This window comes from Amycolatopsis sp., assembly GCF_036008905.1.
In the GTDB taxonomy this organism is placed as follows: domain Bacteria; phylum Actinomycetota; class Actinomycetes; order Mycobacteriales; family Pseudonocardiaceae; genus Amycolatopsis.
Genome location: NZ_DASYMU010000241.1, coordinates 1 through 57313 on the forward strand (window position 1 = coordinate 1; position 57313 = coordinate 57313).

Genomic DNA, 57313 nt, shown 5'->3' on the forward strand with positions numbered 1-57313 from the left:
GAGTGGCAACAAGTGTTAGAACACTTGTTGCCACTCACGAGCCACCCCCACACTCGCACCCCCGCGACTCTCCTGGGGACATACCGATACGGGGTACTATCGGCGGATACGAACTGAGAGGACGGGCGCCCGCATGGCGAGCTACAGCGAGGACAAGGAGGCCTACCTCAAACGGCTCCGCCGCATCGAAGGGCAGATCCGTGGCCTCCAGCGCATGGTCGAACAGGACAAGTACTGCATCGACATCCTGACCCAGGTCTCCGCCGCCACCAAGGCGCTGCAGTCGTTCTCCCTGCAACTGCTCGACGAGCACCTCTCCACCTGCGTCGTCGACGCGGCCGCCGCCGGCGGCAAGGAGGCCGAACTCAAGGTTCGCGAAGCCTCCGACGCGATAGCGCGGCTCGTCCGCAGCTAGTGGTGGCCGTGTATCACGGCGTGGCCCAGCCCGCGGCCGATCATCCACTTGTTGACCGGCACGGTGACGACAAACGCCACCAGCAGTGAGAAAACGAGCGAGCCCCAGAACAGCGGGCTCGCGAGCCCCGCGTCCATCGCGCCGGGCACCACGACGATGACGGCGTTATCGACGATTTCCATCACCGCGATCGAGACGGTATCGGCGGCGAGCGCGACCTTCAATGCTGCTTTGAAACCCAGTCCGCCCTTCAGCACCCCGCGCATCGTCAGGGCGTAGCCGAAGAAGAACGCGAGCACGATGGAGAGCACCACGGTCGCCGCGTTGTGCAGGCCGAACGCGGTGCCGAGGACCATGCCGAGTACTTCACCGATCGCGCAACCTGTCAGGCAGTGCAACGTCGCCGAAGCGGCCATCGACCAGGTGCTGCCGTGCTGTCCCTCATCCATGGGGCTCAGCTTACCCCCCATGGGTATACTCGGGCGAAAGTTCAGCCTTGCGAACCCCAGCCCTACTGCGGACCAGGCTGCTGCGGGTGTTGCGGCCGCTGCGGGGGTTGCGGGTGCTGCGGCGCCTGCTGGGGCGGGTACTGCTGCTGCGGCGCCTGCTGGGGCGGGTACTGCTGCTGCTGCGCTTGCTGCTGCCAGTTCGGCTGCGGCTGGTCCCACTGCTGGTTCAGCGAACCGGGCAACGGCTGGGGCTCCTTCTTACGACCCTGGATCCCCATCTTCAGGTTCTGCGCCGCGATCAGCACGATCAGCGCGCCCACCGCGATGACCGCGTAGTTGCCGAAGTCCGACGACTTCTGCTGCTCCGCCAGCGAACTCGAGCCCGTCTCCTCACCCGAAACCGACGTGCTGACACACGTCTGCCCGGCGGACATCGTCTGCCCGCCACAGTCGACCTCTCCCCGGTCCAGCTTCAGGATTCCCCCGGCGATGGCCATGAGCCCGAACACCAGAAACACGCTCGACCAGATGATGCGCTTCACGTCAACCCCCTATACGCCGCAACAAAACGTCGAGAGCATATCCGAACGAATCGCCCTTTGTGACAAGTCACGGGAAATTGTCCCACTAAAGCGCACGGGCACCCGCTGCCGCAGTCGCTCATGCGCCCGGCGACCACACAAAAGGCCCTGACCTGCATAATCGACGGCGGGAACGAAGTATGCGTGATTACGCATGAACTCACTTCGGCAACCGTTTTCCAAGATCCGTTGACCTGGATATCGGTGTCACTTACCTTCGCCGGAGGTCTCCGCCCAACGCGCCGAGTGTTGGCGCGCTTACAACAAGTACTGAAGGACTGGTGGAGATGCGTGCGTCGGCGAAGACACTCGTCACGGGTGCCGTGCTGATGCTGTGTGCGGTACTGGGGCTTTCCGGCTGCTCGGACAAGACAGGCTCAGAAGCCAAACCGACCAGGATCGCGTTCGTGCCGAAGGTCGGGGGCATCCCGTACTTCGAGGCGATGAACACCGGCGCCCAGGAAGCCGCGAAGCAGCTTGGCGTGGAGTGGGACTCCATCGGCCCGGCCACGGTCGACCCGGCCGAGCAGATCAGGATCATCGAAGGCCTCATCCAGAAGCACGTCGACGTCATCGTGGTCGCGCCGAACGATCCGGCGTCGGTGGCGCCCGCGATAGCCGAGGCCAGGGCCCAGGGCATCCACGTGATGACCTCGGACACCGACGCGCCCGCGTCCCAGCGCGAGCTCTTCGTGAACCAGGCGACCGCCGACGGCATCGGCCAGGCCCTCACGGACGCGCTCATGGCCAAGACGAACGGCGGCGGGAAGTACGCCATCGTGTCCTGCGGTGAGACGGCGATGAACCTCAACTCGTGGATCAGTGTGCAGAAGGAGTACACCAAGCAGAAGTACCCGAACGCCGAGATCGTCTCGACGGTGTACGCCGGCGAAGACCAGGAGACCGCGACAACGATGGCGAAGAAGCTGATGGAGACCTACCCGGATCTCGTCGGCCTGGTCGGCGAATGCACCACCTCCGCACCCGGCGTCGCCAGGGCCGTGCGGGAGTCGCAGAAGATCGGACAGGTGTTCACCGTCGGGATCGGCACCCCGCAGGCGATCAAGCCGTACCTGGAAGACGGCTCGTGCTCGACGTCGGTGCTGTGGAACGTCGAGTCGCTCGGCTATCTCACCGTGTGGTCCGCCAAACAGCTCGCCGACGGCAAGACGCCGGCCGAGGTCAACAAGGTCAGCGGCGAACTCCCGGCCGTCCGCTTCGACCCGGCCAAGAAGACGCTCCTGCTGGGCGATCCACTGTTGATCACCACCGCGAACGTGGACCAGTTCAAGTACTGAGCGGCGTTGCCTGCCAGGCACCACGACCCTCCGTTGAGGTGAAGTACCCGCGCCGCACCACCGAATCCGGGGTCGCGCGTTCTACTTTGGCATCATGGCCAAAGGTGAGTACGACATCTCCACCGCGAGACGCCGAGAGCTCGGCAACGAGCTGAAATTCGTGCGAGAGCAAGCGAAACTGAGCGGACACGCCCTCGCGCGGATCGTAGGCTGGTTGCCCAGCACGATTTCGCGGTACGAAGGCGGGCAGCGGACGCCGTCCGAATTGGACGTCGCGGTGTTCTTGACCGCCTGCGGAGTGAAACGCGACGAACTGGTGCGGCTGCTGGAATTGGCGCGCGAGGTCGATATGCCGTACTGGGTCCGGCCGCTGCCCGACGGGCTGCGGTCGCTGATGATCCAGGAGGGTTCGGCCGCCATGATCCGCAGCTACGAACCCCTTGTGGTGCCGGGCCTTCTCCAGACCGAGGACTACATCCGCGCGATCTACCAGTGGTCGAACACCGTCGACGAGAAGGACATCGACCGGATGGTCAGCTCCCGGCTGTCCCGGCAAAGCCTCCTCCGCCGCAGGAATCCGCCTCGCAGCAAGTTCTACGTCCACGAGCGCGCGCTGCGATCGGTCATCGGTGGCGCACAGGTCATGCATGAACAACTCCTTCAACTGGTCTTCGCCGCTTCGCAGCTTCACTGCTCAGTCCGCGTAGTGCTCGAATCAGCTGGCTCCTACAACATCCTGGACGGCCCATTCAAAGTCTTCGATTACGCCATCCATCGGCCAGCCGCGTATGTGGCAACCCCAACAGCCGGAGTATTCATCGAGGAGCCCGCAGACGTGGTGACCTACTCCGGGTTCCTTGACAGACTCGATCGAGATGCTCTAGATGGCGCACAATCGGTGGAGTGGCTTGCCGAGCTGGCAAACCACTACGACCGACTGGAGGAGCGCCACGATGCCCGAACTGGCCTGGGTCAAGAGCAGCCACAGCAACGGCGGTAGCGAGTCGAGCGACTGCGTCGAGGTCGCCTTCACCCCGCACCACACGGCCGTTCGCGACTCCAAAGCCCCCGCGAACGGTCATCTCGCCCTCCCCCGTGCCAGCTGGCGCGGCCTCCTCTCGACTCTTGCTACGATGAACATGAGGGTTTCCTCAAGTTAGGCGTCAAGGGAGAGAAGTCGTGCGCGTAGATGTCTGGGCCGATCTGGTTTGTCCGTGGTGCTACCTGGGCAAACGCCGTTTCGACAACGCCCTCGCGGAGTTCGGGCACGCCGAGGACGTCGAGGTCGTGCACCACTCGTTCCAGCTCGACCCGAGCTTCCCCAAGGGCCAGGTGCTCGATCAGCGCGAGATGCTGACCGAGAAGTACGGCATGACCGCGGAGCAGGCCACGAAGTCCGGCCTGGAGATGGAGGAGCGTGCCGCCGATGCCGGTCTCGAGTACAACATGACCGGCATCCAGGTGGGCAACACCGTCGACGCGCACCAGATCCTGCACCTGGGCGCCAAGCACGGCCTGGCCGACGCCGTCATGGAGCGTCTCTACCGCGCCCACTTCACCGAGAAGCGGTCCATCTTCACGCACGACTCGCTCGTCGAACTCGCCGTCGACGCCGGTCTCGACGGCGACGAAGCCCGCTCGGTCCTCGAGTCCGGCACGTACGCCGAAGCCGTCGCCGCCGATGGCGCCGAAGCCCGCGCCCTGGGCGCCAACGGCGTCCCGTTCTTCGTTATCGACAACCGCTACGGCGTCTCCGGCGCGCAGCCCCAAGAGGTCTTCGCCAAAGCCCTCACCCAGGCCTACGCCGAATCCACCCCCGCCTGAACTCCCGAATATGTCGACAACTTATCGCGATAAGTTGTCGACATATTCGGAAGCTACCGGCGGCGCAGGGAGTGCGCGGCGGCCGAGGCGCCGAGGATCAGGATGAGGGTGGTCAGGGCCCAGCGGCGCTTGAGGTCGGTGTGGTGATCGCGTTTCGCGGTCGCGACGAAGGCCTCAGTGGGCCGCTTTTTCGACGTCTTGGGCGGCTTCGTCGTGGTCGGCGTCGGTGACGGTTCGACGGTCGGCGCAGGTGTCGAGGAAGTCGTCGGCACGATCGGCTGCGACACCGGCGGGTCAGAGCGCGGCGGCACCGCGGGAATCACCGGCGGCTGCGGAACATCCGGCGGCAACGGCGGTGGTTCCGGGACAACCGGCGGTTGCGAGGACGTCGACAGGCAGCCCGCGACATCCGAAGTCGCCAGCCGCGGTCCCGAAGACACCTCGGTCACCGCCCCCGAATCCCGCTCGACCCGGTACACCACGCTCCGGTTGTCCTCCCGGTTCGACGTGACGTACAGCGCGCGATCGGCGCCGAGCACCACCGAACCGGCCGACTCGCCCCGCGGCAACTGCAGGTTCGGCACGACGTCGACCTGCCCGTTCGCCGGGTTGATCGTCACGACCGAACCCGCGCCACGCGAGGACATCGAGACGCCGTACAGCAGGCCGGCCGCCGGGTCGTAGTCGAAGTCGTCGACGCCGGTGGCCAGCGAGACGAGCCGCAACGGCGTCAGCTTCAATACCGTCAAGAACGAATCCCCCGGCGTGATGTCCACTGTGTACAGTGTGCTGTTTCTCCTTATGTACCAAGTGTTCCCGTGGATCGCCCCGGCCGTGGCCCCGGTGACGACACTCCAGGGCACATGGCTGACCCCGGCTCGCCGCACCGGCCCGAGATCCGTGGTGTTCCCATCGCGATCGATGGCCACCACGTGCGCACCGGCCGGGAAAGCTGTGCTGTCACTGCCATCCGCGACGCCGTAGACCAGGTTCTGCGCGGACGAGTAACCCATGGCGTTGAGCCAGAACCCGGGTGTCCCCAACGAAGTCGTCGCGCCGCCGGGCAGGTCGACCCGGCTCAGCGCGGACGGCCGGTCGGTCTGGGTGTTCTGCGCCCGCACCACAGTGCAAACACCACTCTGCCCGTTCGCCGCGGGCGCGATCGACGCCGACGCCCCGAGCAGGACGCCGGCGATCGCGAGCGGCAGGAGTTTCGACCTGGTCGTCATGGCCGTCAAGCGAGTCTGACCAGCGCGGCGGTGAACGCGACCGGATCGACGCGCGCCCCGCCCCCGAACGGATTCTGCAGCTGGTAGATCGCGAAGAGCAGCAACGTGATGGTCCCGGCCAGGACCGACACGATGACGATGTGCGCCCGCAGCTGCGTGCCGCCGAAGAGGTTGACCAGCAGCACCGAGATCAGCGTGCCGAAGATCAGCGCGAACCACACCACACCTTCGACGTCACCATCGCTCGCGGCGCTCAGCCGCGCCTGCCGGGCTTGATAGACCTGCCACAACTGATTGGCGGCCTCACTCTTGCGATCGACCTGCCAGTCGTCGACGACTTCGGTCTGCGCGATGAGCCGGCGCATCTTGTCGAGCTGTGTCCAGCCGGTGTCCGCGGGCGTCTCGCCCTCGCGCATCTTCGGCCATTCCTGCTCGGCGACCGTGACGGTGTACGCGCGGCTCATCTCCCGCATCCGCGTCTTGGTCGGCTCGGGCAGCGAATCGGCCGCCCAGGTCGCCGCCACGAGACTGTCCGCCTCCAAATAAGAACTGTCCTGGGCGTGGCTCACCAGATCGAACTGGGAGATGAGGACAAAAGCGACCAGAACGGCATGCAATCCGCCGACAATGGTGAAGGCCTGACCGGCCGCGCCATTGTTGGCCTCTCGTCCCTCGGCCCCGCCGAGGCGCCGGACGAGGTAAGCGATCAGCGCACCGAGGGCGGCCGCGCCGATCACCCAGAGGATTCCGGTCAGGTAAATACTCATTCATGTCCTTTCCTGGGACTTGGCAACATAAGGCTGTGAACCGTTCGCCAATTCCCGCCCGGCCGAACCGCCCGCTAAAAGTAGTCAGCGTCGATCTTCCCGGCAAGCCAGCCGGACACAATTCACGCATACGCCGTTTACGTCGATCCGGATGTTGCACGACCGGAGCAATTGGCGGCCCAAATAACCTTGCGTTACAACCTAATTCGTCACACGTTCGTGGATCTTGCTAGGCCGATCGGGAAGATCTTTACAGCAGGACGTCACAGCGTTCTCCCTGGTGGCAATTTCCGGATTATTCCTGCTCCAGTCATTTTTTGGCGGCACGTCAAGAGTGCGCGTGCTGGCATTCAGGTGAACGTGATCGGCAACCCCTTCGTGGACTTGTCTATCACCTGCCGCTTGCTATGTTCATTCCGCGGCCCGCTGGAAAAAGAATGAAATCGGACAGTTGATCATTCTCCTTTGCCTCGAATACCAAATCTGCAACGAACATCACGAACCCATGGATTGGCGGTTGTTGTTGTGAGTGTGACGGATTCGACGACGTCCTCGGAGTCAGAAGTCGAAGGTGAACACCCGCAGTTGAGCCTCGGGCGCGCGGCGGCCCGCAATCTGGCGACGACGACCAAGTCCGTTCCGCAGATGCAGGGGATCTCGTCCCGCTGGCTGCTGCGGATGCTGCCCTGGATCGAGGTCGCCGGCGGCACGTACCGCGTCAACCGGCGCCTGTCCTACGCGGTCGGCGACGGCCGGGTCACCTTCTCCAAGACGGGCGCCAGCGTCCGCGTGATCCCGCCGGAACTCGGCGAGTTGCCGCTGTTGCGCGGCTTCGAAGACGAAGAAGTCCTCGACGCGCTGGCGGACAGATTCGAGCAGCGCGAGCTCGAAGCGGGTGACGTGATCGTGGAGTTCGGCCACCAGGCCGACCAGGTCTATCTCATCGCGCACGGCAAGATCAGGAAGATCGGCGCCGGCGAGTACGGCGACGAGATCGCCCTCGGCCTGCTCGCCGACGGCGACTACTTCGGCGAGCAGGTGCTGGGAAACGCCGACGGGATCTGGGAGTTCACCGCCAAGGCCGTCACCCCGTGCACGGTGCTCAGCCTTTCGCGGCGCTCGCTCGAACAGCTCCTCGAACAGTCCGAGGAACTCAGCGCGCATATCGAGCACGCCAGTGCGTCCGGCGGCCAGTCGCAGAACCACCACGGTGAAGCGACCATCGAGGTCGCTTCCGGGCACGACGGCGAGCCCGAGCTGCCGAGCACCTTCGTCGACTACGAATCCTCGCCGCGCGAGTACGAACTGAGCGTCGCCCAGACCGTGCTCCGTGTCCACAGCCGGATAGCCGACCTCTACAACCAGCCGATGGACCAGGTCGAGCAGCAGCTGCGGCTGACCATCGAAGCCCTGCGGGAACGGGAAGAACACGACCTCGTCAACAACCGCGAATTCGGCCTGCTGCACAACGCCGACTTCTCCCAGCGCATCAACACCCGCACCGGCCCGCCCACCCCCGACGACCTCGACGAGCTGCTTTCGTTGGTGTGGAAGGATCCCAGCTTCTTCCTCGCGCACCCGCGGACCATCGCGGCGTTCGGCCGGGAGTGCAACCGGATCGGGGTTTACCCGAACAGCATCGACTTCAGCGGGCATCTGGTCCCGGCGTGGCGCGGGGTGCCGATCCTGCCCTGCAACAAGATCCCGGTCACCGAAACCCGCACCAGCTCGATCATGCTGATGCGCACCGGTCAGGAGAACCAGGGCGTCGTCGGCCTGCACACCACGGGACTGCCCGACGAGTACCAGCCCGGGCTGAACGTCCGGTTCATGGGCATCAACGAGCAGGCCGTGATCTCGTACCTGGTCAGCGCCTACTACTCCACCGCCGTGCTCGTCCCCGACGCGCTCGCGATCCTGGATCTCGCCGAAATCGGTCACTAGTAACGGTCCCCACCGGCCGCACCTGAACCACATCACCACGCACAGGATTGGCGGTACGCCAGATGACGGTGACCGAGCCGGGCGCCCAAGCGCAACAGAGCTTGGGCAAGGCGGCGGCGCGGAACCTCGCCACGACAACGAAATCCGCCCCGCAGATGCAGGGGATTTCGCCACGCTGGCTGTTGCGGATGCTGCCGTGGGTCGAGGCCGCCGGTGGCGCGTACCGGGTGAACCGCCGGTTGAGTTACACCGTGGGCGACGGGCGCGTGACGTTCACCAACGTCGGCACCACGGTCCGCGTCATCCCGCGGGAACTGTGCGAACTGCCGGTGCTGCACGGATTCGACGACCAAGAAGCTCTCGTCGCGTTGGCTGACCGCTTCGAGCAGCAGGAGTTCGACGCGGGTGACGTGATCGTCCAAGCGGGAACGCCGATGGAACAGGTCTTCCTGATCGCGCACGGCAAGATCGACAAGATCGGCACCGGGGAATTCGGCGACGAGACCGCACTCGGCTCGTTCGTCGACGGCGCGTACTTCGGCGAGCGGCTGCTCGGCGGCGAGACCGGGACCTGGGAGTTCACCGCGAAAGCCGTCACACCGGTCACCGTGCTGACGCTGCGGCGGCCGTCGTTCGAAGCGATGAACGGGCAGTCCGACGCACTGCGCCGGCACATCCTGGCTGTGCTGAGCAGCAAGAAGAAACCGCAGAACAAGGCGGGTGAGGCGGCGATCGACATGGCGTCGGGCCACGACGGCGAAATCTTGCTCCCCGGGACGTTCGTCGACTACGAAGGCTCGCCGCGCGAGTACGAACTGGCCGTGGCGCAGACCGTGCTGCGGGTCCACACCCGGGTCGCCGACCTCTACAACCAGCCGATGAACCAGCTCGACCAGCAGCTGCGGCTCACCATCGAAGCGTTGCGGGAGCGGCAGGAATTCGACCTCGTCAACAACCGCGAGTTCGGCCTGCTGCACAACGCCGACCTCAAACAGCGCATCTCCACCCGCACCGGGCCGCCCACCCCGGACGACCTCGACGAGCTGATCAGCCGGCGCCGGAAGTCGAAGTTCCTGCTGGCGCACCCGAAAACCATCGCGGCCTTCGGCAGGCAACTCAACGCGCGCGGGCTGTACCCGGCGGGCACCGAGGTGAACGGGAAGCTCGTGTCGGCGTGGCGCGGCGTGCCGTTGCTGCCCTGCGACAAGATCCCGATCAGCGAAACCGGCGTCAGCTCGATCCTGGTCCTGCGGACCGGCGAAGAGGACAATGGGGTGATCGGGCTACGCCAGACCGGTCTCCCGGACGAGTACGAGCCGGGACTCAACGTCCGGTTCATGGGCATCAACGAGCAGGCGGTCATGTCGTACCTGGTCAGCGCCTACTACTCGGCCGCGGTACTGGTTCCCGACGCGCTCGGTGTGCTCGAGAACGTCGAAATCGGACGCTGAGTGAGGGAGCTGGGATGACCGTCATGGACACACGGACCAAGGGCCGGTCCGCACCGGAGGTACTGGACTGGTGCCGGTCCTTTGTGGACCCAGCGATGCGCGCGGCCGTCGAACGGCTGCCGGCGTCGATCCATCCGATCGCCGGGTACCACTTCGGCTGGCTGGACGAACACGGGCAACCGGTGGAAGGCGACACGGGCAAGTTGTTCCGCCCGGCGTTGACGCTGCTGGCGGCGGAGGCCGTCGGGGCGGATCCGGCGGACGCCATCCCGGCTGCGGTGGCCGTCGAGTTCGTGCACAACTTTTCGTTGCTGCACGACGACGTCATGGATGGAGACGTCACCAGGCGGCACCGGCCGACGGCGTGGGCGGTGTTCGGCACGGGCACGGCGATCCTCGCCGGTGACTCGCTGCTGACCGTCGCGCTGGAGACGCTCGCCGAGACCCCGAAGGCCATGCGGGTCCTCAGCGCCGCGGTCAACGCGCTGGTCGACGGGCAGATCGCGGACGTCACGTTCGAACAGCGTTCCGACGTCGAGCTGGCCGAGTGCGTGCGGATGGCGGAGGCGAAAACCGGGGCGCTGCTCGGGGCTTCGTGTGTGCTGGGCGCGATGTTCGGTGGTGGCACCGAGGACCAGATCACGCGGCTCGGCGAGTTCGGGCGGAATCTGGGTCTGGCGTTCCAGCACGTCGACGACCTGCTCGGCATCTGGGGCGATTCCGCCGTCACGGGGAAGCCGATCTATTCGGATCTGCAGAACCGCAAGAAGTCGCTCGCCGTGGTCGCCGCGCTGAACTCGGGCACCCCGGCGGGTGACGAACTCGCCACGCTCTACTTGCAGGAGCACGACTTGTCCGATTCGGAACTCGTGCGCGCCGCGGAACTCATCGACACCGCCGGTTCGCGCACCTGGAGCCAATCCCGCGCCGACGCCCTCCTCGCCGACGCCCTCAACGACCTCCTCGCCGCAACCCCCGCCCCCATCGCCGCCGCCGAACTCGCCGCCCTAGCCAAACTCGCCACCCGCCGCACCCACTAACCCCGTCCCCAGATCGCGTTCACCCGTCCACAACCTGCACTCACCCGTACACAGACTGCACTCACGCCGAGTGCAGTCTGTGCGCGTTCGTGGGCAAGTTATGCACGCTCAAGTGCAGTCTGCGTACGGGTGTTGGCGGTTCGCGGTCACCCAGCCGATTGGGCCCTGAGCTGCGGTTACTGACCGGGCCGGGTCAAGCCGTCCTTCTCCGCGCCCCGGCTCAGCACGACCTCGGACGTGGCCTTCAGCGCCTCGGCGCCGCGCTCGCCCGACGGGTTCTCGGTCAGGTCGAACAGCCGGAGCTGCGGTGTGAGCTGCATGAGCGTCGGCAGGAACTCCGCCTTGTCGACCTTCCAGCCGTCGGCACCCTTAACGAACCGGAACCGCGCCGCCGCGCCTTCTTCGGTCGAGCCGCGCGGGTCGGAGTGCTTCGCGACGCTGTTGCCGAGCCCGTAGGCGACCCACTTGCCGTTGACCTCCTCGAACGGCTGCACCACATGCGCGTGGTGACCGATGATGAGGTCGATGTTCTTGTCGGCCAGCAGCTTCTTCGCCTGCTGCTCCTGGTCCTTGGTGATCTCGTGCTGGTACTCGGTCCCCCAGTGCAGGCTCGCGATGACGACCTCGGCACCGGCGGCCTTCGCCGCTTTCGCGTCCTTGATGACGTCTTCGACGACGATCCGGTTCGCCAGGTACGGCTTGCCCTTCGGCACCTCGATACCGTTGAAACCGAACGCGAACGACACCTGCGCGACCTTCACGCCCTTGACGTCCATGATCAGCGGCGTCGCGGCTTCCTTCGCGGTGCGCGCGGAGCCGGTGTGCTTAATTCCCGCTTGGTCAAGTTTGTCGAGCGTCCGCGTGATCCCGGCTTCGCCCTGGTCAAGCGTGTGGTTGGACGACGTCGAGCAGGTGTCGTACCCGGTGTCCTTGATCGCGTCGGCGACCTCGGGCGGCGCGCTGAACGATGGGTAGCCGCTGTACGGGCCGCCCTGCTTCGCGAGCGGCGTCTCGAGATGGCAGATGGCCAGGTCGGCGCCGGAGATCAGCGGCTTGACCCCGGCCAGCAGCGGGCGGTAGTCGTACTCGCCCTGGCCGCTGGTCTTCGCGTCAGCGGCGGCCTGGTCGGTGATCGCCGGGTGGATGAGCACGTCCCCGGTCGCGACCACGGTGAAGGAGCCGTCCGGCGCGGCCGAGCTCGTCGGCACCGGCGGAGCAGACGGCGCCGGCTGCTGCTGAGCGGGAGCGCTCGAGCAGGCGGTGGCCAGCAACGCCGTGGCGGACAGGACCGCGACCCTCGTGGAAAGCCTCATAATTCCGGCATCCTGCCCTAACGGCGTCCACCGTTCGAGATCGCCCCGGCGCCCCCGCGGACGACCTATGCTCGAAAGCGATGACTACCACGACGTTGCCCCTGATCGACATCTCCCGGTTCCGGGCCCCGGGCGCCGGCCGTGCGGAGTTCCTCGCCGAGCTCAGACACGCCGCTCACGACGTGGGTTTCTTCTACGTCGTCGGCCACGGCGTCCCCGAAGAGCTGATGACCGGCATCTTCGACGTCGCCCGGCGGTTCTTCGAGCTGCCGCTGGAGCAACGCCTGGCAATCGAGAACCTCAACTCGCCCCAGTTCCGCGGCTACACCCGCGTCGGCACCGAGCACACCGCCGGCGCGCCGGACTGGCGTGAGCAGATCGACATCGGCCCTGAGCGGCCCGCACGTGAGGTCCGGCCCGGCGACCCGGCGTGGACGCGGCTGATCGGCCCCAACCAGTGGCCCGCCCAGCTCCCCGAGCTGCGCGAGACGACGCTCGCCTGGCAGGCCGAGGCGCTGCGCGTCAGCCGCGAAGTGCTGCGCGCGCTCTCCGCCGCGCTCGGCCAGCCCGAGGACTACTTCGACCGCTGGTTCGACGCCGAGGCGTCCACCCACGTGAAGATCGTGCAGTACCCCGGCCGCGCCACCGAGGATTCCGAGCAGGGCGTTGGCGTCCACAAGGACTACGGCTACCTCGCGCTGTTGCAGCAGGACGACGTCGGCGGCCTGCAGGTCCAGGCCTCCGACGGCAGCTGGATCGACGCGACGCCGGTGCCGGGCGCGTTCGTGTTCAACATCGGCGAGATGCTGGAAATCGCGACCCAGGGCTATCTGACGGCGACGCGGCACCGGGTGATCAGCCCGCCGACCGGGGTCAAGCGGCTGTCGGTGCCGTTCTTCCTCGGCCCGCGCCTCGACGCCGTCGTCGAGCCGCTGCAGCTGCCGCCCGAGCTGGCCTCCGCGTCGCGCGGGGTCAGCACGGACAAGGACAACCCGCTGCTCGCGGCGTTCGGCGAGAACGCCGTGGTCGGCTGGCTGCGCTCGCATCCGCGGGTCGCCGCTCGCTGGTGGCCTGACCTGTGACACGCCACTCCTTCGAAACGCGGCAGATCCACGCAGGTGCCCAGCCGGACCCGGCGACGGGCGCCCGCGCGACACCGATCTACCAGACCAGCTCGTACGTCTTCACCAGCGCCGAGCACGCGGCGGACGCGTTCGCCCTGCGCGATCTGGAGTCGCACGCCTACACGCGACTGTCCAATCCGACCACCCTGGTCGTCGAGGAACGCTTGGCGGACCTCGAAAACGGGCTGGCCGCGGTGGCTGTCGCAAGTGGACAAGCGGCGTCGGCCTTGGCGTTGCTGAACATCGCACGCGTGGGCGACCACATCGTCTCGGCGGCGACGCTGTACGGCGGCACGTACAACCTGTTCGCGTACACCTTCGCCGACATGGGCATCACGGTCGACTTCGTGACGGAACCGGACGATCCGTCGGCTTGGCGGGCGGCACTGCGCCCCAACACCAAGGCCGTCTACGCCGAGTCCGTCGGAAACCCGAGCGGCGCGGTGCTCGACATCGCCATGGTCGCCGGGATCGCCCACGATGCCGGGGTGCCGCTCGTCGTGGACAACACCGTCCCGACGCCGTATCTCCTGCGCCCGCTCGACCATGGCGCGGACATCGTGGTGCACTCGACCACGAAATTCCTTTCCGGACACGGAAACGGGATCGGTGGAGTCGTCATCGACGGCGGCGGCTTCGACTTCCAGGCCGAACCCTCGCGGTGGCCGCAGCTGAACCAACCGGATCCGAGCTATCACGGCCTGGTGTTCGGCGAGGAGTTCGGCAACCTCGGGTACGCCTTGCGGCTGCGGACAAAGCTGGTCCGCGATCTGGGACCGGCTGTCGCGCCCTTCAACAGTTTCCTGCTGCTGCAAGGCATCGAGACGCTGTCGCTGCGGATGGAACGGCATGTCTCCAACGCGCAGGCCATCGCGGAATGGCTGGACGCACACCCTCAGGTCGAGCACGTGCACTACGCGGGGTTGCCGGAAAACCCTTGGTACAAAGCCGGAAAGCAGTACCTGCCGAACGGTGTCGGCGCGGTACTGGCGTTCGAGCTGCCGAGCCTGGACGCGGGACGGCGGTTCGTCGACGGCGTCACGCTGTTCAGTCATCTCGCGAATATCGGGGACGTGCGCAGCCTGGTGATCCACCCGGCGTCCACCACCCACGCCCAGCTCGACGAAGCCCAGCAGCGCGCGAGCGGCGTCACGCCCGGGTTGATCCGGCTTTCGGTCGGGCTCGAAGGCGTCACGGATCTGATCGCCGATCTCGCGCGAGGATTGGAGAACGCCAGTGCCTGAGTTCGCCGGGAGCATCGGGAAGATCCACTACGGCCGCTGGGAGCCGGAAGATCCGACGTCGCTCGTCGTGTTCTTCCACGGCCTTGGCGAGCACATCGGTTCCTACGAGCCGTTCACGAAAGCGTTGAACGCGGCGGGAATCGCGGTGTGGGCGTCCGACCACTCAGGACACGGGCGCAGCGAGGGCGAGCGGGTGCTCGTCGAGCGCATCGACGACCTGATCGACGACGCCGCGCACCTGCTCGAACTGGCCCGAGCCGAGCATCCGGTCCTGCCGTTCGCGCTGATCGGTCACTCGCTCGGTTCCGCCGTGGTCACGCTGCTCGTCGCGGACCGGCTGCTCCCGGCCGGGATCCGGCCCACCGGGCTGGTGCTCACCGGTTCGTCGCTCGTCCCGCGCCTGCCCGAGGACGGCGCCGGCCTGGAAGCCGCGCTGCGGCCCGGCGTCGACCCGATGACCTTCCGCAAGGACCCCGGCGAGCTGACCCGGAACACCGAGTACGCGCGGCAGATCCGCGACGATCCCCTGACCTGGCAAGGCGGACTGCGGTTCCCGACCCTGCGGGCGCTGGTGGACGGCCACATCCGGCTGACGAAGGTCGTCGAGTCGAGGGTGCTCACCCTGCCAGTGCTGCTCATCCACGGCGAGGAAGACGACCTCGCACCGGCCGGTGGAGCGCGCCGGGCCGCCGAGCGCCTGCCCGACGGGCGGGTGGTGGTCTTCCCGCTGGACCGGCACAACATCCTCAACGAACTCGACCGCGACGACGTCTACCGCGTGCTGCTGGAGTTCCTGGCACACTTGCCCGCATGACAGCCGGTACCTTCAACGCGCTCACCGACGTACCGGGAATCCGCGTCGGCCATGCCACCCGTATCGGCGAAGGCGCGCTGACCGGCACCACCTGCGTACTCGTGCCGCCGGGCTCGGTATGCGCGGTGGACGGCCGCGGCGGCGCGCCGAGCACGCGGGAGACGGCGGCGCTCGACCCGCGCTACAGCGTCCGGCATCCCGACGCGATCGTCCTGACCGGTGGCAGCTCGTACGGACTGTCCACAGCGCACGGCGTGCTGGACGCGCTGGAGTCCGAAGTGGAGCCACTGGTTCCCGCGGCCGCGCTGTTCGATTTGGGCCGTGGTGGTGACTTCCACGCGCATCCCGGGCCCGCTGTCGGCGTCGAAGCCCTGACGGCCGCGCTGACGTCCGACGGACATGTGGCGCAGGGCAACGTCGGCGCCGGAACCGGCGCGATCACCGCGGAGATGAAGGGCGGACTCGGCACAGCCAGCGTCGTGCTGCCCGGCGGGATCGTCGTCGCCGCGCTGGTCGCGATGAACGCGCACGGCTCGGCCGTCGATCCGCGCGACGGCCTGCCGTACGGCCACGCACTGGGCGAGAGGCGGGAGTTCCCGCTGACCCCGCCGGACGCCGACGAGGTGCTCGCCGGGCGCGCGCGGCTCGAGGAGACAGCGCGCAGCCGCACCACCCGCAAGCCGCTGAACACCGTGATCGGCGTGATCGCGACCAACGCCGTGCTGACCCACGCGGAGGCGTTCCGACTGGCCGGCGCCGCGCAGGACGGTCTGCCGCTCGCCATCCAGCCGTCGCACTGCCTCGGCGACGGCGACACGATCTTCAGCGTCGCGACCAGCGCTGTTCCCAGTACAACCGATCTGGACACGCTGCTCGCCGCCGCCACCGCGGCCACCGCCCGCGCGGTGGTGCACGGTGTCCTGGCTGCGGAATCCGTCACGACCCCATGGGGTCACATCGCCGCCTACCGCGAGCTGTACCCTGGTGCACACCAGGTTCCCAATCCGCGGGACACGCCCGAAGATCGTTGACGGGGCTCGCGTCAGTTGGTTACCTGGTGGTAGCACCACACGGTGGAGTGGCCGAGAGGATAGGCAGAGGCCTGCAAAGCCTCGCACACGGGTTCGAATCCCGTCTTCACCTCACAGCAGGCCCAGGGGACCTTCCAAGCGGAAGGTCCCCTGAGTTGTTTCCAAGGGTCTTGGGCGGTTCTTGTCCACCCTTTTGTCCAGTGAGACCGAACTGAAACAAACAAGAACACTCGATCAACTCCCCCAAGCCGCGCATGGTGAGAATTCCCAGCTGACGGCGTCAAACGGGGAGAAAAGTACGACAAGTGATGTTTCCGAGCGTGACGGAAAGTCACCTTGCGTGGTCCAATGCCCTGGTAAAGCCGTCTTGACGGCGACCCGTGGATTGTTTAGTAATACGAGACACACGGCGTTCACGCGCTCGCAACACTCATCCTCGGTCCCCTGGGAGCCATCAATGTCCACATACCCGCACAAGCGGCGTGTCTTGAGTGCTGTTGGTTGTTGTTTGATTGCTGGCTCGGTACTGGCCGGCTGCTCGTCCGGCAAAGACACCGCTCCCGCGCAGCAGGCCGCGCCCAACTCCGGCAAGATCACGCTGTACTACCTGCAGAAGCAGGGTGACCAGCAGTACTTCGTCGAGCAGGCCCAGGGCGCGCAGGAGAAGGCCAAGGAACTCGGCGTCGAACTGAAGGTGGTCAACCTCGGCCAGGACGCGAACAAGGCGATCACCGAACTCGACGCCGCTGTCGCGCAGCAGGCCAACGGCGTCGCGATCGTCGTCCCGGACCAGGCCATCGGCCCGCAGGTGATCGACAAGGCGAAGAGCGCCGGTATCCCGATCATCGCTTCGGACGACGTCATCAAGGACGGCAGCGGCAAGAGCGCGGCGTTCGTCGGCTTCAACGGCTCCGCGATGGGCACCGAGGTCGGCAAGGAAGCCGCGCGCCTGTTCAAGGCCGCGGGCTGGAACGCCGCCGACACCAAGATCCTGAGCGCGTACAAGCAGGACCTGTCGGTCTGCGTAGACCGGGTCACCGCCGCGAAGAAGGCGTTCGACGCCGACTCGGGCGCGCAGATCCCGGTCGTCGAGGTCGGCACGGACAACTCCCCGGTCGACGCGCAGAACCGCACGGGCGCGGCACTCAGCGCGAACCCGGGCGTCAAGCACTGGGTCGTGTGGGGCTGCAACGACGAGAACGAGACCGGCTCGGTCACCGCCCTGGCCAACGCCGGCGTCGCGGCCGCCGACACCATCGGCGTCGGCCTCGGCGCGTACCTGACCTGCAAGGACTGGGCCGCGGGCAAGGAAACCGGCAACAAGGCGGCGCTGTTCATCTCCGGCGCCGAGGTCGGCCGCACCGCGATCGACCTGCTGGTGAAGAAGGTCCGCGGCGGCACCGACCTGCCGGCCGAGACGATCGCCAAGACCACGATCGTCAACAAGGACAACTACAAGCAGTCCGGCGTCAACTGCAGCTGATCCCCACTCGTGAGTGCGTAACAGTGTTCTAACACTGTTACGCACTCACGACCCCACCCTGCCAACGGAAGGCGGCGTTCCATGTCCGCACCCGCCCCGGTGCCGGTGCTGACCGTCGAGGGGATCGGCAAGCGATTCTCCGGCGTGACGGCCCTCGACCAGGTCACCCTCGACTTCCGCTCCGGCGAAGTGCTCGCGCTCATGGGCGAGAACGGCGCCGGGAAGTCGACCCTGCTGCGTGTGCTCTCCGGCGACCACGCCCCGGACGACGGCACCCTCGCGATCGACGGCGAACCAGTCACCTTCGACAGCCCGCGCGCCGCGATGGCCGCCGGGATCCGGGTCATCTACCAGGAACCCGAGATCATCCCGCATGTTTCGGTGGCGGAGAACGTCTTCGTCGGCGAGTTGCCCGCACGCGGCCGAGTGTTCAACCGCCGCGCGCTGATCACGGCGACCCGGGCCGCGCTGAAGGAGTACGGCTTCGAGGGCGTCCTCAATCCGACAACCCTCGGCGGCAAGCTTTCCCCGGCACAGCGCCAAGTCGTCGAGATCCTTCGCGTGCTCACGGCGAAAACGCCGCCGAAGGTGATCGCCTTCGACGAGCCGACGTCGTCGCTGTCCGAGCACGAAGTCGAGGCGCTGTTCCGGCTCATCAGGCGGCTGCGCGAATCCGGGGTCAGCGTGGTCTACGTGTCGCACCGGATGAACGAGATCTTCCAGCTCGCCGACCGGATCGCGGTGCTGCGCGACGGAAAGCTCGTCGGCGTCCAGAACGCGGCGGACACCGACGACAACGAACTGGTGCGGATGATGATCGGCCGCGACCTCTCGCAGCTGGTGCGGCGCACCGAAACCGGCGCCGAGGGCGACGTGATGCTCAGGCTCGACAACGTCACCACCGACGACGTCACGGACATCTCGTTCGAGGTCCGCTCCGGCGAGGTCGTCTGCCTGGCCGGGCTCGTCGGCGCCGGGCGCTCCGAGCTCGCCCGCGCGATCAGCGGGGACGTGCCGCTGCGCTCCGGCGTGATGGAGCTCGACGGAAAGCCTTTGAAGCCAAGGAATCCCGGCGACGCCGTGCGCGCGGGGATCGGACTGGCGCCGGAGGAACGCAAGACCGACGCGTTGCTCATGCAGCGTTCGGTGCGCGACAACGTCTCCATCGCGGTCCTCGACCGGATCAGCAAGTTCCGCGTGGTGCGCCGGTCCAAGGAGCGCGCGCTGGTCGAGGAGTACATCCGCGAACTGCGCGTGCGGACGCCGTCGATGGAACAGGAAGTCCGCAAGCTCTCCGGTGGCAACCAGCAGAAGACCGTGCTCGCGCGCTGGCTCGCGAGGCGGCCGAAGCTGCTGATCCTCGACGAGCCGACGCGCGGTGTCGACGTCGGCGCGAAGGCGGAGATCTACCGGATCATCGACGGGCTCGCCGCGGAAGGCATGGCACTGCTGGTGATCTCGTCGGATCTGCCGGAGGTGCTCGGCCTGGCCGACCGGATCGTCGTCATGCGCGGTGGCCGGGTCGCCGGTGAACTCCTGCGTGAGGACGCCACCGAAGAACGGGTGCTCACCCTCGCCATCCCCGAAGTGACCGAGGTGGCCTCATGAGCCTCGAAACCCAGAAACCCAGCCAGGAGAACCCGATGTCCGCAGAGCCCGTTGCCGAGACGAGCCGCGTCTCCCCGTTCCGGCGGGTGCTCAACGCCGTCGGCGTGCAGAACAGCAGCCTGATCATCGCGCTGGTCGTACTCGTGCTGATCATCGGCAGCCAGAACAGCAACTTCTTCCTCACCAACAACCTGCTGCTGATCGGCAGCGCGGTCACCATCATGGGGCTGCTGGCGCTGGTCCAGACCCTGGTGATCATCCTGGGGGCGCTGGACATCTCGGTCGGCTCGATGGCCGGGCTCGCGTCGGTCGCCTCGGCGATGGTGTTCCAGGCGACGGGCGGTAACGCCGGGATCGGCATGCTCGCCGCGCTCGGCATCGGCCTGGTGTGCGGGCTGGTCAACGGGATGATCATCATCTTCGGCCGGGTGAACCCCGTGGTCGCCACGCTCGGCACGCTCGCCGCGTACAAGGGTCTCGCGCAGCTGATCTCGAACGGCAAGTCGCAGGGCTACACCGGCGCGGACGACTTCTTCATCTTCCTCGCCAAGGGCTCCATCGCGGGTCTGCCGACGCTGGTGTGGGTGTTCCTGATCGTCGCGGCGCTGCTGCATTTCCTGTTGAAGTACACCGACATCGGGCGCAACATCTACGCGATCGGCGGCAACGACACCGCCGCCCGGCTCGCCGGGATCAACATCAACCGCTACATCATCGGCGTCTACGCGCTCGTCGGCGTGGTCGCCGCGATCGCCGGGATCCTGATCACCGCGCGAACCGGGTCCGGTCAGCCGGTGTCCGGCTCAGAAGGCCTGGAGCTACAGGCCGTCACCGGTGCCGCGCTCGGTGGCTGCATGCTCAAGGGCGGCAAGGGATCCATCGTCGGGACCGTGCTCGCGGTGTTCATCCTCGGGGTGCTGGACAACGGGATGAGCCTGCTCGGCATCAACCCGTTCTGGCAGAACATCGCGCGAGGTGTGCTCCTCGTCGTCGCCGTGGTCCTGCAGCAGCTCCGCAGCGGTGAACGCCGCGTCGGCCTGCCGACGTAACCGGCCGAGGCGACAAGGGATCCCGATGGCCTCCCCACGGGCAGGCGGTCGCAATCTGCGTAATCTGCATGCCCGGATCGTCGACGAACTCGGCAGGCTCATCGTCGAAGGTGTTTACGGAGCCGAACAGCCGATCGTCCCCGAGGACGTCGGCCGCCGGTTCCAGGCTTCCCGGACGGTCGTCCGGGAAGCCTTGCGGGTACTGGAATCCAAGGGCATGGTCACCGCGCGGCCGCGCGTCGGGACGTGGACGTTGCCGCCGGAGAAGTGGGACGCGATCGACCCGGACGTCATCGCGTGGCGCGTGCAGGGCCCGGACGGCGCGCACCATCTGCGGGAACTCCTCGAGCTGCGGCTGACGATCGAGCCGCAGGCCGCGCGGATGGCCGCGCAGCACCGCCGGCCCGACGAGCTGGCGACCTTGGCCGCCGCTTACGAATTGATGGCGGACGCCGTCGAGCGGCAGGACAGAATCGCGTTCGAAAGCGCGGATTGCGTATTCCATGCCGCTTTGGTGCGGGCGTCCGGAAACGCGCTGATCGCCCAATTGGAAGGACCGGTCGTCGCCGCGCTGCGGGCACGCGCCGATCTGCCCGAAGTGTCCGATCACGTCTCGGAACACGCGCTGGTCCTGCACTCCCGGCTACTTACCATGGTGCTGGCGAAGAACGCCGATGGCGCCGAATCCGCGTGCCACCGTTTGCTGGAAACGGTGTCGCCGTACCACTCACCGGCATCTTGATTGACACGGCAAACTCGGGCGGACCATAGTCGATTAGTTAAGATTGTTACCTAATCATCCCGGGAGGACGTCACGATGCCGGTTAAAGGATTGCGCGGCTTCACCGTGCTCGCCGTCGGACTGGTCACGAGCGGCGTGCTGGTCACCGGGGAAGCGGCGGCGGCGCCGGCGGATTGCCCGGTGGCCCAGTCGATGATCTCGGCCGGTGACTACTGGGTGGCCAACGGGCCGGACCAGGCACCGAACAACTGGCAGAACGCGACGTTCCACGTCGGCAACCTGGCACTGGTCCGGACAACGGGCGTCTCGAACCACAAGACGCTGCCCTGGGCGGACGCCGCGAAATACCAACTGCAGCCCGGCTCGTCACCCGACGCCCTCTCGGCGGGCGAGGCGTATCTCGACCTCTTCACCTACTTCCACCCGGAACCGTCCGACGTCGCCGCGCTGCGCACCCGGGTCGCCGAGGACGTCGCTTCGGCGCAGCAAGGGAAAACGGATTCCTGGGACTACGTCGAAGCGCTGAACCGGGCCATGCCGTCGTTCGCCCGATTGGGCGTACTGGACAAGCGCGAAGCGGACCTCGACGCGATGCAGGAACAATTCCACTACACCGAAAAGGTCGCCGGCGGCCACGGCTTGTTCAACGAGCTCACCGGTTTGTGGCGGCGCGACGCGACGTCCACGACGTTCTGGGCGCGAGGAAACGGCGAGGCACTTTCGGCGTTGACCAAGGTCCTGCAGGTGCTGCCCGAGAACGACTCGCGGCGCGCGGAATACGTGCGGGTGTTCAAGAAGATGGCCTTCACCCTGAAGCTGTTGCAGCGCTGGGACGGGTTCTGGAACACCGACCTGATCAACCCGTTCAACGCCGGTGGCCCGGAAAGCAGTGGCACCGGGTACTTCACCTACGGTATCGCTTGGGGCATCAACGCGGGGATCCTCGACGCCGGTCAGTACAAGCCTGTGGTGGACAAGGGCTGGCGGGCACTCTCGACGAAGGCGTTGCAGCCCAACGGTTTGCTCGGCTACGTCCAGCCGGAAGGCACCAAACCCGCGGCGGCCAAGGCCACTGACACCGCGGCTTACGGTGTCGGTGCGTTCCTCCTGGCCGGTCAGCAGGTAGCGGCGCTTACGCCTGGCTGCTCGGCGTAATAAGACTGGGTGTAGCCGGCCGTTTCCGACCGGCTACACCACCGCTGGTCGCCCCCAGACGACCATTCCCCCAGTCAAGCCCCCGGTTTCCCCAAACCGGCGGCCCGCCCGACCTCTCCCCCCTCAAGGGAAGCCGGGAGCGTGCGCTGAAAGTGTTGCGGGCAAAAAGGTTAATGATCTCAGTGCGCGAGGGCGGTGGTGAGATCCACTGCCTTTAGGAACACTAGTTTGTGCCCGAAGTCTCACGCTGGCAATACACCTTGAGGAAGACTTAACGTTTACTTAGGCAGAACTTAGGCGCCGCTCAGGATTTCGCTCGAACGGTACACGGAGTACTCGTTCCGGCACACAGCTAGTGTGCACGAGTGACGATCAAAGCGCTCATTTTCGACTTCGACGGTCTCCTCGTGGACACCGAGTCGGCCATCCTGCTCGCGTGGCAGGAGATGTTCCGGGAGCCGGGGAACGAACTGCCGCTGGACGTCACCCACGCCGACCTCGTCCTCCCCTCGTTCACCCACACGCCCCTCAGCAAGCTCCTCGCCACGTCTGCCCCCGGGGAAAGTGTCGACATATTCCCCGGGACGGTTAGAGCGAGGCGGCGTGTTTGCCGGTGGAGAGGGCGCGGCCGTCGCTGACGAGGCGCTCGGCGAGGCGGTCGATGTCGGCGGTGAAGTCGACGTCCTTGCTCTCCTGCCAGTCCTCCAGCTGTTCGAGCAGCCACAGCCGCCAGCTGCCGACGAGCCGCGCGAACAGTTCCATGCCCTCGTCGGTGAACCGGTAGTGCCCGTGCACCTCGACGAGGTAACCGGCGTCGACGAGCTGGCGCGCGGTCGGTTCGAAGATGCCCGCGGGGACCCTGTGCTCGGCGCCGATGTCCTGCATGGTCATGTTCCCGCCTTGCTTGCCGGTGCGGAAGATCTGCGCGATGAGCCAGCCCTGCGCGTAGCTGATCGACAGGCCCGAGCGCGCCAGGATCGCCGGGCCGGGATCGGTCTTGAGCCTGCCGAGCACGTTCGCGAGGAGTCGTTCCAGTTCGTGGTGGGAGTCGCCGGAGGCCGGGACGGCGAAACTTTCGCCGACACCGCTGTTCCCCGACGCCGCCGCCCGTGAGGTGTCGCGCAGCGGGACTTCCTTGAGGAACAGGGCCACCAGCAAGGAGAGCAGCCCGACCGGCGCGGCGACCAGGAACACCTGGTGCAGCGCCCCGACGTAGGCGTCGATGATCGGCGCCTTCAGTTCGGGCGGCAGGGAATGCAGGCCCTGAACGCTCTGCGCGAGGCGCGGATCCACCCCCGGCGGGAACGGATGTTCGGCGAACGCCGTCGCCAGCCTGTCCGGCAGCCCGCTGGCGTAGATCGTGCCGAACAGCGCCACCCCGAACGAACTTCCCAGCGTCCGCAGGAAACTCACCCCGGAGGTCGCGACGCCGAGATCCTTGTAGTCACTGGTGCTCTGCACGATGATCACCGGCACCTGCATGATCATGCCCACCCCGAGTCCGAGCACGATCATGAACGCCGACGTCTCCCAAAAACTGGTCGCAGCATCCATTAAGGACAGAAGGAACAGGCCCAGTGTCATCAGGATCGAGCCGATGATCGGGAACATCCGGTACTTGCCGGTCTTGCTGATCACCGTGCCGCTGACCAACGCCGCGACGAGCAGCCCCACCACCATCGGCAACATGCGCAGGCCCGAACTGGTCGCGCTCGCGCCTTGCACGTACTGCAGATACGTGGGCAGGAACGTGATCCCGCCGAGCATCGCGAACCCGACGACGAAACTGAGCACGCTGGCGACGCTGAACACCGGGCTCTTGAACAACCGCATCGGCAACATCGGCTCGGCGGCCCGGTTTTCCACGAACACGAACGCCACCAGCAGCACGACCGATGCGGCGGCCATGATCAGGATGGTCGGCGAACCCCACGGGTACTCGGTGCCGCCCCAGCTCGTGACGAGGGTCAACCCCGTCGCGGCCAAAGCGATCAGGATGATGCCGAGGTAGTCGATCTTCGGCTTGCCGACACTGCGGATACTGGGCAGCGCGACCGCCGCCACGATCAGCACGATGATCCCGAGCGGCAGGTTGACGTAGAACGCCCACCGCCAGCTCAGGTGATCGACGAACAGCCCGCCCAGCAGCGGGCCGACCACAGTGGACACTCCGAACACCGAACCCATGACGCCCTGGTACTTACCGCGCTCCCGCAACGGCACGACGTCGGCGATAACGGCCGCGGCGGTCACCATGATGCCGCCGGCGCCGAGGCCCTGTACCGCGCGGAACGCGATGAGTGAGCCCATCGAGTCGGCCCAGCCGGAGAAGAACGAGCCGATCAGGAACAGCGAAACGCTGATCATGAAGGCTTTCTTGCGGCCGAAGAGGTCACCGAACTTGCCGATCAGCGCGGTCATGATCGTCTCAGCGAGCAGGTACGAGGTGACCACCCAGGACAGGTGGTTCCCGCCGCCGAGGTCGCTCACGATCGTGGGCAACGCCGTCGCCACGATCGTCTGATCGAGGGCCGACAGCAGCATGCCCAGCATGATCGCCGCGACGATCGTGTTCTTCGCTCCCCTGCTCAGCGCGGGCGTTTCGTCTACCTCAGCTACGGCCATGGCGCGACAGTAAGGCTCGACCACACCCGTCTGCGCGCCCATTCACCCAGGCGAGTGCTCACTTCAGGCAGTCCGCCGGGTCGCCCCGGCTCAGCAACGGATCGGCTTGGGCGAAGGTGCGCGCGACGCCGGGCCCGCTGCGGCGCGTTTCGAACCGCACGGTGACCCGGCCGTGGCCCGCCCCCTGCACCCAACCGGTGCCGAACTCGGGGTGGACGACGTCGTCGCCGGGCCGCCAGCCGCCGAACTCCGGGGGCGGCGCGGGCGCGGCGACCACAGTAGAGGTTTCAAGCACAGCGGGCGCTGACGGCACGCTGAGGGTGAAGAGCGGATCCTGGTGCGGCTCGGACAGTCCGCTGAAACCGACACCGACCAACCGGACACCGCCGAACTGCTGCGGGTCGAGCAGGAGACGCTCGGCGATGGCCGTCAGCTGGTCGACGTCGTCGGTCGGATAGGCCGCCGTCTCGGACCGCGTCACGATGCTCATATCGGTGTGCCGCAGCTTGACGACCACAGTGCGCGCGACCCGCTCTGCGCGGACCAGCCGGGTGTGCGCGTGCCGGGCGATCTTGCGCGCCTCGGCCCGCAGGCGGGCGAGGTCGATGATGTCGATGTCGAAGGTGGTCTCGGCGCTGATCTGTTTGGCCTCACCGCGTTCGGCGACCGGGCGGTCGTCGATCCCGGCGGCGAGCACCCGCAGGTCGCGGCCGACGCTGCCGCCGAGCACGGAAACCGCGTCGGACTCGGACAGCGCCGCGAGCTGGCCGAGCGTCTGCACGCCGATCGTGCGGAGTTTCCCCTCGGCGACCGGGCCGATTCCCCACATCGCGCGCACCGGCAGCTCGGCGAGGTACTCGCGCTCGGTTCCGAGCGGTACCACCAGAAGCCCGTCCGGCTTGGCCTGGCCGGAGGCGATCTTCGCGACCTGCTTCCCGGCGCCCGCCCCGATCGACGCCGTCAGCCCGGTCTCCGCGCGGATCCTCGTGCGCAGGGCTTCCCCGAACGCCCGCACCTCCTCGACACTCGCGCCGGCCAACGCCGTCGGCTCGGCGAACGCCTCGTCGAGCGAGATGCGCTCCAGCACCGGGGCGTACTGGGCGACGATGCCGAAGACCTCGCGGCTCAGGATCTCGTACAACCGGAACCGCGGCGGGAGGATCACGCCGTTCGACGGCAGCAACCGGCGCGCCTGGGACATCGGCATCGCGGAATGCACGCCGTGGGTACGCGCCTGGTAACTAGCCCCGGCGACCACCCCACGCGGGCCGGTGCCACCGACGACGACGGGCCGCGTCGCGAGCGTCGGCCGGGTGAGCTGTTCGGCCGCGGCGAAGAACGCGTCCATGTCCAGATGGATGACCCAGCGCACCTCAGCGCGGGACGGTGATGGCGGTGACGACGAGGCCGTCTTCCGCCAGCCATCGGCCCTCGAGGACGTCGCGGACCCGCCCGGGTACCAGGATCTTCGCCGCGAACGTCGACGCGGCACTGTCCACGGTGATGAGCGCGTCCTCGAACTCCAGCCGCACCCCGGTCGCCGGGTACCACGCCTTGTAGACGCTCTCCTTCATACTGAACAGCAGCCTGTCCCAGCGCACTTTCGGTTCCGCCGCAAGGAGTTCGCCCACCCAGACCCGCTCGGCGGGCAGCGCGATGGCGTCGAGCACGCCGTCGGGAAGCGGGCCGTTGGGTTCCGCGTCCAGGCCGAGCATGGCGACGTCCGGGGTGCGGGCGAGGGCGACGCCGCGGTAGCCGGCGCAGTGGGTGATGGCGCCGACGACGCCGTCCGGCCATTGGGGCGCGCCGTGTTTGCCGGGGAGGATCGGTGACGCGGGCAGGCCGAGTCCGGCGAGGGCTTGGCGGGCGCACCAGCGCGCGGTGGCGAACTCGCGCTGCCGCTTCTCCACCGAGCGGCTGACGAGCTCGGCTTCTTCGGGAAACAGGACGATGTCGTGGGAGTCGTCGAACGCTTCCGACGTGACGACCCCGGCCGGGACGATCCGCTCCAGCAAGGCTGTTCCCTTCCGTCGGCTTCGCTCCGGCGGCGCTGCCCGGGCGCGCAATCCGGTGAACTGTATAAGACTGATGTGTGACACTCCGAGTAAGGTCAGAGCATGGGACATCGTGAGGACCTGATGATCGGCGCCAAGCGTTGCCTGATCGAGAAGGGTTACGCCAGGACGACAGCGCGTGACATCGTGGCCATGTCGGGCACCAACCTCGCGTCCATCGGATACCACTACGGCTCCAAGGATGCCTTGCTCAACAAGGCCCTTGTCGAGGCCATCAGTGAATCGGGTTTGGAGTTCTCCGCGGCACTGGCCAAAGGCGAGCCCGACGCGGGGCCGCTGGAGCGGTTCGAGACCGTCTGGACCCGGATGATCGAACAGTTCCCCAACGAACGGCAGCTGTGGCTGGCCAGCTTCGAGGCCTTCGCCCAGGTCGACCACGTCCCCGTCGTGCGGGAGGCGCTCGCCGATGGCATGGAGCAGGGTCGCGAAGGCGCTGTCGAGGTCTTCAAAGAGGTCGGGATGTTCCAGGAGAGCACCGACGAGGCCACACTGCGAGCCGTCGGTTCGTTCTATCACGCGCTGGTCACCGGCGTGATCGCCCAGCTGCTCGTCGATCCGGAGCACGCGCCGACCGGCAAGGATCTCGCCGACGCCCTGCGTGCCATCGTCGCCACAGTGCACCGCGACAAGGCCGCGGCCACCTCGGCCTGACCCCCTCTCCTACGCGGCGGGACCGGTTCTCCGGTCTCGCCTTTTTGTTGCTCGCGTCCCCCGGACCGGATGTGTACATTCGTCTAGGACGTAGGTATGTATGAATTCTCGGGGGTGCGCCCACCGGCGTGCGGATAATGGTCGCCGCCGGCGCGTAGCCATTCTTTCTCCTTTTCTCCATGGCCCTTTCCTGCCCGAATACGGGCGTTATCCGAGCTCACTCAAGAAAGGACCAAGAAATGAATAGGCGAGCGCTCGCGATGGTCATCCTTGTCTTCGTGCTGGCGTCGTCGCGCTCTTCATGCCGAAGCCCGACCTGACAGAAGAGGCCGAAGGCGCTCCGAAGGCCCACCTTGACGACGTTCCCACGGGAGGGCGTTAGAGTCCCTCCCGTGGGAACGGCCGTCAAGATGGGCCTTCGGACGAGCGGGAGACGGGTGAGCGGCGGTGCTGGTTCTGCACAGCCTGTTCCTCGTCGAAAACCCCGCACTCGCCTTGTGGGCGGAGGATTCCACGGTCCACGCCGGGCCGACGCCGGACGCGACAGTGCATCCGTTCGCCGTGCCCGCCGAAGCACTTCTCGAACTCCTCCCGCCGGGTGTCGGCAAGACCGGGATGGCGCCGATGGCACTCCCCTCCTACGCTTCGACACTCGCCGCGTCCCCCGAACTATCCCGTGACCCGGATCTCGAGCCAGACGAGCGGCTTCGGCTGAGTGTGCGGCAGGTTCCGGTCGTCACGATCGAACCTGCCGCCGTTCCCTCCCTTTTGGACAGTCTGGCCATCCCGGACTGCCGCTCGGGCGCGTCGATCCACTACCTCGACGCCGTGGTGACCTTCGCGCGCGACCTCGTCGACCGCGGCCGCGTACTGCCGTCCGTCATCGCGGGACCGACGGCCCGGTGGCTGCCCCGCCTGTCCGGAGTGGACTCCGCGAGGTTCGCCACCCTGCGCGACGCGATGCCTCCGGTCTTCCGCGCGGAATCCCCGGAACGCGGACCGTCCACTGTGCTCAAAGCCGCGCTCGATGCCTTGGTGGACAGCATGGTCCGGCTCCGGCTCACCGAGGTGCGGCTCACCCCGCCTCGACGCGGGAGGCTCGCCGCGGCCGACGTCGCCACGGACGCCTGGCTGACGGCGTTGACCGGCACTCCTCGGTTCGAGGCGGATCCCGTGCAGGTGCACCGGCTCACGCGCCGGCTCGAGGAGTGGCACGCCAGCGGTGTCCACGAAGGACCGGTGCGGCTCTGCTTCCGGTTGAGCACCCCCGGACAGCTCGACGTCCGCGACGAGGATCCGGAACCCGCCTGGCGCCTGGAATTCCTCCTGCAGGCCGTCGACGACCCGAGTGTGCTGGTGCCCGCGTCGCAGGTGTGGCGTGCCGGTGGCAGTGTGCTCCAGCGCTGGGTGGATCGGCCCGACGAACTGCTGCTCACCCAACTCGGCCAGGCGAGCCGCCTGTACCGCGGGCTGGACGAGGCGTTGCATCAGCCCCATCCGGTCGGGCTGGATCTCGACGCGGCGGAGGCCTACGAATTCCTGACCCGGGCGACTTCCTTGGAGCAGGCCGGTTTCGGTGTCCTGCTCCCCACTTGGTGGCGACGGCCGGTCGAGCTCGGGCTGAAGCTGACTACGGTGAAAAGGTCGCCTTCGGTCGCGGTGACCACGGAAGTCAGCGTCGAGAAGAAGGCGCTGGTGGATTTCCGGTGGCATCTCGCGCTCGGCGAAGACCAGCTCACCGAGGGCGAACTCGGTGAACTGGCGAACGCCAAGGTGCCGCTGGTCCAGGTCCGCGGTCAATGGGTCCACATCGACCAGAAGCGCCTGGCGGCCGGGCTCGCGTTCCTGAAGCACACCCCGGGCGGACAGGCGTCGATCGGCCACCTGTTCCGGCAGATCGGCCTGCCGCCGGAGGATTCCGGGCTCCCGCTGCCGGTGATCTCGGCCGGCGGTGAGGACAGTGTCGGCAAACTGCTGTCCGGGCAAGCGGATCGGTATCTCGAGCCCGTTCCGCCGCCTCCGGGCTTCAAGACGACACTCCGGCCGTACCAACGCCGCGGCTTGGCGTGGCTGGCTTTCCTGGACAAGCTCGGCATCGGCGCCTGCCTTGCCGACGACATGGGCCTTGGCAAAACCGTGCAGCTGCTGGCTTTGGAGGCGCTGACCCGCGCTGACGAACGACGTCCGCCGACGCTGGTGGTTTGCCCGATGTCGGTCGTCAACACCTGGGAAACCGAAGCCGCCCGATTCGCGCCGAAGCTCGCCGTCCACGTGCACCACGGCAGCGCCCGGCTCAGCGGTGAGGAATGGGCCGCGACGATCGCCGAGAAGGATCTCGTCATCACCACCTACGCCTTGGCCGCCAAGGACGCGGAAATCCTCGGCGCGATCACCTGGGATCGGGTGGTGCTCGATGAGGCCCAGAACATCAAAAACGCGGGCTCACAACAGTCCCGTGCCGTCCGGGCCCTGCCCGCACGACACCGCGTCGCCCTGACCGGGACCCCGGTGGAGAACCGGCTCGCCGAGCTGTGGTCCATTATGGACTTCCTCAACCCGGGCATTCTGAGCACCGCGAACACCTTCCGCGCGCGGTTCGCGGTCCCGATCGAGCGCTACGGCGACGACGGCACGGCCGCGAGACTGCGGCGCGTCACGGGACCGTTCCTGTTGCGGCGGCTCAAAACCGACCCGACGGTCATCACCGATCTGCCCGAAAAGATCGAGATGAAACAGCTCTGCACGCTGACCGTCGAACAGGCGTCGCTCTACCAAGCCGTCCTCGACGACATGCTCGGCAAAATCGAGGCGAGTCAGGGCATCGCGCGTAAGGGCCTTGTGCTGGCGACGATGTCGAGGCTCAAACAGGTCTGCAACCACCCAGCGCAACTGCTCGGCGACGGCTCGCGGGTGGCCGGGCGCTCCGGCAAGCTGACGCGGCTGGAGGAGATCCTCGAAGAAGCACTCGCCGAGGGCGACAAGGTGCTGTGCTTCACGCAGTTCACCGAATTCGGCCAGATGCTCGTGCCGCACCTGTCCGCGCGCTTCGACACCGAAGTGCTGTTCCTCCACGGCGGCACCACCAAGGCAGCGCGTGACGCGATGGTCGAACGGTTCCAGGCTCCCGGCGGACCGTCGATTTTCCTGCTGTCACTGAAAGCCGGAGGCACCGGGCTGACACTGACCGCGGCGAACCAGGTCGTGCACCTGGACCGCTGGTGGAACCCCGCGGTCGAGGACCAGGCCACGGACCGGGCGTTCCGCATCGGGCAGAAGCGCAACGTCCAGGTGCGGAAGTTCGTCTGCATCGGCACGCTGGAAGAGAAGATCGACACGATGATCCAGGACAAGAAAGCCTTGGCGCAGCTCGTTGTCGGCGCCGGTGAAAGCTGGCTGACCGAGCTGTCGACCAGCCAGTTCCGCGACCTCGTCGCCTTGTCCCCGGGACTGACCGGTGAGTGAGCGGACTTGGTGGTCGCGGCGGTTCGTCCAGGTGCTGGAGGCACTGGGCATGGGCTACGGCCTGGACCGCGGCCGCCGCGACGCCCGCGCGGGCACGGTATTGAGCATGTCGCTGTCCACCAGCGTGGTCGTCGGCCAGGTCCAGAGCGGCATCGACACGACGTACCGGACACGCATCGGCGTCAAAGCGCTCAGTGCCCGCGAATGGTCCCTGGTCGAAGCCGCGCTGGCGGAAAGTTCGCTGTACACCGCGAAACTGCTCGCGGGCGAGCTACCTCCCGAGATCGAGAAGGTGTTCGCGGACCTCGACCTCGAACTGTTCCCCACCACGCTGCGCGAGCTGTCGATGGACTGCACCTGCCCGAACTGGGAGATGCCGTGCCGCCACCTGGCCGCGGTCTGCGCCGTCCTCGCGGACTCCTTCGACACCGATCCGTTCCGGATCCTCGCCTGGCGCGGCCGCACCCGCACGGAACTGCTCGCGCGGATCCGGAGCCTGCGCAAGGAAGTAGAGCCCAGCGACGGCCCGTCCCTCGCCGAATCCTTGGACACCTTCTGGACCATGCCCGCCGAGCCCGTCATCCGCGCGTCACGCCCGGCGGGCAACCCGGACGCGCTGCTCGACCAGCTCGACCCACTGCCGATCACCCTGCGCGGCCACGACGTCGTCGACCTCCTGCGCCCGGCTTATCGCCATCTGTCGACAGCTGGCGAAAGTTAGCCCAGCAGGGTTCGGAGCTGGGAGAGGAGATCGCTGCGGCTGGACGCGCCGAGCCGCTGGCGCATCCGCGCGACGTGGTGTTCCACCGTCTTCGCCGAGATGAACAGCTGCGCCCCGGCCTGTTTGTAGGTCATCCCCGCCAGCACCAGCTCGGCGACCTGGATCTCACGCTCGCTCAGTGCCGAGTTGTCCACTGTGGACGCCATGGCCGACTCGTCCTCATCGGACTTGCCGCGCAACGTTCTGGCGCAGTCGAGCAGGGTCACCATCACCTTGCGGTCCGACGTCCGGATGGCCGCCTGTCCCGCCAGCCGTCCGGCGTCCCACCAGAGCCCGGCACCGTGCAGTCCCCGGGCGGCGGTCTCCACCTCGACGACGTCGACAGCGCCGGAAAGCACCCGCAGCCAACAACTTGCCGCCGCCGACAGCATGGCCGGGTACGCGCCGAGCCCGGCGTCCGCGGCCAGCGCCGTCACGTGTTCCTCGGCTTCGGCCGGACGTTCGGCGATGATCGCCGCGTGCAGGCAGCTCCAGTGCAGCGGTCCCGTCCACAGTGGAGGATCGCCGAGCGCGGCGAGGAGTTCGCGCGCCTGCCGGAGATGCGGCGCGAGCCTGTCCTGCTCGCCGAGCCTCGCCGCGGCCACCGCGAACTCGCCGAACGGCAGCAGGGTGAACAGGTCGACCCGTTGCCGGATCACGGCTTCACAGGCCTCGCCCCAGATCCGCCGCAGCGCGGCGAGATCGCTCCGGCGCCGGGCGAGCCCGACCTCCAGCGCGACCGCGAAGAGCCAGTCCCGCGATTCCAGCTCGCTCCCGGCTTCTTCCAGCATTTCCGTGGCCAATGCCAGCTCTCCCCGCACCATCGAGAGCCACGCCAGCAGCAGCCGGTGCCGCGCGAGCAACGTCGCCCCACCGGTTTCCGCGGCGATCGCGCGCTCCAGCAGCTGCTCCGCGATGGCCAGTTCGCCGCGGTGCAACGCCATCACCGCGGCGAGCGCGGCCGGGCTGTCGGGCAGCAGCACGGCCCGGCCGACCGGTTCCAGCATCTCCGCGGCGTTGACCATGGTGGACAACGCGCTCGTCTGCGGTCCGGTGACCGATTCGAGGATGCCCCGCGCGGCGGCTTCCACCGCACCGGTCAGCAGGGTCGGCGGTTCGTCCACATCGGACTGACCGAGGATCTTTTCGGCGTCGGCAAGACGTCCGGTGCCGACGAGCGCGATCGCGGCGAACGCCTTCGCCTGCCCGCCCCCGGCCCAGCGGTGCAGTTCCGCACTGCGCGCGAGCTGACCCCGGTGCGCGAGCGCGGCACCCATGACGCGCGCGCCCAGCGCCCGCTCCGTCTTGTCCTCCCCCGCGATCGCCTGGTCCGCCAGCCGCAGCGCGGTGTCGAGGTCTCCTTCGCGGGCCGCGGCTTCCGCCCAGCGGGCACTGACCGCGGTCACCGGTGTCCCGGCGGCCACCGCGGCGTCGAACAGCCGGGCCGCGAGTGCCGCGTCCGTCGGCAAAGCCTCCTGCGCGGCGGCTTCGAACGCCTTGGCCACGCTCTCGCCGGTGAGCTCGTCGGAAAGCCAGTTCCTGGCCATCGTGAGCATCGAACCGCCGTTTTCCAGCCGCAGCTCGGCGAGCCGTCGCCGCATCGCGGTCCGCTGCTCGACCGGGACCAGCGAACGGACCGCGCTCACGCCGATCGGCAATGGCCTCCCGTCCGGTCCGAGCAGCCCGGTCGCGCGCGCCGCGTCGATCACCTCGGCGACCCCGTCGGCTTCGGTGCCCAGCACCTCGCGCAGCAGGTCGACGTCCAGTCCGGCGCCCGCTTCGGCGGCGAGCAGGAACTGCAAGGTATCCGGTGCGTGGACGATCCCGGCGATCTCGGCCAGCACGGTTTCGGGCAGCTCCGGGGTGGAGCCCAGCGCGCTCACCAGGCGGTGCACCAATCCCGGGACGCCGCCGGTCTGGGTGTGGACGAATTCCGCGAGCCCGCTGTCCACGCCGGCGGCCTCGAGGTAGGCGTCGATCTGCGGGCGCTCGAACGGCCGCAGCACGATCTGGCCGCGGAACCGGCCGAGCAGGTCGTTCAGCGCGGCGGGCCGGGGACTCGGGCGCGCCGCGACCACCAACCCGACCCGGTCGTCGTCCGCCAGCCGCCGCAACTCGCCGAGTTCGTCGTCGCCCAGCAGATGCGCCGCGTCGGCGAGCACCAGCGCGGGTCCGTCGACCTCGTCGCGCCCGAACCGCACCACCGGGGTTTCGCAGATCCGCGCGAGGTGTTCGAGCAACGCCGTTTTGCCGTACTCACCGGGCGCCACGACGGCGAGCCGCACGGGATCGACGCGGCCGCCCGCGATCTCCGCGCACAGCTGCCGGGTCGGCGCATCTTGAATGGGCGCAGTGAGCACCGGCTCGGCGGAAACCGGCTTTGAGAAAACACTTACAGACCTCACAGACCGTCCTCGTCTCGGCTGGCCTTGCGGCCTGGGATCGCGAAGCGCTTGGGCGCCTCTAGCGGGGTGATGTCGATGGGCGGTCTCGGTGGCGGGGGTTCGTCGAACTCGCCGTCGTCGGGTTCGACGTCGTACTGCTCACGCAGCGAGAGCTCGGCCGACTGCTCCTGGGCCGTCTCGGCGAACGGCGCCGGCGCGGGAAGACGGGGCCGCGCAGCCAGTGCCGCGCCCCGGCAGACCGCCGATCCCGGGTCGGGATCGACCAGGATCGGGCAGTCGAAGATCTCGTGCGCCAGATCCGTGACCAGCGGGATCCGGGCGCTGCCGCCGACAAGGACCACCGACGCGAGCCTGTCCTCGGGAATCGGCGACGCGATCTGCCGCAGCTGCGCCAAGGCAGCGGCGAGCACCGGCCGGGCGAGGTGTTCGAACTCCGAACGCGTGAACCGGACCTCGATGGCCGTTCCCGGCAAACCGACCGGGACGACCACTTCCGGCGTATGCGACAACTGTTCCTTCGCGTACCCACAAGCCGAGCGCACCAGTCCGATCGCGGGCCCGAGATCGGCCATCGTCACCCCGGCCAGCGCGAGGACGTGCTCGAGCACCAGGTCGTCGAGGCGGGCGCCGACCTGTGGCGCGGTGTTCCCGGTGCTGGCCAGCAGATCGAACCCGGCCGGTCCGCGCCGCAGCACCGCGGACTCCACATGCTCACCACCGAGACGGCACACCGCGAGCACCGAGCCGACCTCGACCGGATCGCGGCTTTCGGCGGCCGCGACCGGACTCGGCAGCAGCAGCACCCCGTGCAGACCGGCTTCTTCGAGTGCGGCGTGCAACACACCGCGGCGGTGCGCGCCCCAGCCGGGCGGGTGGGTGAGCACGATCCGGTCCGCGGGGCCGCCCTCGGCGTCGGCGACCTCGTCGACGACCCAGCCCGCCATCGACGCCGCGAGCATCTCCGCGGGATAGGCCATGCCCTGCACCAACATCGGCACGTCGTCCCCTACGCGCGCCAAAAGCCCCGTAGCGAGCCCTTCCGGCTCGGCCGATGCCAAGCGCCGGGCAGGCGATCCGAAGGCCGCAGAGCCGTCCCTGGCCACGTGCAACACCGAATCGGCCCAGCGGGTCCCCTCACCCAAACCGGCGATGTCCGCGTCGCCCCAAGCACCCTGGGCCCGGCGGCAGACCGCCGCCGTGGTGCGGGTGTGGCCGAGGTCGATCCCCACTACGTAGGGCATAAATGCGGGTCCTCCGTCTTTCGAAGATCTCGGAACGGATACGGCGTGGCCCTTCCTACCAAACGGGTGACCACGGGAGCGAGTCCCCAGGGCCTTCCGGAGACCAATCCCCTAATCCCCTAACGATCGGGACCCGCTGGGGGTCTTCACGACCCGGGCCGATCCCCGATGGCACCCGGGATCAAGATCGATAAATTTCTTCCCAGTTCCCATCCCCCGGTATGCCAAGGAGATTCCGTTGACTTCCGCTGAGCAGACCCTGCACGACTTCGTGCTGGATCTCCTGTCGAACGACACCGCCCGTTCCGCTTTCGGCGCAGACCCCTCCGCCGCCCTCGCCGGCGCCGGTCTGCACGACGTCACCCCGCAGGATGTTCAGGAAGTCATCCCGCTGGTTCTCGACTACGCCCCGGCCGGCCTCGCGCTGCCGGACACCGGTGCCGCCGACAGCGTGATCCAGCAGCTCCAGGCTGTCTGCCACGCCGCCGACATCCACGGCCTCCCCGAGTTCGAGGCGCCGTCCGCCGGTTCCCACGGTGGCGCGTTCGGTGGCGAGACCCCGTTCGGTGACTACTCCGTGGGCACCGAGCTCTCCGACTCCGGCGTCGCGGCCGCAGCCGGCCTGACCGGTGGCACCGTCGGCGCCGAGGGTGGCCTCACCGGCGGCCTCGACGGCTTCGCGGCCGGTGGCAGCTCCGTCTCCCCGCTCGGTGACTTCGACCTCGAGTCGAGCGGCATCCCCGCCGCGCTCCCCGGGCTCCCGGTTCTGCCGGCCGTGCCCGGAGTCCCGCGCTTCGACTCGATCGCCGACCCGACCGCCGCGCTCGACACCGACGTCTCCGCCGGCACCGTCGCCAGCTACGTCTCCTCCGGTGGCGAGGTCCTCGCGGATCACCTGTCGACCAGCTCCGCGACTCTCGGCAGCTACCTCACCGGCACCGGCGTCCCGCCCGTCGGCGAGGCCGTTTCCGACGCCGGTTACGCCGGGGCCGTCCAGCTCGACAACGGCACCGACGCCGTCGCGGGTCACGCCGGCGCGCTCCCGGTCCCCGACACCGGCGCGTTGCCCGGCCTCCCGGCCGTGCCCGAGCTGCCGGCCGTGCCCGCCCTCCCGGGTGTGCCCGACCTCAACGACCTGCCCGTGCACCTTCCGCAGCTCCCGATGGACCTGCCGCACCTGCCGGTCGAGCTGCCGCATCTTCCGGTTGCGAACCCGCTGCCGGATCTGAGTGATTCGTCCGTTACCGGCGCCCTCGGCGACGCGGCGAGTCACAGCCCGCTGGGTGAGGTGGCGTCTCCCGACCATCTCGCCCTTCCCCACCTGGTCGACGCGCCCACTGACCTGCTTCTCGGTCACTGATCGATCCGGTATCGGCGTGGTCCGTCCTTCGGGATGGACCACGCCGATTTTATATCTCGAACGGGTTACGGCACACTACGCCAGATGATTCCGTCGTGGCTCGATCTTCTGGACGACACCATGAGGTTCTGCGCGCAACACGATCGCGCAGATCTGATGGGGCGCCTGCGCGAACGAAGAGACCACCTCCTCGACCGGAAGCTGCGCATCCTGGTCGTCGGTGAGCCCGGTCAAGGCAAGAGCCAGCTGATCAACGCGCTGGTCAACGCCCCGGTGTGCGCGGTCGGCGACGACCTGACGACCCGGATCCCGGCCATCATCGAACACTCCGAAACGCCGACGGCGTCGATCATCCTCGGCCCCGACGACGCCGGCAGGCTGGCGATCGAGGCGAGTGCCCCGGAACGGATCGGCGTCCCCGTCGAATCCGCGACGGCACAGGCGAACCGTGAAGCCTCCGGACCACGCGGTGACATCCTCCGCGCCCAGATCGGCCTCCCCCGCGAACTGCTCGCCACCGGGCTCGTGCTGATCGACACCCCCGCCGGCGCACCGGACGGCATGCTCGCGGACGCGGTCGTGCTGGCCTCGGACGCCACCTGCGAACTGACCGCCGCCGAACTCGCGCTGCTGGGCCGGATCACCCGGCTCTGCCCGACGGTTCTGGTGGCAATGACCAAGATCGACCTCGCGCCGGACTGGCGCCGGATCGCCGAGCGAAACCGCACCCACCTGGCGAAAGCCGGGGTGCCGGCCACGGTGGTCCCGGTGTCCGCGACACTGCGGCTGGCCGCCGCCCGCACCGGCGACCGGGACCTGAACACGGAATCCGGCTTCGGTGAGCTCGTCCACCGCCTGCGGCACGACTGGCTCGAACAGGCCGAGCTGCTGAGCCGGCGGTCGGTCGCCGCGCTGGCCGGGATCACCGTCGAGCAGCTCAGTACGCCGCTGCACAAGGAGTTCGCGGCGACCCAGCAGACCGACGCCGGTGAAGCCGTCGCGAAATGGCACGCGGCGGGCAAACGCATGGAGGCGCTCCAGCACAGCTCGACGCGCTGGCAGACGCTGCTCAACGACGAGGTCGCCGACCTGATGGCCGATATGGAGTTCGATCTCCGCGACCGGACGCGGCGGATCATCCGTGAGGTCGACGAGTACTTCGACGCCGCCGACCCGGCACGGACCTGGGAAGAGTTCGAGGACTGGCTCCTCGACCAGCTCACCGCGGTCGCCGAGACGAATTTCGGCTGGCAGCTGGAACGTTTCGAGTGGATCGCCGCCAAGGTCGCGCGGCAGATCGCCCCTGGCAGGCCGGACGTGCTGCGCGAGGCACTTTCGCCGGACACCCCGCTCGAACACGTCGACGGGCTGCGCAAGCCCACCGTGGAGAAGTTCGGCATCAGCCAGAAACTGTTCGTCGGGATGCGCGGCTCCTACGGCGGCCTGCTGATGTTCGGGCTCGCGACGAGCCTCGCCGGGCTGCCGCTGATCAACCCGATCTCGCTCGGCGCGGGTGCCGCGTTCGGTGCGAAGAGCGTGTTCGAGGAACGCGGCCACCGGCTCAAACGCCGTCAAGCCGCCGGGAAAACCGCCGCGCAGCGCCATGTCGACGACTTCTTCCTGTCCTACGGCAAGGACAGCAAGGACACCGCCCGGCTGCTGCACCGCGCGCTGCGCGACCGGTTCTCCGGGTTCTCGCAGCGGGAGCGGGCCGAGATCTCGGAGTCGGCGAAGGCCATCAAGCAGGTCATCGACGACGACGTCACGCGGCGCACCAAGCGGGCGCACGAGATCAAGAACGCGATCACCGAGCTCGGCGCGCTGCGGCAGCGGGTGCGCGCGCTGGCGCCGGTGCCGAGGGGGTTGATCGCATGAACCTCGCCGAGACGGCCTGGGGGGCGCTCAACAAGGCACTCGAGGTCTACCAAGACAATCCGCGGGCCACGCACTGGCTGCACCGGCATCTGGCGCGGTTTTCCGAACCCCTGCGACTGGCCATCGTCGGCGCCGAGGGGACCGGGAAGTCGACGCTGCTGAACGCGATCGTCGGCGAGCAGGTCGAGCTCGGTGCCCGCGCGATCGCCGAATACCGGGCCAGCACCACGGTTTCGGCGACGGTGTACCCGCCGTCCGGGCCGCCGCGCGAACTGCCGATGGCGCGAGTGGACCGCCGGCTGCACCTCGACTCGGGCGGGGTCGAGGTCTCGCCCGCGGACCGGATCGTGGTGAACTGGCCGAGCCGTTCGCTGCGCGACCTGATCCTCATCGACACCCCGGCCGGGCAGGTCCCCGACGCCGACGCGGTGCTGTATCTGTTGCCCCGCCCGCAAAACGCCGACCTCCAGCCGTTGCGGACGCTGTACGACAACCCGGTCGCCGGCGCCACCCCGGTCAACGCGCTGGTGGTCCTGTCCCGCGCCGACGAGATCGGCTCGGGCCGCGTCGACGCGCTCATCTCGGCCCGGCAGATCGCCCGGCGGCACCGGCGCGAGCCCGAACTCCGCGAGCTGTGCCAGGACGTCATCCCGGTCGCCGGTCTGGTCGCCAGCGCCGGACGCACCCTCGAAGAGCCCGAGTTCGACGCACTCGCCGCGCTCGCCGCGATCCCGAAGGCCGAGCTGGACCCGCACCTGCTTTCGGTGGACCGGTTCGCCCACAAGGACAGCCCGCTGCCCGGCTCACCCGAGCTGCGGCAGTTACTGTTGCACCGGTTCGGCCTGTTCGGCGTCCGGCTGGCCGTCATGCTGATCCGGCAGGGCTCGGACACCGTGCCCACGCTCGCCGCACAACTGGTGCAGCGCAGCGGTTTCGGCGAACTGCGTGACGCCATCGGCCAGTGCTTCACCGACCGCACCCCGGTGTTCAAGGCCCGGTCCGCGCTGATCGCGCTGGAAGTCCTGCTGCGGATGGAACCCCACCCCGGCACCGTCGGGCTCGCCGCGACCATCGACCGCGCCCTGTCCGGCGCCCACGACTTCCGCGAACTGCGCCTGCTCGCTTCCCTGCGCACCGGCAAGGTCGCCCTGCCGGAAGACCTTGCCGCGGAAGCACTCCGGCTCGTCGGCGGCGAAGGCACCGACCCGGCGGCACGGCTCGGCGTCGAAGAGGAACCGTCGACAAGCGACGTCCAATACCTCCTGGCGGATATCTTCCCGCGCTGGCGCGGCCAAGCGGAGAACCCCGCATTGGGTGTCGAAGAGCGGCGCGCGGCAAAGGTCGTCGTGCGCAGCTGCGAAGCCCTCGCCCAGGTCTAAACCCCTCGTGTTTCGTTGAGGTAGTTGTAGATCGTGTAGCGGGTGACGTCGAGTTCCGCCGCCAGGTGATCGACGGCGTCCTTGATCAGGAAGAACCCGGCCTCGTCCAGCTCACGCACGACGTCGGCCTTGTGGCGCTTCTTCATCAGCTCCACCGGGATGCCTGCCCGGCTGACCGCCCTGTCGATGAGGAACCGCTGCAGGCTGTCGACGTCCGGTGGGAAGGTCTCCTGGTGCGAACCCGCACCGTTCACCCCGCCCGGCCGCTCGCTGTTGACACACAGGCAGCCCACGGCCGTACCGTCCGAATCCCGGACGAACATGGTGGACGACCGGATCGGGCGGCCGTCCGGGGTGTGCGTCTCGTAGTCGGTGAGGTCCTGGGTGGTCCCGCGCCGCACCAAACCCAGCAGCAGGTCCGTCATCGGCCCGCCCGTGCTGCGCCCGGTGAGGCCACCCGCGATGGCGACGATCGAGTCCGGCAACCGGCTCAGGTCGTGCAGCACGACCTCGTTGCCGGGGCCGAGCATCTTGGCCAGTCCGCTGACGGCCGGGATCAACGCCGTCAGCAAGCTGTGTGACGTCTCGCTCGCGGCCTGCGTCAGGCGCGGAGCCGAGCTCCACCGATCCGGCTTGAGCTGCTTGAGCGCCACGCGCAGCCGTTCCGCCGCGGCGGGAGACGTCGACGCGTGTGGGGAAAGCCTTACGTGCTCGGGACGAACGGTCGCGGCGATGTCCTCCGATTTCAGTGCCGCGCCGACCTGTTCGGCGGACTGGCCAGGGAAGGTGAACGCGAGGATGCCCGCACGACGCTCGGTCGCCGAAACAATCGAGGCACCGAACGAAGTCAAGACTTCTTCGAGTTCTCCGACCCGCTCCGCGATCCGAGCTTCGATCGCCGCGACACCCGCCTCCTCGACGAGTTCGAGGGCGGCCGCGAACGCGCCCGAGGTGATCGGGCTCAGGTTGCTGATCGACCAGGAGGCCGCGGTGTCGGCGGGCGGATGGATCTCGTCGTCGAACAGGCCCGGGTCGCGGGCGCCGGTCCAGCCGGAGAGGAGCGGGTCCATCCGCTCCAGTGCGCGATCGGACAGCACCGCGAACCCGGTGCCCCACCCGGCCCGCAGCCACTTCTGGCCACCGACGACGAGTACGTCGGCGACCTCCCAGGGCGCGTCGACCACCCCGAAGCCCTGGATGCCGTCGACCACCAGCACCCTGTCCCCGACGACCTCACGGATCGCCGCGAGATCCGCACGGTAGCCGGTGCGGAAGTCGACCGCGCTGACCGAGACCAGCGTGGTGGCCGGGGTCAGCGCCTCGGCGACGGCATCGGCCGTCACGTAACCGCGGGCGGGCTCCATGCGGCGGACCTTGAGCCGCCCGGCTTCCTCGGCGCGCGCCCACGGATAGGTGTTGGCAGGGAACTCCGCGCCCGACACCAGAACCTCACCGCCGGGCGCGTTGAACGCGGCCTGGAACAAGCCGAGACTGGTGTTGGGCAACAAGACCGTGTGATCGGTGTCGCTGCGGCAAAGCCTGGCCGCGGCGGCCTTCGCCCGGACCTCCTGCCGCATCAGATCGTCCACAGTGGACGGACCGGCCTTGGTCGAGAGCGCGAGCAGGTTCGCCGTGGTGTCGAGCACCGCGTGCGAAGGCGGCCCGAAGCGCGCGAAGTCCAGGTACCCGGTGGGCTCGTCGAACTGGACGAGGTAACCGGCGGAGAGGCGGTTCACTGGGCGAGCACCCTCGCCAGGAACTGCTTCGTCCGCTCGTGTTTCGGTGCGGTCAGCACCTCACCCGGCGGACCGGTTTCGACCACCGCGCCATCGGCCATGAAGACCACCTCGTCGGCGGCTTCCTTGGCGAAGGCCATCTCATGTGTCACGACGACCATTGTCATCCCCTCGGCGGCCAGCGTCCGCATCACCTCCAGCACCTCCCCCACCAGCTCGGGGTCGAGTGCCGAAGTCGGCTCATCGAACAACATCAGCTTCGGTTTCATCGCCAGCGCCCGCGCGATCGCCACCCGTTGCTGCTGCCCACCGGACAGCTGCCCCGGATAGTCCTTCGCGCGGTGGGCGAGCCCGACCCGGTCGAGCAGCTCGAGTCCGGCCTTCTTCGCTTCGTCACGGCTGACACCGCGTACCCTCGTCGGCCCTTCGACAACGTTCTCCAGCACGGTCCGGTGCGCGAACAGGTTGAACCGCTGGAACACCATGCCGATGTCCCGGCGCTGCCGCGCGACCTCCCGCTCGCGGAGTTCGTACAGCTTCCCGCCCTTCAGCCGGAACCCGATCGGCTCGCCGTCGACCCACACCTGACCACCGTCGATGGTCTCGAGATGGTTGACACAGCGCAGGAACGTGCTCTTCCCGGCACCGGACGGGCCGAGCAGGCAGACCACCTGTCCTTTGCGGACTTCGAGATCGATCCCCCGCAGCACCTCGGTGCCGCCGAAACTCTTGCGGACGTTGACCGCACGTAAAAGCGGTTCTTCTTTTAATCCTTTGAGTTCTACCTGGTCAGGCACGCTCGGACCTCCTCAGCAGTGGGGCCGTGCGCAACGCGAGCGCGGCCCGCGTCCACGGCCCGGACGTGGGAATCCGGTCGGACGCGCCGAACGCGCGTTCCAGGTAGTGCTGCCCGATCCCGGCGATGGTGACCACGACCATGTACCAGATCGCCGCCGCCAGCAGGGTTTCCATCACCTTCAGGTTGTTCGAGGCGATGTTGTTCGAGGCGTGGATCAGCTCGGTGACGCCGATGACCGAGGCCATCGACGTGCCCTTGAGCATGTTGATGAAATCGTTGCCGGTCGGCGGGATGATCACCCGCATCGCCTGCGGCAGCACGACCCGTCGCAGGGTCGACGCCGGGGTCATGCCGATCGACTTCGCCGCTTCTGTCTGTCCACTGTCGACACTGTTCAGCCCGGCGCGCACGATTTCCGCCATGTAGGCGCTTTCGTTGAGCGCCAAGCCAAGCAGCGCCGCGGTGAACGCGCTGACGAGGACGTTGGTCTGCTCGTGGATCAGGAAGCCGCCGAACGGCAGCGGAATCGAGATGAACTCGAAGACCAGCGCGAGGTTGTACCAGATCAGGATCTGCAGCAGCACCGGAAGCCCGCGGAACAGCCAGATGTAGACCGCGGCGAACACCCGCGCGACCGGGTTCGCCGAGCGCCGCATGAGCGCGATGACGATCCCGATCACGATCGCGCTGGCCTGCGCGATCACCGCGAGGAGCACGGTGTTGAACAGGCCCACCAGCATCACGCGGTACCAGAGGAACTCCGGCACCGACGGATAGTCGATCTGTGCCTGGGAAAGCGCCACGCCCAATGCGCCGAGCAGCGCCAGGATGACGACGGCGCTGACCCAGCGGCCCCAGTGGCGGAGCCGGACTATCGGAAGCTCCGTGGTTGCGACCGGAAGTGGGTTGGGGGTATTCGGCGGATCCAGGTTTTCGCTGGGTGTGCGGCAAGCTGGGCCGTCGAGATCCCCGACAAACTTCCGGTCGCGACCCCATAGTCTGTACTCCAGGATCGGGAGGTAACGGGTGGATCTGGACGTGTTCGTCAGCGCGCACCGCGGCGAGTGGGACCGGCTCGGTGAGCTGATCAAGCGCGCCGGGCGGTTGCGGGGCTCGGAGGCGGACGAACTCGTCACGCTCTATCAGCGCACCGCCACCCACCTGTCGATCCTGCGGTCGGTCGCGCCGGATCCGACGCTGCTGGCGCACCTGTCCGGGCTGGTCGCTCGCGGGCGTTCGGCGGTGACCGGGTCCAGCAGCCCGGCGTGGCGCGAGGTCGGGCTGTTCTTCGCCAGGAAATTCCCCGCGGTGGTGTACCTGAGCTGGCGCTGGTGGGTGCCGACGATGGTCGTCTCACTGGCGATGGCCGGGCTGCTGACGGCGTGGATCGCGAAGAACCCACAGGTCAGAGCCACTATCGCGCCGCCCGCCGAGATCCAGGCCCTCACCGCTCCGGGCGGCGAGTACGAGACCTACTACTCCACCGGGCCCGCCGGTTCGTTCGCCGCGCACGTCTGGGTCAACAACGCCTGGGTGGCCGCGACCTGCCTGTTCTTCGGCGTCGCGCTCGGCATCCCGGTGATCAGCGCGCTGTGGAGCAACACCCTCAACCTCGGCATCGGCGGCGGCCTGATGACCTCCGCCGGGCGCGGCGACGTCTTCCTCGGCCTGATCCTGCCGCACGGACTGCTCGAACTGACCGCGGTGTTCGTCGCCGCCGGGACCGGCCTGAAACTCGGCTGGACGGTGATCGACCCCGGCCGCCGCTCCCGCGCGGTCGCGCTCGCCGAGCAGGGGCGCGCAGTGGTCGTGATGGCGCTGGGGCTGGCGTGCGTGCTGCTGGTCACCGGCGTGATCGAAGGCTTCGTGACGCCGTCCGGGCTGCCGACCTGGGCGCGGATCGGGATCGGCGTGGTCGTCGAGACGGCTTTCCTGGCGTACGTCTTCGTGCTCGGACGGCGCGCGGTGCGCACCGGCGAGACCGGCGACCTGGACGCCCGTTTCGTCGGTGACGCGCTGCCTGAGAAGGGTTAGCAGAGGCAGCTGCCCTCGAAGGCGACGCTGTTGCCGTCGTCGAGGCTCGCGCTGCCGGCGAAGCGGATGTCGAACTCCCCCGCCTCGGAGAGCTTGAGTTTGGGGCTGCTCGCGATACCGTCGTCCCCGGTCGGCGCTGTCGCCGTCTCCGCGCCGGTTTCGAAGACGAGGTAGTTCTTGGCGCGGGCCGAGCGGACGTAGAAGTTCACCGGCACACCAGCCGCGGGCTGGCCGTTGTCGCCGATCACCTTGATGACGAAGGGCGCGCCGCCGGACTGCGGGGTCAGCCGCTGGAGGTTGCCCGAGATGATCGCGAGCGTGCGCCCACCGGCGGCCCAGTAGTTCGCCAACCCGGTGAGGGAACAGACCTCCTGGTAGATCCGCGCGCCCGGCGCGGTTCCTTCAGCGGTCAGACACCGCGCGGTGGCGACGTTGCTGACGACGACCAGCCCCGGCTGCCCGGGAGCGCGGCGCCACTGCTGGTAGCGATCCTTGGCGTCGCAGTCGACCATCTTGAGCGTCAGACCGTCGACCGGGCTCAGCGCGGCGATGCACTGGGACGTCGAAACGTTCTTGTACAGCAAGGATTCCTTGTCGTACGTCCATTGTGCCCGGGCGTCCTTGGCATCGGCGAGCACCGGCTTTCCGTCGAGGACGGCGAGCGAAACGGCGCCGCCACCGGCCGCCAGATACATCGGCGAGGCCGCGGGCTGAGCCGCGGCCGGTTGGACGAGCAACGCACCCAGCAAAACCACCGCACCCAGCAACCAGCGCACCCCGCATCGATCCCCTCTGTCCGGTGAACTCCCTACCGGAGGGAAACACCAGCGGACGCCTTATGCCAGCGCCCGCCCCAAACCCGACCCCATCGTGTCAGCCAAGAACAAGATGTCGACATGTCGTGACCTCTCGCGCGCAAGAGACCGCCATCTGTCGACAGATGGCGGCTAGAGATCATCGCACTCACGCCTGAGCGACAATAGCGCCTTAAAATCGTGTCAGCCGCGTACGGCTCCGAGCAGCGCCGACCACGCCTGAGAAGTCAAGACGAGAGCACCGCGGTCACGATCTTTGGTGTCACGGACACCGACAGTCTCGCCAAGGGCCACCTCGACACAGTCCGAGTTGTTACCGCTATAGCTGGACTTCTTCCAGCCCACCAGCTCCATCATGAGTCTTCCACCTCGCCTGCATCCCGGTGATGAGTCGTGCTGATTCTGTCTCACTCAGTGCAACGTGCGTGAGCCGGGACAAGGTCTCCAGATACGGACCAGTTTGCCGGTCGTCATCCATGAACACACTGGACCTGAGTAGTTCGACCAAAACCACCGGAGGCGCCGTCGTGAACTCCAAAGCCACAAAAGAGCCGAGCTGCCCCTCGTGCGGTCCGGTGCCGTTAGGCACCACACGAATCGACACATTCCGGCGCTTGCCGATCTCACGAATAGCAGCAAGCTGCCTGGCCGAGGTCGCCGCGTCACCGACGGGAGTTCGTAAGGCGGGTTCTCCGATGAAGGCGGTGTACTTCAAGCCGGTATTGAGGATCTGCTGTCGGCGCAACCTCGCAGTGAGCCGCAGCTCGGCACCGCCAGGGTCCGTGCCGGTGGCGATCAACCAGGCCCGCGCGTAGTCCATCGTCTGCAACAGGCCGGGGATGAGCAAGGGCGCCCAGTTCGTGATCTGAGCAGCGTCAGCCTCGTATTCGGCCAGTGTGAGCGACTCTTTCGGCAAACCCTGCAGCCCCTGGTCCCACCAGCCCGGCTCGTCCATCGTGCGCACGGTCGCCAGCAGCTCGTCCTTCGCCGCGCCGCGAACCCGATACACCCCGAGCAGCTGGGCGACCTCTTCCACGGTCATCTTCCGCTTGCCGGTCTCCAGCCGAGAGAGCGTCGACTTGTCCCAGTCGACGGCCTCGGCCGCCTCGCGCAGGTTCAACCCCGCCTTCTCACGGCAGACGCGCAACTGCGCGCCCAGGCCTTTCGCTTTGGCGCCAGGAGCTTTACGCGGCACGAGAACCTCCACTGTCCCGTCGATGAGCTGTCTCGTTGATGCAACGAACTTGTCTTGAGAGTACGAGTGATTACTCTGAGATCAACACGACACACCGGAGGTAACCAAATGTTGCGATGGCAGCAGGCGGAAGGAAGGCGGCACGCCCTCGACGGCCGCGCTCCGGGCGAGGGCGAAGCCTTCACCGCGCTCTGCGGCACCGACGTGACCGTGGAACGCGAGGACATCCCCGATCTCGGCGGTCACTGGTTCGACCCGACCTGTCTCGACTGCGAAAACGTCTGGCTCGCGAGATGAATCCTGAAGACAGGGCGCTCCTCGATCGGGTACTCCAGCTCCACAGCACGCTCACGCAGCGCGCCGTGCTCCTCAGCCACCTACGGTCCGATCCGGACGTCTTCACCGAGGGAATGCGCGACCTGGGACTGGACTTCTACGACCTCGGCACCGAAATACTGCACCGCGTCACCGAACTCGACGCCATGCCCGCACCCCGGCCGCCAAGACACCCCACCCCCTTGGCCGGACGCCTGTCGGAACTAGCGCTGTGAAGTACGTCCAGCTAGCGGAGGCCCGCGTCCACAGTGGAGTCCGAGCGGTTCGAGGCGCCCAGGACGATGACGCGGGTGCAGCCTGAAGCGTCGACGTCCGAGTCGGCGGAAGGATCCGAGCCGGCACCGGAGAGAGTCCAATGAGCACTGGGCTTGGCGAAGCAGAGGCGGTAAGAGCCGTCGGACAGGCTGTCGAAGCCGTACTTGCCCAAGGCGTTCGTGATCACTGGTGGACGCAGCGGCTTACCCGCGCCGTCCTGCAGCGTGACGGAAACACCCGCGACACCGGGCTCCGAGACGTCCTGCACACCGTCCCCAGTGGAATCCCGCCAGACGGAGTCGCCGATCTTGTTCAGCGGCGCGAGAATTCCGGCGTCCAGGGTCTGGTTCCCGTATTTCCCCGCGCTGGGCGAGGTGGGCACCGTACAACCAGACGCGTCGACGTCGGAGTCCTTGGTGTGGTTGCGACCCAGGTGGGGCATCGTCCACTGTGCACCCCGGTACCGCGAAGGCGCCGTCGAAAGGTCGAAACAGACGGTGTACTTGCTCGCCGCCAGGCCGTCGAAGAGGTAGCGGCCGTCGGCATCGGTCACCAGCGGCTTGCCGACGGGCAAGCCCGCGGAATTCCGCAGCACCGCGGTGACGCCGGGGACACCGTTCTCCCCCGGATCCTGGATCCCGTCACGGTTCGCGTCCAGCCACACGAAATCACCGAGCCGGTGGGCGGCTTCCCCGGCCCCGGCTGTCCCGCCCGTGAGCAGCGCCGCGGCCAGTGCCAGCCCCAATACCCGTTTCAAGTGCCTCATCGCGGTTCAAGCTACGTGGCCTCAAGGGTGACGCCGGGTCGCCCAGAAGAGCTAAATCCGACTTCGGAGAGTCACAGCTGACCTGCGGCTTTGAGCGCGAGGTACCGGTCGGCGAGTGCTGGCGGGAGGCTGTCCGGGGTGGCGTCCACGACGTCGACGCCGTAGCGGCCGAGCCTCGCGGTGACGTTCCGGCGCTCGGCGAGGGTCCGCTCGGCCGCGGCGGCGTCGTAAACCGCTTCGGCGTCACCTCGTCCGCGTGCCATCTCGGCGACGCGCGGGTCGGCGACGGAGGCCAGCACGAGTTTGTGGCGCGCGGTCAGCATCGGCAGCAGCGGGAAGAGGCCCTCCTCCAGCGGCGCGGCGTCGAGCCCGGTGAGCAGCACCACGAGCGACCGGCGCCGGGTCCGGCGCAGGATCTCGGCGACCATGCCGCGCGAATCGGTCTCCACCAACGAAGATTCCAGTGGCGCCATCGCGTTCACCAAGGCGGGCAACAGATTCGAGCCCGACGCGCCCTTCACCGCGGCACGCACCTGCCGGTCGTACGCGATGAGATCAACCCGGTCACCCGCACGGGATGCCAGTACCGCAAGCAAAAGCGCGGCGTCCAACATGGCGTCGAGCCGAGGAGTGTCTCCGACGCGCGCAGCCGAAACGCGGCCGGTGTCGAGCACCAGGACCACATGCCTGTCCCGTTCCGGACGCCAGGTCCGCACCATCACGTCGGACGCCCGAGCCGAAGCGCGCCAGTCGATCGAGCGGACGTCGTCGCCGATCACATACTCCCGCAACGAATCGAACTCCGTGCCCTGCCCGCGGATCAGCACCGCGTTGCGGCCGTCCATCTGCTGCAGGCGCGCCAGCCGCGACGGCAGATGCTTGCGGCTGTGAAACGGTGGAAGCACGCGGACCGACCACGGCACGTCATGGGAACCCTGCCGCCCGGCCAGCCCGAGCGGGCCCAAAGACCTTACGGTGACCCGGGAAGCGGGCCGGTCACCACGCCGGGTCGGCACCAGCCGGGTCACGAAGTTCCGGCGCTCTCCGACGGGGATCACCAGTTTGTGCCGGTCTTCCTCCGCACCCGCGCTCGGCGGCCAGGCGTCACGCAGGACACCGCGCACCGCCCGCCGGCCGGCGTTGCCGACGGTCAGCGTGACATCCATCGGCTCACCGAGCCGGACGGAAGGGTCACTGCCGCGCGTGAAAGCCAGCCCTCGCACACCGCCCGCCAGCGCCAGGTCGACGACCACCAGCACCAGCAGAACCGCGCCCATCAGCCAGATCCCGGTCCACGAAGGGGCGACGAGACCGACGACGAGCACCCCGAAGAGCGCCAGTACGCCGAGTCTTCCGGTGAGTGCCATGGGTCAGCGCGGAACCGGTACGGAGGCGAGCACGCGATCCAGCACGCCGTCGGCTGTCGCGCCTTCGAGTTCGGCTTCCGGCCGGAGATCGAGCCGGTGCCGCAAAGCCGGTCGTGCCAACGCCTTCACGTCGTCCGGCGTCGCGTAGTCGCGTCCGGCGAGCCACGCCCACGCGCGCGTCGCCGCGAGCAAAGCCGTGGCCCCACGCGGGGAAACACCGAGCCGCACCGACGGCAGCGAGCGGGTCGCCCGGCAGACGTCGACGACGTACCCGATCACTTCGGGCCGCACGACGACCGTGCTGACGGCGGCCCTCGCCGCGGCGAGATGCGCCGCACCGGCCACCGGTTTGAGCCCGGCGGCGACGAGGTCACGCGGGTCGAAGCCCTGTGAGTGCCGCACGAGGATGCCGACTTCGTCCTCACGCGACGGCGCCGGCATGGTCAGCTTCAGCAGGAACCGGTCCAGCTGTGCCTCGGGCAACGGGTACGTGCCCTCGTACTCGACCGGGTTCTGGGTGGCGATCACGATGAACGGGTCCGGCAGCGGCCGCGAACGCCCGTCCAGCGAGACCTGCCGCTCCTCCATCGCTTCGAGCAGCGACGACTGCGTCTTCGGCGGCGTGCGGTTGATTTCGTCCGCCAGCAACAGGTTCGTGAACACCGGGCCCTCGCGGAACGAGAACTCGCCGCTGTGCGCGTCGTAGACGATCGAGCCCGTGACGTCACCTGGCATCAGGTCCGGGGTGAACTGGATCCGGGTGGTCTTCAGGTCCAGCGCGGTGGCGAGAGCGCGCACGAGCAGCGTCTTGGCCACACCCGGCACGCCTTCGATGAGCACGTGGCCCCGGCACAGCAGCGCGAGGATCAGGCCGGTGACGGCGGCGTCGTTGCCGACGACGGCCTTCCCGACCTCGGCGCGCAGCGCGATCAACGCCTCACGCGCCTCGGCCGCGCTGACGGACTGTTCGGTACTCGTCACGACTGCCCTACTTCCTTTTCAAGAACGTCAAGCTCGTTCGCGAGCCGCACCAGCGCGGGATCGTCCGCCGGTGGTGGCCCGAAAAGCAGTGCGCCGACCCGCTCGGCGTCCCGGCCGGACCGGACGGCGACGGTTTCGACGATCGCGGCCGGTTCGGCGTCGACAGTGAGCCCGAGCGTCGGCCTCAGCCGGGCGCAGGTCGCTTCGCGCAGGATGGTTCCGGCGTGGTCCGCGGCACCGGCCTTGCGATACAGCCGGGCGCGGCCCTCGACGGTTTCGGCCGCCCGCACCACGACCGGCAACGGCTCGGTGACGACCGGCCCCAGCCGGCGCGCCCGCCACAACGCGAACAGCGCCGCCGCGACGGCGAGCTGGATCGCGCCGAACCGCCAGCCGTCCGGAATCAAGTCGTAGAAGGAAACCTTGGCGGTGTCGAGCGCGGGATCGGCCGCCGACGGCAGGTACCAGACGAGCCGCGGGTTCTCCCCCAGCAGACGCAGACTCAGTGCCGCGTTGCCGTCTTCGTCGAGGTACTGATTGGTCAGCGGCAAGCTGTCACCCAGCAACGTCACCGAACGATCGTCCGATGTGGACACATGCACGAGCGCACCCGCGTAACACGATCGCGCGCCGGTGATCGTTGTGCGGTAAGTGATCCCGCCCACGCGCGCGTCCCCGGCCGCGACCGCCGCCGCGTTCGTGCAGTCCGGCGAGCGGACGTCGAGACCGATGGTGACTTCGCTCCGCGCGCCCGGAAGCACCAGGTCGAGGGATTTCTGCGTCGGCGCGACCAGTACGAGGTCCTTGGCCTGGGTACGGAGGTCTTCGAGCCGGTCGGGCAGGACCAGATCCGGGTTTGTGACGAGCACCGTCGCACCGGACGCGACGCGGCGGGCCTCGGCGGCCGTCCGCACGACCTCGAGCTGAACCCCTTGTCCCCGCAGCAGTTCGGCCACCGCACGACTACCTGTCGGCTCATAGGACCCGGGTTCGAGCACCCCGAACGTCTGATCGCCGCGCGACAGCACGATCACCAAAGCGGTCACGACGATCAGCGCGAGAATCGCGAACGGGACGCGGAGACCATGCCAGATCCGGCGCGCGTCGGGGGAAATCGAAGTCACCGGGACACTCCGAGGGCGACGGGCCGTTCGGCCCGGCATCGCGCGTCGAGGTCCACGAGCCGTTGGTAACCCTCGGCCGACGCCGTCCGGCCGCCGTAGTGCACGTCGTCGAACGCCGCCGCGCCGTGGCGCAGTTCGTCGGCGCAGCCGGGCAGGAGCCTGCCCGCGTCGGCCGCGGCCTCGTCGGCGGTACGGCCGGAACGCGCGTCGAGCAGCGCGCGCTGTTCGAGTGCCCGCACCACCGCGCGGAAACGTTCGCGCACGGCTTCGTCGAAGTCACCGCGCGCGGCGGCGGCTTCGGCGGATTTCCGGTATTCGTCGGCGGACCGGACGCGGCCCTCGAACACCAGGGACTCCTGACGCGCCGCGCGGCCCAGCTTGCCCGCCTTCAACCGGATCACGACCACGAGCACGATCACCACGACGACCAGCACCACGAGACCGAAGATCCCGCCGGGCACGCTGCTCGAAACCGCCGCCAGCAACTCCGAAAGCCGCTCACCGATCCAGCGGAGGCCCTTGCTCACCAAGGACGGCTCGGCCGCGCGGTAACCGGGATCGGTCAGCTCGGCCGCGGCCGCGCGGCGCGCGTCGTCCCGGCCGATTTCGACCGGGACGTCGGCGAGGAAGGAGATCACCACTGCTGCGGCGGGGTCACACCCGCCGCGCGAGCGAGCTCGATGTCCATTCCTTCCGTGCGCATCCGCTGGTCGATGTAGACGAGCACGGTCACCAGCGCGACGAACGGCGTCACGATCGTCTGGGCGATGATCGTGCCGATCGACTGGAGGAGCAGCGAGCCGATCGAAAGGCCGGAGACATCGCCGGGGTTGATGATGCTGCCGAACGCGCCGCTGCCGAGGTTGAACGGGATGCCGATGACGATGGTGATCACGATGCTGATCACCAAGGCCAGCAACAGGATCCCGAGGACCCGCCAGAACGAACCGCTCACCAGCTTGCGTGAGCGGCCGAACGCCTGGCCGACGGTGGAACGCTCGAGGATCAGCGCCGGGCCGGCCAGCGAGAAGAAGACGTACACCGGGACCGCCGGGATGAGGCAGAGGATCGTGCCGGCGACCACGGCCAGGGTGAAGAGGACCGTCACCCCCAGTAGCGGGAGGAACCGTGTCTTCAGCTCCTTCATCGCGTCGCCGAAGGTGACCGGCCTGCCCAGCACCGCTTTGCCCATCACCACGGTCAGGAAGCCGGAGAGGAATGTCTGCGTCAGCAGCGAGATGACCAGCGTCACACCCAGGACGATCGAGGTGCTCCCCAGCAGGCTGAAAGCCTGGTCGAGGGCTTGCTCCTGGGTCATCGTGTTGGGGTCGAGGCTGGCGGCCCGCTCGAGATCGGGCAGCAGCCACAGGCTCGAACCCAGGTTCAGCAGCGCGCTGACCACCGCGACCGCCGCGGAGACACCCAGGATGAGCAGCGGGTACTTGCGGATCGCGGTGACGGCGCCGTCGAGGATGTCGCCGAGGTTCAGCGGCCGCAGCGCGATGACGCCCGGTTTGCCGAGCCCCTGCGGATGCCACTGGCGGCTCTGGGGAGCCTGCTGCGGGTAGCTGGGAGGCGGCGTCTGCTGCCACTGCCCCGGCGGAGTGGGTGAGGGCTGCTGGAAGCCCGTCGGCGGGGTGGGCTGGTCGTCCGGCGGCACGTTTTGCCCCGGTTTCGGAGCGTCCGGCTCTACAGGCCCGGAAGGTCCGCTGGTGTCCGTCATCGATAGCCCCTAAGCCCCTGTGTTGACCGATTACGCACACTCTTTCAGAGCTTGGGGCCACCGGCTACGGGCGGGGTGAGGCGGGTGTTTCGGGCAAACCGCCGGTCACTGTGGGGAACCTGTCCCACCTGACTGCCACTTAACCCCCTTCACGCTAGTTATGCTGGGTGCGAGCCGGACACAGCCGGCTCGAGTTCGACCGCGGTGAGCTTGCCGCGCCGAGACCCCACCGGGACCGCACAGATGACACAACCGCCCAGACCTGGCAGCCAGCCGGGGTACCCATACGGCGGCATGAGCGGATACTCCGGGCCGCCGTCGCCGGCTCCGGTGCAGCCACCGCCACACAACAGCCAGTGGGCGACGCCGGGACATCATTTCCCGCCACCGCCCCGGCGCAAGTCCGCCGGCGTGATCATCGCCATCTGCCTGGCTTGTGTCGCCGTGCTCGTCCTCGGCGGCGTCGCGATCGTGGCGTTGAACAGCAACGGCAAGCCCGTGTCGAGCGCCGGCCTTCAGGGCACTCCCGATCCGCCGGCCCAGCAGCAGATCCCGCCGAGCGGCTCGTCGTCACCGCCCTCGTCGGCGCCCAGCTCGACCGAGCGGTCGACCCCGAGCTCGGCCGGGCCGCAGAAGATCCTCAAGCTCGCCGACCACCCGATCCTGCAGGACCCGGCCGCCGGGCTGAAGAACCGCGTCTGCACCCTCCCGACCTGGCAGAGCAACCAGGCCGCGGCCGAAGCCTTCTTCACCGCCGCGGGCAAATGCCTCGACGCGGCGTGGGGCCCGTTCCTCGAGTACTACCAGCTGCCGTTCACGCCACCCGCGCTGCACTTCCCCACCGGGGCGAGCTTCGACACCGAATGCGGGACCATCCAGGTCGGCATCGCGACAGCGGCCTACTACTGCGAGAACAACCTCTACGTGCCCTTTCGGGGTCTCCAGACCGACCAGTACGGCAATAACCCCGGGGTCTACCTGGCGCTGTTCGCCCACGAATACGGCCACCACGTGCAAGAGGTCGCCGGGCTGATGGACGCCGCGTGGCAGAAGATCTACGAGGTCGGCCCGACCAGCCCCGCCGGGCTCGAGATGTCACGGCGCAAGGAACTCCAGGCCCAGTGCTTCTCCGGGATGTTCCTCGGCGCCCACGTCGACCAGGGCGGCACGCTGACCAGGACGATGTTCGACAAGGCGTGGAACGACCAGGAAACCCGCGGCGACAACACCTCCGGCAGCCACGACCATGGCACCAACGCCCACTACGCGCAGTGGTGGCGCGACGGCGCGAAGAGCAACCGCATCGTCGACTGCAACACCTTCGCCGCCCCCGCCAGCGCTGTGTCTTGATTTGGCGCTCACGCGTCTGAGTGGCCAGGGCGCTCCAAAGCCCGCACGTGCTGCTTGCGCTGGGCAGGTGGCTCGTGAGTGGCAACGAGTGTTCTAACACTTGTAAACACTCACGACCCCACGCGGCCGCCTGACCTGCGATGGCCTGCCACGTTTGCCTTACAAGGGATCAAGAGACGATGGTCCCGTTAGCCGTAGTTGCGCCGGCCGGGGTAGCCGGCGGGTTTCGGAGGAGGATCACGGCGTAGAGGGCGCCGGCGAAGCACGCGAGGGTTACGAGGAACAGGCCCAGTGGGCGGCTGGCACCGCTGCCCGCGACTTCCATGACCTTCGCCGTCTCGACTTGGATCATCCCGTCCCCGGCGCCGGCGGGCACCAGGACGTCGACGCGCTCGCCCTTGTCGTGACCGCACGCGCTGAGCGAACCCTCACGGTCGGTCCCGTTCAGCGGAAACTTCACGGTTTCCTCGGCGTTCGGCACCGCGCACTCCACCTGCTTGGTGACCTCCGCCGAAACTACGGTGCCCGGCTCGACCGGGACGGCACCGAAAAGGCCCGGTCCGGCCAGCCAGACGAGCAGCAGGACGAGGACTCCGGCGCCGGCGGCCACGCCGAGGGACTTCCAGTGCAGCTGGACCTGTCTTCTGAGGAGTTCCACTCGCTGCCGCACACCGGCAATCGTCCCAGATCCCCGCGCCGATGCACAGGAACCCGGGTCAGCGTTCGATCTTGTCGACCTGCGAAACTTTACGGACGAAAAGCAGCCTGTCGCCAGGCTCGATGGCATCGGCCTGCGGAGCGTCCACGCGGTACAGGACGCCGTCGCGCACCAGACCGAGCACGATGTCCGCGAGATGCCTCGGCGAACCGCCCTCTTCGGACGGTTCCACCGGCCGTTCGGCGATCGCGAGGCCCGATTCCGGGGTCAGCAGGTCTTCGACCATGTCGACGACGAGCGGGGTCGTAGTCGCCATCCCGAGCAGGCGGCCCGCGGTTTCGCTGGACACCACGACCTGGCTGGCGCCCGACTGCTTGAGCAGGTGGACGTTCTCCGCTTCCCGCACCGAAGCGACGATGTGCGCCTTGGGCGCGATCTCGCGTGCGGTCAGCGTCACGAGTACCGCGGTGTCGTCCCGGTTCGGGGCGACGACGATGGCCTTGGCCCGCTGCACACCCGCGACGCGCAGGACGTCGGACCGGGTCGCGGAGCCGTGCACGGTGACCAGGCCGAGCGCGCTGGCCGCTTCGAGGGCCTGCGTGTCGGTGTCGACCACCACGATGTGCCCCGGCTCGACGGTCTCGTCACCGAGCAGGGTGTTCACCGCGGACCGGCCTTTCGTACCGAACCCGACGACCACCACGTGGTCTTCCACCTTCGACCTCCACTTTTGGATCTTGAAAGCCTGTCGGGAACGCTCGGTGAGCACTTCCAGTGTGGTACCGACCAGGACGATGAGGAAAAGCACCCGCAGCGGGGTGATGATGATGACGTTGATGAACCGGGCCGACGAAGTCGCCGGGGCGATGTCACCGTAACCCGTCGTGGACAGCGAAACCGTCGCGTAATAGAGGCTGTCGAGCAGCGAAAGCCCGTCGCCGTTGGCGTCGCGATAGCCGTCGCGGTCCAGGTAGACGATCAAGACGGTGGCCAGCAGCGCCAGCATCGCGCCGATGACCCGCTTGAGGATCGCCCGCAGCGGGCTGACCGTCAGTTCCGGCATCCGGATGACGCCGACGAGTTCGTGGTCCGGCTGATCGTTCAGGTGGCCGCCGAGGGGGAATCGCGGAAACCCCTTGAACCCCTTCATGCCCCGGCCTCGAACCGGTGGTCAACATCACTCACGCCGGGGATGCTAGCTCACACCTCCCGGACCCCGCCGGGCTTCTGTGCGAAGCTCTGATCATGTCCCGTGTTTCGAAGCCTTTCCGCTCGTCACAGCGTCCCGCACTCGCTCTCGCCGGACTGCTCGGTACTTCCGGCGTGCTGCATTTCGCCCGCCCGAAGTTCTTCGACGGCATGGTGCCCAAGCAGCTTCCCGGGTCGCGGCGGCAGTGGACGCAGCTGTCCGGGATCGCGGAACTGGCCGTGGCCGCCGCCATCGTCACCCCGCGCACGCGCCGGCTCGGCGGGCTGACCGCGGCGCTGCTGTTCGTCGGGGTGTTCCCGGCCAACGTGAAGATGGCGCTCGACGCCGAGCGCAAGCAGAAGTCCGCCCGGGAGCGGCTGGCCGCGTGGGTCCGGCTGCCGATCCAGTGGCCGCTCGTCCTGTGGGCCTTGAAGGTGCGTGACTCCGCTTAGGTCGTGTCCCGCCACCCTCAACGGAGACGCTTCGTGCCGCTGTCACATCCAGGAATCCAGTACCCGATCGATTTCCGCGCGGATCCGGTCTCGCGCGACGGGCCGCGGCACGCCTGACATCAACAGTTCGTCATACGGC

General features: G+C 68.0%; 54 protein-coding genes and 1 tRNA gene (1 of these 55 cut by a window edge). 30 read left to right on the forward strand and 25 right to left on the reverse strand.

Going from position 1 to position 57313, the window contains the following annotated elements; genetic code table 11:
• The first annotated feature begins 133 nt into the window (after window positions 1-133).
• Complete coding sequence (locus tag VGP60_RS38220) at window positions 134-415, forward strand: metal-sensitive transcriptional regulator (protein WP_327553097.1); 282 nt, start codon at window positions 134-136, stop codon at window positions 413-415.
• On the opposite strand, the gene VGP60_RS38225 is transcribed toward VGP60_RS38220, so the two are convergent.
• Together VGP60_RS38225 and VGP60_RS38230 are read right to left on the reverse strand one after the other, a co-directional pair.
• Entirely contained in the window at window positions 412-864 is a 453-nt protein-coding gene (locus VGP60_RS38225) for a DUF4396 domain-containing protein (protein WP_327553098.1), read from the reverse strand. The two genes, VGP60_RS38220 and VGP60_RS38225, sit on opposite strands and share 4 nt — an antisense overlap.
• A gap of 62 nt (window positions 865-926) precedes the next feature.
• Window positions 927-1406, reverse strand: a complete 480-nt coding sequence (locus VGP60_RS38230) for a hypothetical protein (RefSeq protein ID WP_327553099.1) — start codon at window positions 1404-1406, stop codon at window positions 927-929.
• A 326-nt stretch (window positions 1407-1732) separates the two neighbouring features.
• Between VGP60_RS38230 and VGP60_RS38235 the strand changes: the two genes are divergently transcribed.
• The 4 genes from VGP60_RS38235 (at window position 1733) to VGP60_RS38250 (ending at window position 4567) form a co-directional block, all read left to right on the forward strand.
• Window positions 1733-2743 (forward strand): autoinducer 2 ABC transporter substrate-binding protein, encoded by a 1011-nt coding sequence (locus VGP60_RS38235; protein WP_327553100.1) that lies wholly within the window; start codon window positions 1733-1735, stop codon window positions 2741-2743.
• A gap of 94 nt (window positions 2744-2837) precedes the next feature.
• On the forward strand, window positions 2838-3743 hold the full coding sequence (locus VGP60_RS38240) for a helix-turn-helix transcriptional regulator (RefSeq protein ID WP_327553101.1): 906 nt from the start codon (window positions 2838-2840) through the stop codon (window positions 3741-3743).
• Window positions 3697-3903, forward strand: a complete 207-nt coding sequence (locus VGP60_RS38245) for a DUF397 domain-containing protein (RefSeq protein WP_327553102.1) — start codon at window positions 3697-3699, stop codon at window positions 3901-3903. The genes VGP60_RS38240 and VGP60_RS38245 overlap by 47 nt, the downstream gene beginning before the upstream one ends.
• A gap of 19 nt (window positions 3904-3922) precedes the next feature.
• Entirely contained in the window at window positions 3923-4567 is a 645-nt protein-coding gene (locus VGP60_RS38250) for a DsbA family oxidoreductase (protein WP_327553103.1), read from the forward strand.
• A 53-nt stretch (window positions 4568-4620) separates the two neighbouring features.
• Here VGP60_RS38250 and VGP60_RS38255 read toward each other — a convergent pair whose 3' ends face one another.
• Both VGP60_RS38255 and VGP60_RS38260 read right to left on the reverse strand, forming a co-directional pair.
• The gene (locus VGP60_RS38255; protein WP_327553104.1) at window positions 4621-5796 is read right to left on the reverse strand and encodes a DUF6923 family protein; all 1176 of its coding nucleotides are present in this window, start codon (window positions 5794-5796) and stop codon (window positions 4621-4623) included.
• A 5-nt stretch (window positions 5797-5801) separates the two neighbouring features.
• Window positions 5802-6563 carry a hypothetical protein gene (locus VGP60_RS38260; RefSeq protein WP_327553105.1) on the reverse strand — a complete coding sequence of 254 codons (762 nt, stop codon included), beginning with the start codon at window positions 6561-6563 and terminating at the stop codon, window positions 5802-5804.
• A 525-nt stretch (window positions 6564-7088) separates the two neighbouring features.
• Between VGP60_RS38260 and VGP60_RS38265 the strand changes: the two genes are divergently transcribed.
• The 3 genes from VGP60_RS38265 (at window position 7089) to VGP60_RS38275 (ending at window position 10998) form a co-directional block, all read left to right on the forward strand.
• Window positions 7089-8507 carry a family 2B encapsulin nanocompartment shell protein gene (locus tag VGP60_RS38265; RefSeq protein ID WP_414640471.1) on the forward strand — a complete coding sequence of 473 codons (1419 nt, stop codon included), beginning with the start codon at window positions 7089-7091 and terminating at the stop codon, window positions 8505-8507.
• A 62-nt stretch (window positions 8508-8569) separates the two neighbouring features.
• The gene (locus VGP60_RS38270; RefSeq protein WP_327553107.1) at window positions 8570-9958 is read left to right on the forward strand and encodes a family 2B encapsulin nanocompartment shell protein; all 1389 of its coding nucleotides are present in this window, start codon (window positions 8570-8572) and stop codon (window positions 9956-9958) included.
• A 14-nt stretch (window positions 9959-9972) separates the two neighbouring features.
• On the forward strand, window positions 9973-10998 hold the full coding sequence (locus VGP60_RS38275; RefSeq protein ID WP_327553108.1) for a family 2 encapsulin nanocompartment cargo protein polyprenyl transferase: 1026 nt from the start codon (window positions 9973-9975) through the stop codon (window positions 10996-10998).
• A 176-nt stretch (window positions 10999-11174) separates the two neighbouring features.
• Here the strand turns inward: VGP60_RS38275 and VGP60_RS38280 are convergent, their stop codons facing one another.
• Window positions 11175-12311, reverse strand: a complete 1137-nt coding sequence (locus VGP60_RS38280) for a CapA family protein (protein ID WP_327553109.1) — start codon at window positions 12309-12311, stop codon at window positions 11175-11177.
• Between the two features lie 80 nt (window positions 12312-12391).
• Here VGP60_RS38280 and VGP60_RS38285 point away from each other — a divergent pair, with 80 nt between their 5' ends.
• The 11 genes from VGP60_RS38285 (at window position 12392) to VGP60_RS41870 (ending at window position 23199) form a co-directional block, all read left to right on the forward strand.
• Entirely contained in the window at window positions 12392-13393 is a 1002-nt protein-coding gene (locus tag VGP60_RS38285) for an isopenicillin N synthase family dioxygenase (protein ID WP_327553110.1), read from the forward strand.
• A complete protein-coding gene (locus VGP60_RS38290; RefSeq protein ID WP_327553111.1) occupies window positions 13390-14679 on the forward strand; it encodes an O-acetylhomoserine aminocarboxypropyltransferase/cysteine synthase family protein in 1290 nt (429 codons plus the stop codon). Before VGP60_RS38285 ends, VGP60_RS38290 begins: the two co-directional genes overlap by 4 nt.
• Entirely contained in the window at window positions 14672-15493 is an 822-nt protein-coding gene (locus tag VGP60_RS38295) for an alpha/beta fold hydrolase (protein ID WP_327553112.1), read from the forward strand. Before VGP60_RS38290 ends, VGP60_RS38295 begins: the two co-directional genes overlap by 8 nt.
• Window positions 15490-16524, forward strand: coding sequence for a P1 family peptidase (locus VGP60_RS38300; RefSeq protein WP_327553113.1), 1035 nt, complete (start codon window positions 15490-15492; stop codon window positions 16522-16524). The genes VGP60_RS38295 and VGP60_RS38300 overlap by 4 nt, the downstream gene beginning before the upstream one ends.
• A gap of 41 nt (window positions 16525-16565) precedes the next feature.
• Window positions 16566-16636: transfer RNA gene (locus tag VGP60_RS38305), tRNA-Cys, on the forward strand.
• 396 nt (window positions 16637-17032) lie between these two features.
• Window positions 17033-18007 carry a substrate-binding domain-containing protein gene (locus VGP60_RS38310; RefSeq protein WP_327553114.1) on the forward strand — a complete coding sequence of 325 codons (975 nt, stop codon included), beginning with the start codon at window positions 17033-17035 and terminating at the stop codon, window positions 18005-18007.
• 81 nt (window positions 18008-18088) lie between these two features.
• Window positions 18089-19615, forward strand: a complete 1527-nt coding sequence (locus VGP60_RS38315; protein ID WP_327553115.1) for a sugar ABC transporter ATP-binding protein — start codon at window positions 18089-18091, stop codon at window positions 19613-19615.
• Entirely contained in the window at window positions 19612-20664 is a 1053-nt protein-coding gene (locus tag VGP60_RS38320) for an ABC transporter permease (RefSeq protein ID WP_327553116.1), read from the forward strand. Before VGP60_RS38315 ends, VGP60_RS38320 begins: the two co-directional genes overlap by 4 nt.
• Window positions 20665-20689: 25 nt before the next feature.
• A complete protein-coding gene (locus VGP60_RS38325) occupies window positions 20690-21406 on the forward strand; it encodes a FadR/GntR family transcriptional regulator (protein WP_327553117.1) in 717 nt (238 codons plus the stop codon).
• Window positions 21407-21481: 75 nt separating this feature from the next.
• Window positions 21482-22561, forward strand: a complete 1080-nt coding sequence (locus VGP60_RS38330; RefSeq protein WP_327553118.1) for a glycoside hydrolase family 88 protein — start codon at window positions 21482-21484, stop codon at window positions 22559-22561.
• Window positions 22562-22926: 365 nt separating this feature from the next.
• Window positions 22927-23199, forward strand: coding sequence for an HAD hydrolase-like protein (locus VGP60_RS41870; RefSeq protein ID WP_414640472.1), 273 nt, complete (start codon window positions 22927-22929; stop codon window positions 23197-23199).
• Here VGP60_RS41870 and VGP60_RS38340 read toward each other — a convergent pair.
• From VGP60_RS38340 to VGP60_RS38350, 3 genes are read right to left on the reverse strand one after another with little or no spacing between them, the layout of a single operon-like run.
• Window positions 23150-25186 carry an MDR family MFS transporter gene (locus VGP60_RS38340; RefSeq protein ID WP_327553119.1) on the reverse strand — a complete coding sequence of 679 codons (2037 nt, stop codon included), beginning with the start codon at window positions 25184-25186 and terminating at the stop codon, window positions 23150-23152. The two genes, VGP60_RS41870 and VGP60_RS38340, sit on opposite strands and share 50 nt — an antisense overlap.
• 58 nt (window positions 25187-25244) lie before the next feature.
• A complete protein-coding gene (locus VGP60_RS38345) occupies window positions 25245-26558 on the reverse strand; it encodes a DNA polymerase IV (protein ID WP_327553120.1) in 1314 nt (437 codons plus the stop codon).
• A gap of 1 nt (window position 26559) precedes the next feature.
• A complete protein-coding gene (locus tag VGP60_RS38350) occupies window positions 26560-27201 on the reverse strand; it encodes a 4'-phosphopantetheinyl transferase family protein (RefSeq protein WP_327553121.1) in 642 nt (213 codons plus the stop codon).
• Window positions 27202-27303: 102 nt separating this feature from the next.
• Between VGP60_RS38350 and VGP60_RS38355 the strand changes: the two genes are divergently transcribed.
• The 3 genes from VGP60_RS38355 (at window position 27304) to VGP60_RS38365 (ending at window position 32095) form a co-directional block, all read left to right on the forward strand.
• Window positions 27304-27912 carry a TetR/AcrR family transcriptional regulator gene (locus VGP60_RS38355; protein ID WP_327553122.1) on the forward strand — a complete coding sequence of 203 codons (609 nt, stop codon included), beginning with the start codon at window positions 27304-27306 and terminating at the stop codon, window positions 27910-27912.
• A gap of 447 nt (window positions 27913-28359) precedes the next feature.
• Entirely contained in the window at window positions 28360-31374 is a 3015-nt protein-coding gene (locus VGP60_RS38360) for a DEAD/DEAH box helicase (RefSeq protein WP_327553123.1), read from the forward strand.
• The gene (locus tag VGP60_RS38365) at window positions 31367-32095 is read left to right on the forward strand and encodes a hypothetical protein (RefSeq protein WP_327553124.1); all 729 of its coding nucleotides are present in this window, start codon (window positions 31367-31369) and stop codon (window positions 32093-32095) included. The genes VGP60_RS38360 and VGP60_RS38365 overlap by 8 nt, the downstream gene beginning before the upstream one ends.
• Here the strand turns inward: VGP60_RS38365 and VGP60_RS38370 are convergent.
• Window positions 32092-34494, reverse strand: a complete 2403-nt coding sequence (locus VGP60_RS38370; protein ID WP_327553125.1) for a LuxR C-terminal-related transcriptional regulator — start codon at window positions 34492-34494, stop codon at window positions 32092-32094. The genes VGP60_RS38365 and VGP60_RS38370 overlap by 4 nt on opposite strands.
• Window positions 34495-34535: 41 nt before the next feature.
• A complete protein-coding gene (locus tag VGP60_RS38375; RefSeq protein WP_327553126.1) occupies window positions 34536-35780 on the reverse strand; it encodes an Hsp70 family protein in 1245 nt (414 codons plus the stop codon).
• A 238-nt stretch (window positions 35781-36018) separates the two neighbouring features.
• Here VGP60_RS38375 and VGP60_RS38380 point away from each other — a divergent pair, with 238 nt between their 5' ends.
• The 3 genes from VGP60_RS38380 to VGP60_RS38390 all read left to right on the forward strand — a co-directional run bounded on the left by VGP60_RS38380 (window position 36019) and on the right by VGP60_RS38390 (window position 40394).
• Window positions 36019-37140 (forward strand): IniB N-terminal domain-containing protein, encoded by a 1122-nt coding sequence (locus VGP60_RS38380; RefSeq protein WP_327553127.1) that lies wholly within the window; start codon window positions 36019-36021, stop codon window positions 37138-37140.
• A gap of 84 nt (window positions 37141-37224) precedes the next feature.
• The gene (locus VGP60_RS38385) at window positions 37225-39015 is read left to right on the forward strand and encodes a dynamin family protein (protein ID WP_327553128.1); all 1791 of its coding nucleotides are present in this window, start codon (window positions 37225-37227) and stop codon (window positions 39013-39015) included.
• Window positions 39012-40394: a GTPase domain-containing protein gene (locus VGP60_RS38390; protein ID WP_327553129.1), complete on the forward strand. Its 1383-nt coding sequence runs from the start codon at window positions 39012-39014 to the stop codon at window positions 40392-40394. The genes VGP60_RS38385 and VGP60_RS38390 overlap by 4 nt, the downstream gene beginning before the upstream one ends.
• On the opposite strand, the gene VGP60_RS38395 is transcribed toward VGP60_RS38390, so the two are convergent.
• The 3 genes from VGP60_RS38395 to VGP60_RS38405 are packed head-to-tail and all read right to left on the reverse strand — an operon-like array spanning window position 40391 to window position 43858.
• On the reverse strand, window positions 40391-42130 hold the full coding sequence (locus VGP60_RS38395) for an aminotransferase class V-fold PLP-dependent enzyme (RefSeq protein ID WP_327553130.1): 1740 nt from the start codon (window positions 42128-42130) through the stop codon (window positions 40391-40393). The genes VGP60_RS38390 and VGP60_RS38395 overlap by 4 nt on opposite strands.
• Entirely contained in the window at window positions 42127-42927 is an 801-nt protein-coding gene (locus VGP60_RS38400; protein WP_327553131.1) for an amino acid ABC transporter ATP-binding protein, read from the reverse strand. Before VGP60_RS38400 ends, VGP60_RS38395 begins: the two co-directional genes overlap by 4 nt.
• Window positions 42920-43858, reverse strand: a complete 939-nt coding sequence (locus VGP60_RS38405; protein ID WP_327553189.1) for an amino acid ABC transporter permease — start codon at window positions 43856-43858, stop codon at window positions 42920-42922. The genes VGP60_RS38400 and VGP60_RS38405 overlap by 8 nt, the downstream gene beginning before the upstream one ends.
• Window positions 43859-43955: 97 nt before the next feature.
• On the opposite strand from VGP60_RS38405, the gene VGP60_RS38410 reads away from it, so the two are divergent.
• Window positions 43956-44963 carry a stage II sporulation protein M gene (locus VGP60_RS38410; RefSeq protein WP_327553132.1) on the forward strand — a complete coding sequence of 336 codons (1008 nt, stop codon included), beginning with the start codon at window positions 43956-43958 and terminating at the stop codon, window positions 44961-44963.
• On the opposite strand, the gene VGP60_RS38415 is transcribed toward VGP60_RS38410, so the two are convergent.
• The 3 genes from VGP60_RS38415 to VGP60_RS38425 form a co-directional block, all read right to left on the reverse strand.
• Window positions 44960-45739: a hypothetical protein gene (locus VGP60_RS38415; protein ID WP_327553133.1), complete on the reverse strand. Its 780-nt coding sequence runs from the start codon at window positions 45737-45739 to the stop codon at window positions 44960-44962. The genes VGP60_RS38410 and VGP60_RS38415 overlap by 4 nt on opposite strands.
• Window positions 45740-45961: 222 nt before the next feature.
• A complete protein-coding gene (locus VGP60_RS38420) occupies window positions 45962-46135 on the reverse strand; it encodes a DUF397 domain-containing protein (protein ID WP_327553134.1) in 174 nt (57 codons plus the stop codon).
• A complete protein-coding gene (locus VGP60_RS38425; protein WP_327553135.1) occupies window positions 46098-46985 on the reverse strand; it encodes a helix-turn-helix transcriptional regulator in 888 nt (295 codons plus the stop codon). Before VGP60_RS38425 ends, VGP60_RS38420 begins: the two co-directional genes overlap by 38 nt.
• A 96-nt stretch (window positions 46986-47081) precedes the next feature.
• Between VGP60_RS38425 and VGP60_RS38430 the strand changes: the two genes are divergently transcribed.
• On the forward strand, window positions 47082-47270 hold the full coding sequence (locus tag VGP60_RS38430; RefSeq protein ID WP_327553136.1) for a zinc finger protein: 189 nt from the start codon (window positions 47082-47084) through the stop codon (window positions 47268-47270).
• On the forward strand, window positions 47267-47524 hold the full coding sequence (locus tag VGP60_RS38435; RefSeq protein ID WP_327553137.1) for a hypothetical protein: 258 nt from the start codon (window positions 47267-47269) through the stop codon (window positions 47522-47524). Before VGP60_RS38430 ends, VGP60_RS38435 begins: the two co-directional genes overlap by 4 nt.
• An 11-nt stretch (window positions 47525-47535) precedes the next feature.
• Here VGP60_RS38435 and VGP60_RS38440 read toward each other — a convergent pair whose 3' ends face one another.
• The 6 genes from VGP60_RS38440 to VGP60_RS38465 form a co-directional block, all read right to left on the reverse strand.
• A complete protein-coding gene (locus VGP60_RS38440) occupies window positions 47536-48330 on the reverse strand; it encodes an SdrD B-like domain-containing protein (RefSeq protein WP_327553138.1) in 795 nt (264 codons plus the stop codon).
• Between the two features lie 71 nt (window positions 48331-48401).
• Complete coding sequence (locus VGP60_RS38445) at window positions 48402-49697, reverse strand: DUF58 domain-containing protein (RefSeq protein WP_327553139.1); 1296 nt, start codon at window positions 49695-49697, stop codon at window positions 48402-48404.
• A 3-nt stretch (window positions 49698-49700) separates the two neighbouring features.
• Window positions 49701-50678 (reverse strand): MoxR family ATPase, encoded by a 978-nt coding sequence (locus VGP60_RS38450; RefSeq protein ID WP_327553140.1) that lies wholly within the window; start codon window positions 50676-50678, stop codon window positions 49701-49703.
• Window positions 50675-51802 carry a DUF4350 domain-containing protein gene (locus VGP60_RS38455; protein WP_327553141.1) on the reverse strand — a complete coding sequence of 376 codons (1128 nt, stop codon included), beginning with the start codon at window positions 51800-51802 and terminating at the stop codon, window positions 50675-50677. Before VGP60_RS38455 ends, VGP60_RS38450 begins: the two co-directional genes overlap by 4 nt.
• The gene (locus VGP60_RS38460; RefSeq protein WP_327553142.1) at window positions 51799-52443 is read right to left on the reverse strand and encodes a DUF4129 domain-containing protein; all 645 of its coding nucleotides are present in this window, start codon (window positions 52441-52443) and stop codon (window positions 51799-51801) included. The genes VGP60_RS38455 and VGP60_RS38460 overlap by 4 nt, the downstream gene beginning before the upstream one ends.
• Entirely contained in the window at window positions 52437-53525 is a 1089-nt protein-coding gene (locus VGP60_RS38465; RefSeq protein ID WP_327553143.1) for a hypothetical protein, read from the reverse strand. The genes VGP60_RS38460 and VGP60_RS38465 overlap by 7 nt, the downstream gene beginning before the upstream one ends.
• A 294-nt stretch (window positions 53526-53819) precedes the next feature.
• Here VGP60_RS38465 and VGP60_RS38470 point away from each other — a divergent pair, with 294 nt between their 5' ends.
• Window positions 53820-54875, forward strand: a complete 1056-nt coding sequence (locus VGP60_RS38470) for a neutral zinc metallopeptidase (RefSeq protein WP_327553144.1) — start codon at window positions 53820-53822, stop codon at window positions 54873-54875.
• Between the two features lie 169 nt (window positions 54876-55044).
• On the opposite strand, the gene VGP60_RS38475 is transcribed toward VGP60_RS38470, so the two are convergent.
• Window positions 55045-55545 carry a hypothetical protein gene (locus tag VGP60_RS38475; protein ID WP_327553145.1) on the reverse strand — a complete coding sequence of 167 codons (501 nt, stop codon included), beginning with the start codon at window positions 55543-55545 and terminating at the stop codon, window positions 55045-55047.
• A gap of 46 nt (window positions 55546-55591) precedes the next feature.
• Complete coding sequence (locus VGP60_RS38480; RefSeq protein WP_327553146.1) at window positions 55592-56683, reverse strand: potassium channel family protein; 1092 nt, start codon at window positions 56681-56683, stop codon at window positions 55592-55594.
• Between the two features lie 95 nt (window positions 56684-56778).
• Here VGP60_RS38480 and VGP60_RS38485 point away from each other — a divergent pair, with 95 nt between their 5' ends.
• Complete coding sequence (locus VGP60_RS38485) at window positions 56779-57174, forward strand: hypothetical protein (protein WP_327553147.1); 396 nt, start codon at window positions 56779-56781, stop codon at window positions 57172-57174.
• Window positions 57175-57216: 42 nt separating this feature from the next.
• On the opposite strand, the gene VGP60_RS38490 is transcribed toward VGP60_RS38485, so the two are convergent.
• On the reverse strand, window positions 57217-57313 hold the end of the coding sequence (locus tag VGP60_RS38490; protein WP_327553148.1) for a DUF2293 domain-containing protein. 959 nt of this gene lie beyond the right edge of the window; the window shows 97 of its 1056 coding nt (coding positions 960-1056); its start codon lies off the right edge, out of view — the gene reads right to left on this strand; the stop codon is at window positions 57217-57219.

Coding starts and splice junctions, on each gene's coding strand:
- VGP60_RS38300 (WP_327553113.1), top strand. CDS start 15,490: ATGACAGCCGGTACCTTCAACGCGCTCACCGACGTACCGGGAATCCGC.
- VGP60_RS38255 (WP_327553104.1), bottom strand. CDS start 5,796: ATGACGACCAGGTCGAAACTCCTGCCGCTCGCGATCGCCGGCGTCCTG.
- VGP60_RS38260 (WP_327553105.1), bottom strand. CDS start 6,563: ATGAGTATTTACCTGACCGGAATCCTCTGGGTGATCGGCGCGGCCGCC.
- VGP60_RS38315 (WP_327553115.1), top strand. CDS start 18,089: ATGTCCGCACCCGCCCCGGTGCCGGTGCTGACCGTCGAGGGGATCGGC.
- VGP60_RS38435 (WP_327553137.1), top strand. CDS start 47,267: ATGAATCCTGAAGACAGGGCGCTCCTCGATCGGGTACTCCAGCTCCAC.
- VGP60_RS38330 (WP_327553118.1), top strand. CDS start 21,482: ATGCCGGTTAAAGGATTGCGCGGCTTCACCGTGCTCGCCGTCGGACTG.
- VGP60_RS38480 (WP_327553146.1), bottom strand. CDS start 56,683: ATGAAGGGGTTCAAGGGGTTTCCGCGATTCCCCCTCGGCGGCCACCTG.
- VGP60_RS38470 (WP_327553144.1), top strand. CDS start 53,820: ATGAGCGGATACTCCGGGCCGCCGTCGCCGGCTCCGGTGCAGCCACCG.
- VGP60_RS38220 (WP_327553097.1), top strand. CDS start 134: ATGGCGAGCTACAGCGAGGACAAGGAGGCCTACCTCAAACGGCTCCGC.
- VGP60_RS38270 (WP_327553107.1), top strand. CDS start 8,570: ATGACGGTGACCGAGCCGGGCGCCCAAGCGCAACAGAGCTTGGGCAAG.
- VGP60_RS38275 (WP_327553108.1), top strand. CDS start 9,973: ATGACCGTCATGGACACACGGACCAAGGGCCGGTCCGCACCGGAGGTA.
- VGP60_RS38285 (WP_327553110.1), top strand. CDS start 12,392: ATGACTACCACGACGTTGCCCCTGATCGACATCTCCCGGTTCCGGGCC.
- VGP60_RS38420 (WP_327553134.1), bottom strand. CDS start 46,135: ATGATGGAGCTGGTGGGCTGGAAGAAGTCCAGCTATAGCGGTAACAAC.
- VGP60_RS38245 (WP_327553102.1), top strand. CDS start 3,697: ATGCCCGAACTGGCCTGGGTCAAGAGCAGCCACAGCAACGGCGGTAGC.
- VGP60_RS38375 (WP_327553126.1), bottom strand. CDS start 35,780: ATGCCCTACGTAGTGGGGATCGACCTCGGCCACACCCGCACCACGGCG.
- VGP60_RS38430 (WP_327553136.1), top strand. CDS start 47,082: ATGTTGCGATGGCAGCAGGCGGAAGGAAGGCGGCACGCCCTCGACGGC.
- VGP60_RS38240 (WP_327553101.1), top strand. CDS start 2,838: ATGGCCAAAGGTGAGTACGACATCTCCACCGCGAGACGCCGAGAGCTC.
- VGP60_RS38390 (WP_327553129.1), top strand. CDS start 39,012: ATGAACCTCGCCGAGACGGCCTGGGGGGCGCTCAACAAGGCACTCGAG.
- VGP60_RS38320 (WP_327553116.1), top strand. CDS start 19,612: ATGAGCCTCGAAACCCAGAAACCCAGCCAGGAGAACCCGATGTCCGCA.
- VGP60_RS38280 (WP_327553109.1), bottom strand. CDS start 12,311: ATGAGGCTTTCCACGAGGGTCGCGGTCCTGTCCGCCACGGCGTTGCTG.
- VGP60_RS38445 (WP_327553139.1), bottom strand. CDS start 49,697: ATGGCACTCACCGGAAGACTCGGCGTACTGGCGCTCTTCGGGGTGCTC.
- VGP60_RS38340 (WP_327553119.1), bottom strand. CDS start 25,186: ATGGCCGTAGCTGAGGTAGACGAAACGCCCGCGCTGAGCAGGGGAGCG.
- VGP60_RS38355 (WP_327553122.1), top strand. CDS start 27,304: ATGGGACATCGTGAGGACCTGATGATCGGCGCCAAGCGTTGCCTGATC.
- VGP60_RS38325 (WP_327553117.1), top strand. CDS start 20,690: ATGGCCTCCCCACGGGCAGGCGGTCGCAATCTGCGTAATCTGCATGCC.
- VGP60_RS38465 (WP_327553143.1), bottom strand. CDS start 53,525: ATGACGGACACCAGCGGACCTTCCGGGCCTGTAGAGCCGGACGCTCCG.
- VGP60_RS38440 (WP_327553138.1), bottom strand. CDS start 48,330: ATGAGGCACTTGAAACGGGTATTGGGGCTGGCACTGGCCGCGGCGCTG.
- VGP60_RS38235 (WP_327553100.1), top strand. CDS start 1,733: ATGCGTGCGTCGGCGAAGACACTCGTCACGGGTGCCGTGCTGATGCTG.
- VGP60_RS38385 (WP_327553128.1), top strand. CDS start 37,225: ATGATTCCGTCGTGGCTCGATCTTCTGGACGACACCATGAGGTTCTGC.
- VGP60_RS38225 (WP_327553098.1), bottom strand. CDS start 864: ATGGATGAGGGACAGCACGGCAGCACCTGGTCGATGGCCGCTTCGGCG.
- VGP60_RS38485 (WP_327553147.1), top strand. CDS start 56,779: ATGTCCCGTGTTTCGAAGCCTTTCCGCTCGTCACAGCGTCCCGCACTC.